Annotated in this window: 56 protein-coding genes and 1 tRNA gene (1 of these 57 running past the window's edge); 23 read left to right on the plus strand and 34 right to left on the minus strand. The window is 51.3% G+C overall.

Annotated features, from left to right (window positions below; genetic code table 11):
* Together P8H26_RS09440 and P8H26_RS09445 are read left to right on the plus strand one after the other, a co-directional pair.
* Window positions 1–379: hypothetical protein (locus tag P8H26_RS09440; protein ID WP_289632703.1), on the plus strand; the 379-nt coding region annotated here is incomplete at its 5' end.
* 168 nt (window positions 380–547) lie between these two features.
* Window positions 548–2,512 (plus strand): M23 family metallopeptidase, encoded by a 1,965-nt coding sequence (locus P8H26_RS09445; protein WP_289632704.1) that lies wholly within the window; start codon window positions 548–550, stop codon window positions 2,510–2,512.
* Between the two features lie 46 nt (window positions 2,513–2,558).
* Here the strand turns inward: P8H26_RS09445 and P8H26_RS09450 are convergent, their stop codons facing one another.
* The 7 genes from P8H26_RS09450 to P8H26_RS09480 all read right to left on the minus strand — a co-directional run bounded on the left by P8H26_RS09450 (window position 2,559) and on the right by P8H26_RS09480 (window position 14,812).
* The gene (locus tag P8H26_RS09450; protein WP_289632705.1) at window positions 2,559–3,995 is read right to left on the minus strand and encodes a L,D-transpeptidase; all 1,437 of its coding nucleotides are present in this window, start codon (window positions 3,993–3,995) and stop codon (window positions 2,559–2,561) included.
* 196 nt (window positions 3,996–4,191) lie between these two features.
* Complete coding sequence (gene clpB, locus P8H26_RS09455) at window positions 4,192–6,792, minus strand: ATP-dependent chaperone ClpB (protein WP_289632706.1); 2,601 nt, start codon at window positions 6,790–6,792, stop codon at window positions 4,192–4,194.
* 360 nt (window positions 6,793–7,152) lie between these two features.
* Window positions 7,153–8,091: a DUF4167 domain-containing protein gene (locus P8H26_RS09460; RefSeq protein ID WP_289632708.1), complete on the minus strand. Its 939-nt coding sequence runs from the start codon at window positions 8,089–8,091 to the stop codon at window positions 7,153–7,155.
* Window positions 8,092–8,554: 463 nt separating this feature from the next.
* Window positions 8,555–9,430: a peptide chain release factor N(5)-glutamine methyltransferase gene (prmC, locus tag P8H26_RS09465; RefSeq protein ID WP_289632710.1), complete on the minus strand. Its 876-nt coding sequence runs from the start codon at window positions 9,428–9,430 to the stop codon at window positions 8,555–8,557.
* Window positions 9,431–9,438: 8 nt separating this feature from the next.
* Window positions 9,439–10,515 (minus strand): peptide chain release factor 1, encoded by a 1,077-nt coding sequence (gene prfA / locus P8H26_RS09470; protein WP_289632711.1) that lies wholly within the window; start codon window positions 10,513–10,515, stop codon window positions 9,439–9,441.
* A gap of 129 nt (window positions 10,516–10,644) precedes the next feature.
* Window positions 10,645–12,915: a phosphoenolpyruvate--protein phosphotransferase gene (ptsP, locus tag P8H26_RS09475; protein WP_289632712.1), complete on the minus strand. Its 2,271-nt coding sequence runs from the start codon at window positions 12,913–12,915 to the stop codon at window positions 10,645–10,647.
* Between the two features lie 643 nt (window positions 12,916–13,558).
* Window positions 13,559–14,812, minus strand: coding sequence for an aspartate kinase (locus tag P8H26_RS09480; protein ID WP_289632714.1), 1,254 nt, complete (start codon window positions 14,810–14,812; stop codon window positions 13,559–13,561).
* Between the two features lie 186 nt (window positions 14,813–14,998).
* On the opposite strand from P8H26_RS09480, the gene ubiG reads away from it, so the two are divergent.
* A complete protein-coding gene (gene ubiG, locus P8H26_RS09485; RefSeq protein ID WP_289632716.1) occupies window positions 14,999–15,790 on the plus strand; it encodes a bifunctional 2-polyprenyl-6-hydroxyphenol methylase/3-demethylubiquinol 3-O-methyltransferase UbiG in 792 nt (263 codons plus the stop codon).
* Between the two features lie 171 nt (window positions 15,791–15,961).
* Here the strand turns inward: ubiG and P8H26_RS09490 are convergent, their stop codons facing one another.
* The 4 genes from P8H26_RS09490 to P8H26_RS09505 form a co-directional block, all read right to left on the minus strand.
* Window positions 15,962–16,387 (minus strand): DUF1178 family protein, encoded by a 426-nt coding sequence (locus P8H26_RS09490; RefSeq protein WP_289632717.1) that lies wholly within the window; start codon window positions 16,385–16,387, stop codon window positions 15,962–15,964.
* Window positions 16,384–17,235 (minus strand): carbon-nitrogen hydrolase family protein, encoded by an 852-nt coding sequence (locus P8H26_RS09495; protein WP_289632718.1) that lies wholly within the window; start codon window positions 17,233–17,235, stop codon window positions 16,384–16,386. The genes P8H26_RS09490 and P8H26_RS09495 overlap by 4 nt, the downstream gene beginning before the upstream one ends.
* 73 nt (window positions 17,236–17,308) lie before the next feature.
* Window positions 17,309–17,572 carry a glutaredoxin 3 gene (gene grxC, locus P8H26_RS09500; RefSeq protein WP_289632719.1) on the minus strand — a complete coding sequence of 88 codons (264 nt, stop codon included), beginning with the start codon at window positions 17,570–17,572 and terminating at the stop codon, window positions 17,309–17,311.
* Between the two features lie 95 nt (window positions 17,573–17,667).
* Window positions 17,668–18,468, minus strand: coding sequence for a ComF family protein (locus P8H26_RS09505; protein WP_374708279.1), 801 nt, complete (start codon window positions 18,466–18,468; stop codon window positions 17,668–17,670).
* A gap of 138 nt (window positions 18,469–18,606) precedes the next feature.
* Here P8H26_RS09505 and P8H26_RS09510 point away from each other — a divergent pair, with 138 nt between their 5' ends.
* Window positions 18,607–19,482 carry a methyltransferase domain-containing protein gene (locus P8H26_RS09510; protein WP_289632720.1) on the plus strand — a complete coding sequence of 292 codons (876 nt, stop codon included), beginning with the start codon at window positions 18,607–18,609 and terminating at the stop codon, window positions 19,480–19,482.
* On the opposite strand, the gene P8H26_RS09515 is transcribed toward P8H26_RS09510, so the two are convergent.
* The 5 genes from P8H26_RS09515 to P8H26_RS09535 form a co-directional block, all read right to left on the minus strand.
* Window positions 19,483–19,839: a hypothetical protein gene (locus P8H26_RS09515; protein ID WP_289632721.1), complete on the minus strand. Its 357-nt coding sequence runs from the start codon at window positions 19,837–19,839 to the stop codon at window positions 19,483–19,485.
* Window positions 19,840–19,983: 144 nt separating this feature from the next.
* Window positions 19,984–20,394 carry an 8-oxo-dGTP diphosphatase MutT gene (mutT, locus tag P8H26_RS09520; RefSeq protein ID WP_289632723.1) on the minus strand — a complete coding sequence of 137 codons (411 nt, stop codon included), beginning with the start codon at window positions 20,392–20,394 and terminating at the stop codon, window positions 19,984–19,986.
* A gap of 9 nt (window positions 20,395–20,403) precedes the next feature.
* Entirely contained in the window at window positions 20,404–21,165 is a 762-nt protein-coding gene (locus P8H26_RS09525) for an N-acetyltransferase (protein ID WP_289632724.1), read from the minus strand.
* Window positions 21,165–22,406: a bifunctional glutamate N-acetyltransferase/amino-acid acetyltransferase ArgJ gene (gene argJ / locus P8H26_RS09530; RefSeq protein WP_289632725.1), complete on the minus strand. Its 1,242-nt coding sequence runs from the start codon at window positions 22,404–22,406 to the stop codon at window positions 21,165–21,167. Before argJ ends, P8H26_RS09525 begins: the two co-directional genes overlap by 1 nt.
* A gap of 299 nt (window positions 22,407–22,705) precedes the next feature.
* Entirely contained in the window at window positions 22,706–23,632 is a 927-nt protein-coding gene (locus tag P8H26_RS09535) for a peptidylprolyl isomerase (RefSeq protein ID WP_289632726.1), read from the minus strand.
* A 391-nt stretch (window positions 23,633–24,023) separates the two neighbouring features.
* On the opposite strand from P8H26_RS09535, the gene secA reads away from it, so the two are divergent.
* The 3 genes from secA to P8H26_RS09550 all read left to right on the plus strand — a co-directional run bounded on the left by secA (window position 24,024) and on the right by P8H26_RS09550 (window position 29,431).
* Window positions 24,024–26,744 carry a preprotein translocase subunit SecA gene (gene secA / locus P8H26_RS09540; RefSeq protein ID WP_289632727.1) on the plus strand — a complete coding sequence of 907 codons (2,721 nt, stop codon included), beginning with the start codon at window positions 24,024–24,026 and terminating at the stop codon, window positions 26,742–26,744.
* A 144-nt stretch (window positions 26,745–26,888) separates the two neighbouring features.
* Window positions 26,889–28,301, plus strand: coding sequence for a lipopolysaccharide biosynthesis protein (locus P8H26_RS09545; RefSeq protein WP_289632729.1), 1,413 nt, complete (start codon window positions 26,889–26,891; stop codon window positions 28,299–28,301).
* Window positions 28,302–28,309: 8 nt separating this feature from the next.
* Complete coding sequence (locus P8H26_RS09550) at window positions 28,310–29,431, plus strand: GNAT family N-acetyltransferase (protein ID WP_289632730.1); 1,122 nt, start codon at window positions 28,310–28,312, stop codon at window positions 29,429–29,431.
* Window positions 29,432–29,434: 3 nt separating this feature from the next.
* Here the strand turns inward: P8H26_RS09550 and P8H26_RS09555 are convergent, their stop codons facing one another.
* The 5 genes from P8H26_RS09555 to P8H26_RS09575 all read right to left on the minus strand — a co-directional run bounded on the left by P8H26_RS09555 (window position 29,435) and on the right by P8H26_RS09575 (window position 33,033).
* Window positions 29,435–30,292, minus strand: coding sequence for an EamA family transporter (locus P8H26_RS09555; RefSeq protein ID WP_289632731.1), 858 nt, complete (start codon window positions 30,290–30,292; stop codon window positions 29,435–29,437).
* A 68-nt stretch (window positions 30,293–30,360) separates the two neighbouring features.
* A complete protein-coding gene (locus P8H26_RS09560; protein ID WP_289632732.1) occupies window positions 30,361–31,116 on the minus strand; it encodes a hypothetical protein in 756 nt (251 codons plus the stop codon).
* 25 nt (window positions 31,117–31,141) lie between these two features.
* Window positions 31,142–31,897, minus strand: a complete 756-nt coding sequence (locus P8H26_RS09565; RefSeq protein WP_289632733.1) for a glycosyltransferase — start codon at window positions 31,895–31,897, stop codon at window positions 31,142–31,144.
* A 106-nt stretch (window positions 31,898–32,003) separates the two neighbouring features.
* Window positions 32,004–32,783, minus strand: coding sequence for a glycosyltransferase family 25 protein (locus P8H26_RS09570; RefSeq protein WP_289632734.1), 780 nt, complete (start codon window positions 32,781–32,783; stop codon window positions 32,004–32,006).
* A 165-nt stretch (window positions 32,784–32,948) separates the two neighbouring features.
* A tRNA-Leu gene (locus P8H26_RS09575) sits at window positions 32,949–33,033 on the minus strand.
* A gap of 418 nt (window positions 33,034–33,451) precedes the next feature.
* Here P8H26_RS09575 and P8H26_RS09580 point away from each other — a divergent pair.
* Window positions 33,452–34,042, plus strand: a complete 591-nt coding sequence (locus P8H26_RS09580) for a YqaA family protein (RefSeq protein WP_289632736.1) — start codon at window positions 33,452–33,454, stop codon at window positions 34,040–34,042.
* An 83-nt stretch (window positions 34,043–34,125) separates the two neighbouring features.
* A complete protein-coding gene (locus P8H26_RS09585; protein ID WP_289632737.1) occupies window positions 34,126–34,656 on the plus strand; it encodes a disulfide bond formation protein B in 531 nt (176 codons plus the stop codon).
* A 30-nt stretch (window positions 34,657–34,686) separates the two neighbouring features.
* Here the strand turns inward: P8H26_RS09585 and P8H26_RS09590 are convergent, their stop codons facing one another.
* Window positions 34,687–35,244, minus strand: coding sequence for an HNH endonuclease (locus P8H26_RS09590; RefSeq protein WP_289632738.1), 558 nt, complete (start codon window positions 35,242–35,244; stop codon window positions 34,687–34,689).
* Window positions 35,245–35,797: 553 nt separating this feature from the next.
* Here P8H26_RS09590 and P8H26_RS09595 point away from each other — a divergent pair.
* From P8H26_RS09595 to mbfA, 3 genes are all read left to right on the plus strand, one after another.
* A complete protein-coding gene (locus P8H26_RS09595; RefSeq protein ID WP_289632739.1) occupies window positions 35,798–37,981 on the plus strand; it encodes a malate synthase G in 2,184 nt (727 codons plus the stop codon).
* Window positions 37,982–38,162: 181 nt separating this feature from the next.
* Window positions 38,163–38,654, plus strand: a complete 492-nt coding sequence (locus tag P8H26_RS09600) for an N-acetyltransferase family protein (protein WP_374708267.1) — start codon at window positions 38,163–38,165, stop codon at window positions 38,652–38,654.
* A gap of 89 nt (window positions 38,655–38,743) precedes the next feature.
* Window positions 38,744–39,727 (plus strand): iron exporter MbfA, encoded by a 984-nt coding sequence (gene mbfA, locus P8H26_RS09605; protein ID WP_289632740.1) that lies wholly within the window; start codon window positions 38,744–38,746, stop codon window positions 39,725–39,727.
* A 7-nt stretch (window positions 39,728–39,734) separates the two neighbouring features.
* Here the strand turns inward: mbfA and P8H26_RS09610 are convergent, their stop codons facing one another.
* Together P8H26_RS09610 and P8H26_RS09615 are read right to left on the minus strand one after the other, a co-directional pair.
* Window positions 39,735–40,559, minus strand: a complete 825-nt coding sequence (locus P8H26_RS09610; RefSeq protein ID WP_289632742.1) for a class II glutamine amidotransferase — start codon at window positions 40,557–40,559, stop codon at window positions 39,735–39,737.
* A 96-nt stretch (window positions 40,560–40,655) separates the two neighbouring features.
* Entirely contained in the window at window positions 40,656–40,874 is a 219-nt protein-coding gene (locus P8H26_RS09615) for a DUF6356 family protein (protein WP_289632744.1), read from the minus strand.
* Window positions 40,875–41,003: 129 nt separating this feature from the next.
* Between P8H26_RS09615 and P8H26_RS09620 the strand changes: the two genes are divergently transcribed.
* Window positions 41,004–41,468: an Lrp/AsnC family transcriptional regulator gene (locus P8H26_RS09620; RefSeq protein ID WP_289632745.1), complete on the plus strand. Its 465-nt coding sequence runs from the start codon at window positions 41,004–41,006 to the stop codon at window positions 41,466–41,468.
* Between the two features lie 119 nt (window positions 41,469–41,587).
* Window positions 41,588–42,070, plus strand: a complete 483-nt coding sequence (gene dut, locus P8H26_RS09625; protein WP_289632746.1) for a dUTP diphosphatase — start codon at window positions 41,588–41,590, stop codon at window positions 42,068–42,070.
* A gap of 259 nt (window positions 42,071–42,329) precedes the next feature.
* On the opposite strand, the gene P8H26_RS09630 is transcribed toward dut, so the two are convergent.
* Genes P8H26_RS09630 through exbB form a run of 3 tightly spaced genes read right to left on the minus strand, consistent with a single transcriptional unit; the run spans window position 42,330 to window position 44,869 of the window.
* A complete protein-coding gene (locus P8H26_RS09630; protein WP_374708280.1) occupies window positions 42,330–43,220 on the minus strand; it encodes an energy transducer TonB in 891 nt (296 codons plus the stop codon).
* Window positions 43,221–43,262: 42 nt separating this feature from the next.
* On the minus strand, window positions 43,263–43,769 hold the full coding sequence (gene exbD / locus P8H26_RS09635; protein WP_289632748.1) for a TonB system transport protein ExbD: 507 nt from the start codon (window positions 43,767–43,769) through the stop codon (window positions 43,263–43,265).
* 5 nt (window positions 43,770–43,774) lie between these two features.
* Window positions 43,775–44,869, minus strand: a complete 1,095-nt coding sequence (gene exbB / locus P8H26_RS09640; RefSeq protein ID WP_374708268.1) for a tonB-system energizer ExbB — start codon at window positions 44,867–44,869, stop codon at window positions 43,775–43,777.
* 551 nt (window positions 44,870–45,420) lie between these two features.
* On the opposite strand from exbB, the gene P8H26_RS09645 reads away from it, so the two are divergent.
* The 4 genes from P8H26_RS09645 (at window position 45,421) to P8H26_RS09660 (ending at window position 46,955) form a co-directional block, all read left to right on the plus strand.
* Complete coding sequence (locus P8H26_RS09645) at window positions 45,421–45,579, plus strand: hypothetical protein (RefSeq protein ID WP_289632749.1); 159 nt, start codon at window positions 45,421–45,423, stop codon at window positions 45,577–45,579.
* A gap of 234 nt (window positions 45,580–45,813) precedes the next feature.
* Window positions 45,814–46,143, plus strand: coding sequence for a DNA gyrase subunit B (locus tag P8H26_RS09650; protein ID WP_289632750.1), 330 nt, complete (start codon window positions 45,814–45,816; stop codon window positions 46,141–46,143).
* Between the two features lies 1 nt (window position 46,144).
* Window positions 46,145–46,609 (plus strand): hypothetical protein, encoded by a 465-nt coding sequence (locus tag P8H26_RS09655; protein ID WP_289632751.1) that lies wholly within the window; start codon window positions 46,145–46,147, stop codon window positions 46,607–46,609.
* A gap of 109 nt (window positions 46,610–46,718) precedes the next feature.
* Window positions 46,719–46,955, plus strand: a complete 237-nt coding sequence (locus P8H26_RS09660; RefSeq protein WP_289632752.1) for a hypothetical protein — start codon at window positions 46,719–46,721, stop codon at window positions 46,953–46,955.
* Between the two features lie 41 nt (window positions 46,956–46,996).
* On the opposite strand, the gene P8H26_RS09665 is transcribed toward P8H26_RS09660, so the two are convergent.
* Genes P8H26_RS09665 through P8H26_RS09675 form a run of 3 tightly spaced genes read right to left on the minus strand, consistent with a single transcriptional unit; the run spans window position 46,997 to window position 48,757 of the window.
* Window positions 46,997–47,920, minus strand: a complete 924-nt coding sequence (locus P8H26_RS09665; protein ID WP_289632753.1) for a diacylglycerol kinase family protein — start codon at window positions 47,918–47,920, stop codon at window positions 46,997–46,999.
* Between the two features lie 25 nt (window positions 47,921–47,945).
* Window positions 47,946–48,494, minus strand: coding sequence for an RNA polymerase sigma factor (locus P8H26_RS09670; RefSeq protein WP_289632754.1), 549 nt, complete (start codon window positions 48,492–48,494; stop codon window positions 47,946–47,948).
* Between the two features lie 5 nt (window positions 48,495–48,499).
* Complete coding sequence (locus tag P8H26_RS09675; protein ID WP_374708269.1) at window positions 48,500–48,757, minus strand: NepR family anti-sigma factor; 258 nt, start codon at window positions 48,755–48,757, stop codon at window positions 48,500–48,502.
* Window positions 48,758–48,964: 207 nt separating this feature from the next.
* Here P8H26_RS09675 and P8H26_RS09680 point away from each other — a divergent pair, with 207 nt between their 5' ends.
* From P8H26_RS09680 to P8H26_RS09690, 3 genes are all read left to right on the plus strand, one after another.
* Window positions 48,965–49,759 carry a response regulator gene (locus P8H26_RS09680; RefSeq protein ID WP_289632755.1) on the plus strand — a complete coding sequence of 265 codons (795 nt, stop codon included), beginning with the start codon at window positions 48,965–48,967 and terminating at the stop codon, window positions 49,757–49,759.
* A gap of 156 nt (window positions 49,760–49,915) precedes the next feature.
* On the plus strand, window positions 49,916–50,080 hold the full coding sequence (locus tag P8H26_RS09685; protein ID WP_237122652.1) for a DUF1328 domain-containing protein: 165 nt from the start codon (window positions 49,916–49,918) through the stop codon (window positions 50,078–50,080).
* 128 nt (window positions 50,081–50,208) lie between these two features.
* Window positions 50,209–51,282 carry a sensor histidine kinase gene (locus P8H26_RS09690; protein WP_289632756.1) on the plus strand — a complete coding sequence of 358 codons (1,074 nt, stop codon included), beginning with the start codon at window positions 50,209–50,211 and terminating at the stop codon, window positions 51,280–51,282.
* Window positions 51,283–51,554: 272 nt separating this feature from the next.
* On the opposite strand, the gene P8H26_RS09695 is transcribed toward P8H26_RS09690, so the two are convergent.
* Window positions 51,555–51,965, minus strand: coding sequence for a Fur family transcriptional regulator (locus P8H26_RS09695; RefSeq protein WP_289632758.1), 411 nt, complete (start codon window positions 51,963–51,965; stop codon window positions 51,555–51,557).
* 385 nt (window positions 51,966–52,350) lie between these two features.
* A complete protein-coding gene (locus P8H26_RS09700; protein WP_289632759.1) occupies window positions 52,351–52,833 on the minus strand; it encodes a hypothetical protein in 483 nt (160 codons plus the stop codon).
* A 53-nt stretch (window positions 52,834–52,886) separates the two neighbouring features.
* On the opposite strand from P8H26_RS09700, the gene P8H26_RS09705 reads away from it, so the two are divergent.
* Both P8H26_RS09705 and rpoH read left to right on the plus strand, forming a co-directional pair.
* Window positions 52,887–53,900, plus strand: a complete 1,014-nt coding sequence (locus P8H26_RS09705; RefSeq protein WP_289632760.1) for an RluA family pseudouridine synthase — start codon at window positions 52,887–52,889, stop codon at window positions 53,898–53,900.
* 305 nt (window positions 53,901–54,205) lie between these two features.
* Window positions 54,206–55,081, plus strand: coding sequence for an RNA polymerase sigma factor RpoH (gene rpoH / locus P8H26_RS09710; protein WP_289632761.1), 876 nt, complete (start codon window positions 54,206–54,208; stop codon window positions 55,079–55,081).
* Between the two features lie 82 nt (window positions 55,082–55,163).
* Here rpoH and P8H26_RS09715 read toward each other — a convergent pair whose 3' ends face one another.
* Together P8H26_RS09715 and P8H26_RS09720 are read right to left on the minus strand one after the other, a co-directional pair.
* Window positions 55,164–56,633, minus strand: coding sequence for a transcriptional regulator (locus tag P8H26_RS09715; protein WP_289632762.1), 1,470 nt, complete (start codon window positions 56,631–56,633; stop codon window positions 55,164–55,166).
* Window positions 56,634–56,951: 318 nt separating this feature from the next.
* Window positions 56,952–57,671 carry the 3' portion of an adenylosuccinate synthase gene (locus tag P8H26_RS09720; protein ID WP_289632763.1) on the minus strand. The gene runs 570 nt beyond the window's last position, so only the last 720 of its 1,290 coding nucleotides appear in the window; the start codon falls outside the window, past its right edge — the gene reads right to left on this strand; the stop codon is at window positions 56,952–56,954.

A 57,671-nucleotide genomic window follows, 5' to 3' on the forward strand; every position in this document is an offset into this window, starting at 1 on the left:
CACCCCTCTTTATCCCCTCACCCACCAACAAAAGAGCGCAAAACCACCCAAAACTCACCGCACATATATCAAAACACCACCACAAACCCTTGTTTCGACTCACAAAAACAGAATCAAAACGTGGAATTTCATGAATCAGTACGATTTTTGGATGCGTTACGCTCCGAATCTGACAAGTCACCTCCTGCTTTGGGTATTCCACAGTCATCTCACCAGTCAATTTAACCCACTGCAAAGCGCTCAACTCACAGCGCTCTATATAATGCAGTTTTCAGCACTCAATTTTACCTTGATCACAAACACGCCCTATTCAGGTCTTACGCAAACATTGTCGAAACACACTTTGCTTCGACGCCAGCAGTTTCTACAGGATGAATAGTCGTGGAATGATTCCGCATAATTCATTTGTTTACCGTCATCACATTGACTTGGCCGGTGTGCACAGGCAAAACTTTGCTTCTCACCTGAGGCAATCGGATATTTCGCCGGTTTTTTCCGCCAGCTTCTGGCATGCGGACAACATATATAAGGAATGGCACCGCACGGCATGAACCAGCAGATCGTGACCAACTCCAGCGACCCCGGCGACGAGCCGCCGCTCATTACCGACGGGCGCCGCGGACCACCGGACCGGCGTGAAATTTCTGCGCGCTGGCTGGCCGGCACATTTCTGACAGGTATTACTGCTTCATTGTTAATCGGTGTTGCGCTGTTTGCTGCGCTCGACGGACGTCAACAATTGGCGACCCCACCGGAACTTGCAACCAAAGAACCACATTCATCTAAAGCCGATGCTCAAGAAATGGCAAAGGGCAGCCGTGTTATCGCGACTGTCACCAAACAGAAGAGCCGTGACCGTCGTCGCATGGATGTATCAACCATGCAAAAAATCGGTGAGCGGGAAGTCATCCGCACGAAACCTTTTGAATATGTACGTATGGCATTGGCAGCTGATCATCCGGCAAGCCGCCAATATCCGGCATTCGATGCGATGTCTGTTTTTTCTGAGGGTGCAAAACAACAAGTGCAGCCCGTTAATACAGGGCAGATTTACGGCGCTAAAGTTGAAAGCGAAATCAGCCTGCGCACCATTGATTTTCCGGTAGGCGCCAGCACGTATGATTCAGCATCCGATCTGACCAGCGATGAAGTTGAAAAAGTTGTTCGCAGTACCGGCCAGTTGCTGACCGACGGTGATGTTCAGATTGCATCACTGCATTATGTTGACCCGCTGCGCTTTGGTAACAGCGACTCTTCTTATACGCTCACGCAACCGCTTGGGGTACGGATTACTCAGGAAAACGTCAGTGTCAGCAACCGCCTACTCGACGGTGAAACAAATACCGGCTTCTCCGAGGATATTATTCCGTTCCGGACAGATTCCAAAATCATCGATGCTCTGAATAAAAGCGGTTACGAAGGCGAAGATGCGGACAATATCGCTGAAGCGCTGGCTAAGCTGATGAATTCCCCGCGCCTCAAAGCCGGAAGCGTATTACGGGTGGGGGTCATGTCCTCTGAGGAAGAGGATCATATTGTCCGCGTTACACTCTATAACGGGACAACCCATATTGTAACGGTCGCGCTGGATGATCAGAAACAATATGTCCCGTCTGATGAACCGGAAATGACCCCGCTTGTACAGACCGCTTTTGATGATTCTGCACCACCGCCAACGATCCGCGGTGAATTACCTTCTGTTTATGATGCTGTGTATAAAGCATCACTCGCCTATGGCATGACAAATGACATGGCGCGGCAGCTGGTTAAAATGCTGGCCAATGATGTTGATCTGCAATCAAAAATCGCACGCTCCGATGCGATTGAAGCATTCTTCTCGCTGCCGGAAGATTCTGACAGTGCAAATGAAGAATCGCAGCTGCTCTATGTCAGCGCCAATATGGGCGGGACCACGCGAAAATTCTATCGCTACCAGTCACCGGAAGGTGGCATTGAGTTTTTTGATGAAAACGGCCGTAGCGCGCAGCAGTTTCTGATCAGAAAACCGGTGCCGAATGGCGTGTTTGGTTCACCATTTGGTGGCCGCCGCCACCCGATTCTCGGTTATGTCCGCATGCATACCGGCGTTGACTGGCGTGCACCGCGCGGTTCACCAATTCTGGCGGCCGGTAATGGCGTTGTTGAAAAAGCAGGGTGGGCAAACGGTTACGGCAACCAAACCATTATCCGCCACGGCAATGGTTATCAGAGCAGTTACAACCACCAGAATGCAATTGCATCCGGCATCACCCCCGGCGCCCGTGTTCGTCAGGGGCAGCTGATCGGTTATGTCGGTTCAACCGGCCTCTCGACTGGCCCGCACTTGCACTATGAAGTTATCGTCAACGGAGCAAAAGTTGATCCGATGCGTATCCGTATGCCGAATAGCCAGTCTTTAAGCGGAAAGCAGCTTGAAGTCTTTATACGTGAGCGCGACCGCATTGATCAGCTGCTTGATGGCAAGGGGGATGCGTCCGCCAAAGTTGCCAATACATCTCAGGCAAAAAGCTGATATTTTGCTCAATAAAAAACGGCCGTTGAGGCCGTTTTTTTATTTTCTACTCTGTAAACTCAACAGTCACACCCGGCTTTACGAGCTTTACCAGTTCTTCCGCATCCCAATTCGCAAGGCGGATACACCCGTGGCTGGCTGTTTTTCCGATACGGGACGGATCAGGTGTTCCGTGAATACCATAAGTCGGTTTTGACAGTGCGATCCATACGGTACCGACAGGCCCGTTCGGCCCCGGCGGCACGATGAGCACCTTGTCATTATTACCCTGTTTGAAATTGATCTTCGGATTATAGGTATAATTCGGATTGGTCGCGATCCGTTCGACCGTCACAATGCCGGATGGGGAAGGATTATCTGCCGACCCGATTGTCGACGGGTAAGCCACAACCAGTTTGCCATTGGCATCATAACCGCGCACTTGCTTACGCGCTTTATCTGCAATGATTTTGGCAACCGGTGAGCGTTTTTGCTTTGCTAAATTTGGCACACGGATCATCTCTCCCGGCTGGCGAAAGCTGATCCCCGGATTGATTTCCTGTAAATAGTTTTCATCAATATGGAATTTCTCTGCCAGCATTTCACGCGGGGAAACATAGGCCATTTCAGGCAGCTTGGCCTTCTCACTATAATCATTCGGAACGGAAGCGATATAAAAACGCCCGATATCCTCATTTGTAATTGTATAGTCTATGAAAGCGGGCCCGCCAGTTGCTTCCAGCTGCGCATTCACCTGCGCCTCATCCGCAGGATTAATGGTCAATCCGGTCACTTCAAAATATGAAGCTGCAGCCTTGTCGACATTGCTGCCTGCTTTACCGTCAATCACACCCGGCGAGGTTCCCGCACGATCAAGCAATATCTGATACGATGCCAGCTTGGTCTTGGCGCCCTGCCCTTTCGGCATTGTTACTGATGGTGTCTGCGTGTCAGCTGATGGCAAACCAGATGGGTTTCCGTAAGAACCTTCAATCGCCGGTTTAAAATCATTGTTGTCGAGAGAGGCTGAACTGCCAACATCCGGCAAGGTAGAACGCTCTACACCTGCATTATTCACAACACCTCCGCGCCCTGAAGACGGCGGTGCAGGATAATAATCCACGCCGGCATTATCCGGCACATTTGCAAAGCCATCATAAGGAACACCACCATCAACCGGACCATTCAAAGTCCAGTTGTCATTATTATCCGGCTGTGGCGCAGAACGCGGCTGATACCCGCCCGGTTGCTCCTGAATGCGTAAAATTTTGCCGTGACGATCCATCGTCACCTGTCGTCCCGACGGATCAATATAAACCCGCACATTATTATCTTGATAAATTTCTTCACCCGGATCATAAAGCTGCGCCATTAAAACAGGGCGTTCATCCGCAGGGGCAGAGCTTATCCTTGCTTGCGGAGAAGCAAAAACGGTTCCCGACGTCAGACCAGTCAGCACTGTCACGGACAGTCCGATATAAGTCTTCCAAAGAATTCCCCGCATTTTCTGCATACGACACCTTTTAATGCGCAAATCATCATTTCATCCGTCAGCCGACTGACAGATCATGCTCTAATTACAGATCAGGCCATTTTTATGGTTAATAACTTAACTGCATATGAAGAAGATGCTCCGGCGCAGATATTTTTAATCAAATAAAAGGCGGCACCGTCTGACAACGGTGCCGCCTGCTGCTCATTCAATCAGGTTTATCAAATCCTGATCTCTTTGGCTGGAAAACCAGCCGGTCAGACCCTGCCGAAATATCCACCACAGAGCCATCAAGGATTTCACCGCCGAGAATTTTCTCGGCCAGCGGATCCTGTACCTGTTTCTGGATCACCCGTTTCAGCGGACGGGCACCATAAGCAGGGTCATAGCCCTTATCGGCCAGCCAGTTACGGGCATCTGCCTCAACATCCAGCGTGATCTTGCGGTCACTCAGCAGGTTCTGCAACCTTGCCAGCTGAATATCGACAATGGCTCCCATTTCGGAACGACGCAGACGATGGAACAGAATGATCTCATCCACACGGTTGAGGAATTCCGGACGGAACGATGCACGCACGACGCCCATCACTTCATCACGCACACTGTCCACATCCTGATCTTCATTCAGCGAAACAAGATATTCCGCGCCGAGATTGGACGTCATAATGATTAGCGTATTGCGGAAATCCACAGTACGTCCCTGACCATCGGTCAACCGGCCGTCATCAAGCACCTGCAACAGCACGTTGAAAACATCCGGATGCGCCTTTTCAATCTCGTCAAACAGGATCACCTGATACGGGCGACGACGCACCGCTTCGGTGAGCACGCCACCTTCCTCATAACCGACATAGCCCGGAGGCGCACCGATCAGACGGGATACGGAATGCTTTTCCATGAATTCGGACATATCAATCCGAACCATAGCCGTGTCATCCGAGAACAGGAAACTGGCCAAAGCCTTGGTCAATTCTGTTTTACCCACACCGGTCGGGCCTAAGAAGATAAACGAGCCGATCGGGCGGTTCGGATCCTGCAATCCGGCACGCGCACGGCGAACCGCACGGGATACCGCCTGCACAGCCTCCCCCTGACCGATCACCCGTTTGCCGATCTCATCTTCCATACGCAGCAGTTTTTCCCGTTCGCCTTCCAGCATCCGGTCTACCGGAATACCTGTCCAGCGGGAGATGATCTGCGCAATATGATCCGGCGACACAGTTTCTTCCAGCATTGTGCCGGTATTTTCCTGTGCTTCCGCATCACTCAGTTGCTTTTCCAGCTGCGGGATTGTGCCATAGGCCAGTTCACCGGCTTTCTGGAACTCACCATTACGCTGGGCAGCCGCCAAAGCATTACGCGCATCTTCAAGTTGCTTTTTCAGATCTGCTGCATGGCCGAGTTTCTGCTTTTCTGCCTGCCATTTGGCAGTCAGTTCAGCGGATTCCTCTTCCAGATCGGTCAGTTCTTTTTCAAGACGCTGTAACCGGTCTTTCGAGGCCGTATCAGTTTCCAGCTTCAGAGCTTCACGCTCGATCTTCAGCTGCATCACACGGCGATCCATTTCATCCAACTCTTCCGGCTTGGAATCCACCTGCATACGCAGGCGTGCAGCGGCTTCATCCACAAGATCAATCGCCTTATCCGGCAGAAAGCGATCCGTAATGTAACGGTTCGACAAACTTGCCGCCGAAACCAGAGCAGAATCCGAGATACGCACTTTATGATGCTGTTCGTATTTTTCTTTCAAGCCGCGTAAGATCGAGATCGTATCTTCAATGGTCGGCTCATTAACGAATACCGGCTGGAAACGACGGGCAAGCGCCGCATCTTTTTCAACATATTTGCGGTATTCTTCCAGTGTCGTTGCACCAACACAATGTAGCTCACCACGCGCAAGCGCAGGCTTGAGCAAGTTGGATGCATCCATTGCACCGTCCGACTTACCAGCACCGACCAGAGTGTGCATCTCATCAATGAACAAGATGATCTCACCGGCAGCGGCTTCAACTTCATTCAGCACAGACTTCAGACGTTCTTCAAATTCACCGCGATATTTCGCACCGGCAATCAGTGCGCCCATGTCCAGTGCCATCAAACGCTTGTCTTTCAGCGATTCAGGCACGTCACCATTGACGATACGCAGTGCAAGACCTTCGGCAATCGCGGTTTTACCCACGCCCGGCTCACCGATCAGCACCGGATTATTCTTGGTACGGCGTGACAGAACCTGAATGGTGCGGCGGATTTCATCATCGCGGCCAATCACCGGATCAAGCTTGCCGGAACGCGCATCCTCGGTCAGATCACGGGCATATTTTTTCAGCGCTTCAAAATTGGCTTCAGCAGAAGCACTATCGGCAGTCCGGCCTTTACGCATCTGATTAATTACCTCATTCAGTGCTTTGGCTGTCACGCCTGCTTTCGTCAAAATGTCATAGGTTTTTGCGCTTTTTTCCAGCGTGAAAGCGGTGAGCAAACGCTCAACCGTGACATAGCTGTCACCGGCTTTCGTGGCCAGTTCTTCCGCAGTGGTCAAAATTTTTGCAAGCGCAGGTGCCAGATAAAGCTGACCGTTACCGCCGGTCACTTTTGGCAATGCAGCCAGAGCGCCCTGAAGGCCGATTTTAATATCGGTAAGACGACCGCCCGCACGTTCAATCAGGCCGGAAGCCAGACCTTCTTCATCATCCACCAGTACTTTGAGCAGGTGTTCAGGCGCGAATTGCTGATTATCAGAATTCAACGCAAAGCTCTGCGCAGACTGGATAAAACCCTGTACGCGTTCGCTGTATTTCTCAATATTCATAGTGTCTCCTTTTCGCCTCCCGACCCTTAAAGGCATCGAAAGATCATGGGTGACGGCTCCCCCTTAAAGGCAGGAACCATTATTCAGCAGACTTTAGATAAACGGGACAAAATATTTCCGACAAAAATCAGAACCAGTTTTACTGGAAATGCGTGGAATAAATTGCTCCGGCATCCTGTCTCAAGGGATATGGGGCGATACCCCTCTCCCTGCAAGGGCTGAAAGCATGAAGGTGAAAAATTATTATCACAACAGGGTTTAAGCTCTTTCTCCACAAGGGAACGAAGGCAAACCGCACCTTACGGGCATAAAAAAAACCGGCGGTTGAGCCGCCGGTTTCTATAATCACAGAAGAACAGATTACTCTGTTTCAGCCAAAGCTGTGTCCTGATCCTGTCCCTCGGAATCCGCTTTCGCAGTCCGCGTTGTCCGGCGCGGACGCAAAACACGGCGGGCACGCGGTGCCGGTGCATCTTCACCGCCAGCTGCATCTGAACCGGCATCCTGTTTCACTTCTGCAACCGGCGCATCATCCGCATCCTGCACAACAGGTGCTGCCGCACGCGGGCGACGACGTACAACCGGCGCTTCAGTCACTTCAGCCGCAACAGGTTCTGCATAAGTTGATGTAACAACCGGTGCCGAAGCGATTACCGGCTGCTCTGCAGGCTGCTCATAAGGAACCTGCGATGCTGCGGCCGTTTCCTGACCTTGTTCAGCAGCATATTCAGGGCGCTGATGACGGCGCGGACGCTGCATGCGACCCTGACGATCATTGTTACGGTCATTACGGTCATTACGATCGTTGCGATCATTACGGTCGCCGCGATCCTGACGATTATTCTGCTGGCGGTTATTACGGTTGGAAGAACGGGAATTTTCTTCACCATACATCACTTCAGCAGGCGTGCCTTCAATCACAGGCTGCGGGCCGCTGCCGTCATAGACTTCCTGATGCGCCATCTGACCGGAATGACCCTGCTCCATCGCATCATCATCGTCAAAATCATCATCAAACGCTTCATCGCGCGCTACCGGCACAGGATTCTGAGCCTGAGCAGCCAGAATAATACGGTTGTAATGTTCAGCGTGCTGCAAATAATTTTCTGCAATAACCCGGTCGCCGGTCGCCTGCGCATCACGAGCCAAAGTCATATATTTTTCGGCGATATGCTGCGCATTGCCCCTGATTTTTACATCAGGTCCGTTACTTTCGTAATTACGGGAAAGAGGATTAGGGCCCTTACGGTTATTATTCCCCCGTCCACGCATGCGCCTGTTCTGCTGTCCTGGCCTCATACTCATCTCTTTTCAGATTAGGGGCGAAGAAATCATATCAGCTGAAAGGGCTGAGCGATTTCGCAACTACAATGACAGAAAGTGCGCCCCGCACCTTCAGCGTATAATTTTATTTAAGTTTTGCGCTGCCGTTTCAGCAACTCCGCAAAGGAGGTCGGTTAAAAAACCACCAGACAGCTCGCTGATCAAAATGTCTGAATGACAAAATAATTCCGTATCATCCGATACGCATTTACATTGATCCGATTTCAAACATATGGTTTCAGGCTGACAAATCTGTCCGACTTACTATTGCATAACTCTTTAAATCGCTGCCGGTTCAAAGATTGGGTTATGCATTAGTCCAAACTGTTACTGCATCTTTTACCTATCCTACAGGACGTGCGATGCAGCAGCGGTGACGGGAAATTAGACGTGTTCGCTACAAATTCCAAGTCTTTTTTGGGCATATTAAACATTAAAGTCAACGCTGAAATGACAATGCCCGTTTATGACCAGCCAAATCCTCGGCCACACCAATCAGACGGAATGCATATTGTGCAAAGATTGTCTCTGTATCTTCCGCCTGTCCTGCCCCGATTTCCACGGCGATTATACCATTTTCATGTAGGTATGCACCACCATGTTTTGCAAGAGCACGATAAAAATTCAATCCGTCCTCGCCACCATCCAGAGCACGGTGCGGGTCGTAATCTTTAACTTCCCTGTCCAGTTTAAGCACTGTTTTTGCTGGAATATAAGGTGGATTTGAAACGATCAGATCGTATTTTCCGCGTACAGAACCAAACCAGTCACTTTGCAAAACGGCCAGTCTTGATGAAACACCAGCCTGCCTGGCGTTGATGCGCGCAGCTTGCAAAGCACCCGCCGCAACATCAACCGCGACACCGCGCGCCTCTTTGATTTCATGAAGCAGCGTGACAGCAATTGCACCCGTTCCGGTGCCCATATCCAGAAAATCGGCAAAGCCTTTATCGGCAATTTTTTGCTCTAATAACGGGAGAACCAGCCCGATCAGGGCTTCCGTATCAGGGCGCGGCTCAAGCGTATCCGCATTTAATTTGAAATTAAGGCCATAAAATTCACGCTCACCAATGATTCGGTGAACAGGCTCACCGGCAAGTCTGCGCCGCATTGCACTTTGCAGATCGCGCACAATGTCCGGTGTGACAAGCGCATCCGGACGGGTCACAAAATCCGTCAGCGTATAGCCGGTATATTTTTGAACCAACAGACGTGCATCCAGTTCCGCACTATCAATATCAGCCTCGCGCAATGCAAGACGTGCAAAGGCCAGCAACTGGCTGAGTGTGTTTATTGTGGTTTCCTGATTTGTCATAATGGCTGTCAGTTATCACCCAATTCCGCCAGCAATGCGGTTTGGTGATCAGAAATCAGCGCATCCACCAGTTCATCAAGCTCACCCATCATCACACGATCAAGCTTATAGAGCGTGAGGTTGATACGGTGATCCGTCACGCGGCCTTGCGGAAAGTTATAGGTGCGGATGCGCTCCGAACGGTCACCGGAACCAACCTGACTGCGCCGCGCCTCTGAACGCTCATTTTCAGCGCGCTGACGTTCTATGTCATAAAGACGGGCGCGCAAAATCTGCATGGCACGCGCACGGTTCTGATGCTGCGATTTTTCTGCCTGCACCACCATAATCCCTGTCGGAATATGCGTGATACGCACCGCCGAGTCTGTAGTGTTAACATGCTGCCCGCCGGCACCCGATGCGCGCATCGTATCAATACGGATATCTTCATTGCGGATTTCAATATCAATATCTTCCGCTTCCGGCAGCACGGCCACCGTTGCCGCAGACGTATGGATGCGGCCGCTGCCTTCTGTGTCAGGCACACGCTGCACACGATGCACGCCGGATTCAAATTTCAGCTTGGAGAACACGCCCTTGCCGGAAATCGTTGCGATAACTTCCTTAAAGCCGCCTGCATCACCTTCGCTGGTAGACATGACTTCAACGCGCCAGCCTTTATCGGCCGCATAGCGCTCATACATGCGGAAGAGATCACCACCGAATAATGCAGCCTCGGAGCCACCGGTTCCGGCACGAATTTCCAGAATGGCGTTTTTCTCATCTGCTGCATCTTTCGGCAGCAGTAAAATCTGAACCTCGGCCTCGAGATCCTCAATTTTGGTTTGGGTTTCCGGAATCTCCATTTCTGCCAGCGCACGCATTTCCGCGTCACCGGATGCGTCATCGCGCATTGAAACCAGATCATTCAGTTCCAGACGTGCAGCCTGCAATTCACGAATTTTCAGCGCTACATCTTCCAGCGATGAATATTCCGAAGCCAGTTTCACATAGGTTTCCGGCGAAGGATTATTGGCCATCTGCGCTTCAAGCATCATAAAATGCTTGAGCAACTGATCCATTCTGTCTTGCGGCAGCGCAACCATCCGATAATCCTGATACTGAAATTACATGTCTGAAACAGAGTTTCTGGCTTTATGCAGGCACCCATAAAGCATTTCGCAATCAAACGGAAACATTTGATTGCGAAATTTTACACCATAAAAGCAAGGCCTTTACAGGGGGATTTCCTGTTCATTCGCAAAGCGAACCAGATGCTCCCGGATTGAGCCATTGGCACCGGATTTATGCACAAGCTCGCTCAAAACGGTGTTCAGTTTTGCTGCATCAAGCGAAAGCAGCATATTCTTCACCGGCCCGACTGCCGCCGCAGACATAGAGATCGAGCGAAAACCCAATCCGATCAGCATCATCGCCGTCAATGGCTTACCAGCCATCTCACCGCATAATGTTACCGGCTTGTCATGGCGCTTGCCCGCCTCTGCAATTTGCAGAAGTACGCGCAAAAATGCCGGAGACAGCTGGTCAAAACGATCCGCAATCTGTGCATTGCCGCGATCAACCGCCATGATGAACTGGAACAGGTCATTGGAACCCACCGAAGCGAAGTCCACTTCCTGCATCAACTCATCCAGCTGCCAGAGCAGTGACGGCACTTCGATCATCGCCCCGATTTTTAATTTGCTCGGCGGCTGATAATCAAAACGCGTCAGATAGTTAACCTCCCGCTCGATAATCTCACGGGTAGCACGCACTTCGGCAACCTCTGTCACCATCGGCAGCATAATGCGCAATTCACGCCCGCCCGCCGCTTTCAGCAGGGCACGCAACTGGGTGCGCATCAAACCTGGCCGGTCAAGCGCCAAGCGGATTGCCCGCCAGCCCATCGCCGGATTTTCCTCATGGGCGTTGGAACGAAAATAAGGCAGCACCTTATCACCGCCGATATCCAGCGTACGGAAAGTCACAGGCTTATCACCGGCGGCTTCCAGAACCGCGCGGTAGAGTTTTTCCTGCTGACCGGAACGCGGGAAGGTGGATGCCACCATAAACTGCAATTCTGTGCGGAACAGACCAACGCCGTCTGCACCGGATTCTTTGAGCTGCGGCAGATCAACAATCAGCCCGCCATTCATCAGCAATGCAACAGGCTGGCCATCTTTGGTAACACACGGCTTATCCCGCAATTCACGATACAGCGCCTGCCGCTTGGCACGGAACCGCACCTTCTCGGCATAGGCAGCCTCCACATCAGACTGCGGCCGCAAATGAACGCGCCCGTCCTCACCGTCAATGATGATGGCGTCACTGTTTTCAGCCAGCGCGACCACGCCCTTGGCCTGACCGACAACAGGAATCCCCATAGCACGTGCTACAATAACAACATGGCTTGTGGTGGCGCCGTCTTCCAGCACCAGCCCGCGTACACGTTCGCGCGGATAATCCAGCAATTCCGCAGCACCCATCGAACGGGCAACGATAATCGAATCCTTGGCCATCACTTCGGCTGCGGTTTTCGGGTCATACCCCATCAGCTGCCGCATCAGACGGTTGGCAAGATCATCAAAATCACTGAGGCGCTCGCGCATGTAAGGATCGCTCAGATGCATCATCCGTGCACGCGTATCACTCTGCACTTTTTCGACTGCTGCTTCTGCAGTCAGACCATTGCGGATGGCCTCTTCTAAGCGCCGCATCCAGCCACGATCATGGGCAAACATGCGGTAAGCCTCGAGCACATCCCGATGCTCACCTTCTACGGCCACATCACGGCGCGATAGCATGTCGTCAATCGAAAGACGCAGCGATCCCATCGCTTCATCAAGCCGCGTGATTTCATGCTCGATATCTTCATTAAAAAGATTGGTCACCACGATGCGCGGTTCATGCAGCAGAACATGCCCCAGCCCCACGCCCTCATTATAGGCATGACCGTTAAAGCTGACGGAACGACCATTGGTCAGCTCCACGCCCGGGCGTGCAAGACGTGTCAGATTGCCGGAGGCCACCATTTCCGCCAGCACCATCGCCGTTGTTTCCAGCGCTTCCAGCTCATCTTCGCGATAGGCACGTTTGGTGCGGTTCTGCACCACAAGCACACCCATCGTGCGTCCCGCCCGTAAAACCGGCACACCAAGGAATGAGTTGTAAATTTCTTCGCCTGTTTCCGGCAGATAGGTAAAGGCCGGATGGCTCTGCGCATCAGTCAGGTTGAGCGGACGTGCGGTTGCAGCAATCGTGCCGACAAGCCCCTGCCCCAGACGCAATTGCGCCAGATGCACAGCCTGCGGGTTCAGACCTTCGGTCGCATAGAGTTCGAGAATTTCGTCGGAGCGAAGTACATAAAAAGAACAGACCTCCGCCACCATATTTTGCGCGATTTCGCGCACGATACGGTCAAGACGTTCCTGCGGTTCGAGCGCTTCCGCCATTAAAGCGCGAAGACGCTTGAGCAAAATCCGGGGTCCGGCTGCAAGCTCACGCATAGGGTCTCAATGCTCCTCCAGATACCTCACACCAATGATCACACCACAATACTTATCTTGCACATGCTCTGCTCAATGGCCTTAACTGCTTATCTGATCAGTCTCAGCCCGGCATTGTTTGGTCTTTTATAATACACGACCAGCCTGATCACGAATCACACCACTGTGTGCATAGCTCAGTTTGTTTTGCTTGTGAGCATTTTTCTCACAATCGTCTAGGGTGAAACCATTAAAATCTTATAGTTTATGCCGCCCTTATGCCGGTTCAGGTGCTCAAAATAAGGCATAAACCGATTAAAGTGCCTTCATCAACAAAGATATTCAAATCGCCCCTACCACATTATATTCATTGAATAAGAATAATTGCACCCGAAGAATTATCCTAAAGCTATGCATTCAGCGCATAGCTCAACCAGCAAAGCACCAACATCAAAAGACTATCATACTGTTTTGCTTCGGTATGAAATTAATTTGCGGCATGCGCCTATGGTAGCAGACCCGTTTCAGACGGCTGGACTATGCGTCCGGACACAGATCGCAAAGCGAACACTGCGGTTAGACTGAAGCCTGCATTTTGATACAAAACAAAAAAGGCAGCGCCGCGAAGCACTGCCTTTCTGAAACTTTATAATTCACGCGACTGTTAGTGCTTATCCAGCCCGTAAACAGAATGCAGGGTTCGTACCGCCAGTTCCGTATAGGCACTGTCGATCAGGATCGAGATCTTAATCTCAGATGTCGTGATCGCACGGATATTGATGCCTTTTTCAGCCAGTGCTTTGAAAGCTGTAGCCGCAACACCTGCATGCGAACGCATACCGGTGCCGATCACAGAAATCTTGGCAAGGCCGGTTTCCGACTGAATGGAGTCACAGCCGATTTCAGCCTTAACCTTATCCAGCGCGTGTACGGCCTTATCCATATCACCGGAAGGAACGGTGAAAGTCATATCGGTTTTCGAGCCGTCTTCAGAAACATTCTGAACGATCATATCGACATTGATATGCTCTTCAGCCAGCGGAACGAAAATCGCCGCTGAAACGCCCGGGCGGTCAGCCACACGGCGCAATGAAATCTGAGCTTCGTCTCGGGCGAAAGCAATACCTGTTACGACCTGTTGTTCCACGATTTCTTCCTCATCGCAAATCAGCGTTCCGGGAGGGTTAAGCGGATCGCCCATGCCCGGTGCATGCGGATCTTCAAAGCTTGAGCGTACAAATGTACGCACTTTATGCACCATTGCCAGCTCAACAGAGCGAACCTGCAGCACTTTGGCGCCAAGGGATGCCATTTCCAGCATCTCTTCGAATGAAATTTTCGCCATACGGCGGGCTTTAGGCTCTACACGCGGGTCGGTCGTATAAACGCCGTCCACATCCGTATAAATATCACAGCGATCAGCTTTAACCGAAGCGGCAATCGCCACAGCCGATGTGTCAGAACCGCCACGACCCAGTGTCGAAATACGGTTATCCGGGCTGATACCCTGAAAACCGGCGATAACTGCAACCTGACCTTCGCCGAAGCGCTTGATCAGGAAAGAACCGTCGATATCGGTAATACGCGCCGCACCATGCGTCATGTCGGTTTTAATCGGAATTTGCCAGCCCTGCCATGAGCGCGCATTCACGCCCATAGACTGCAGAACAATTGCCAGAAGACCAGCTGTTACCTGCTCGCCTGATGCTACAATCGCATCATATTCACGCGCATCATGCATCGGCGATGCTTCACGCGTCCAGCCAACCAGTTCATTGGTTTTACCGGCCATAGCCGAAACCACAACTGCCACTTCATTACCGGAATCGACTTCACGTTTGACGTGACGCGCCACATTCCGGATCCGTTCAAGATCGGCCACAGAAGTACCGCCGAATTTCATCACAATGCGCGCCATTATGTCGACATATCCTAAATGAAAATGAGAACCAACGGAACCTGCCATCGTACTGATAGGTACTCCCGACAGGTAAGTGATGCTGACATACCGAAATTATGACCACTTCGCAAGCGCAACAGGCGAAAAGATACTTGACTTTCATCAATGAACAGACAAGTCCATTGATGACAAATGGAGAAAGCTATGTCCGACACGTCCAAACAGACAGATACTGGCTCACAACAGCCACAGGAAGCCGTATCCGGCCGTACAACAATTGACCCTGCTGAAGTTGCGCATTTCTCGCGCATTGCCAGCGAATGGTGGAATCCACAGGGTAAATTCCGCCCGCTCCATAAGTTTAACCCGACCCGTCTTGAATATCTGAAAGAGCAGATTTGCAAGCATTTCAACCGTGATCCGCTGGCTGCGAAACCTCTGGAAGGTCTGCGCATTCTGGATATCGGTTGTGGCGGCGGATTGCTATGCGAGCCAATGGCACGCCTTGGTGCAATCGTCATCGGTGCAGATGCCTCAGCAACAAATATTGAAGTCGCCAAAATCCATGCGGCTGAGATGGGTATTGAGATTGATTACCGTGCCACAACTGCGGAAGCACTTGCCGATGCCGGTGAGCAGTTCGATATCGTGCTGAATATGGAAGTGGTTGAGCATGTCTCCGACGTCGATCTGTTCATGTCTGCTACGGCGAAAATGGTCAAGCCGCAGGGACTGATGTTTGTTGCCACCATCAACCGCACACTGAAAGCATGGGGTCTGGCGATTATCGGCGCGGAATATGTGTTGCGCTGGCTGCCAAAAGGCACACATCAATATGAAAAGCTGGTACGCCCTGAAGAGCTGGAAAAACCGCTGAATGCTGCTGGTCTGACAGTACTGGAAAAAACCGGCGTCAGCTATAATCCGCTGAATGACAGTTGGAGCCGTTCACGCGATCTCGACGTGAATTATATGGTTCTTGCGCAACGTCGCTAAATCAGATTTTGAGATAACTGATCCGTCCGAGCATTTCCAGCAAAAGTGGGAACCGGTTTTGCGATAGGAAATGCGGAAAACAAAAATATAAAGCATTTCCACCATCAAACACATGATTGGAAATGCTTTATTCGCGGATCAGTTATAATCCTCAATTTAGATTGGAGAGGATTAATTATAATCCTCTGGCAACACCGGCAGCGGCATGATTTCAACGCCGTCTTCAACAAGTGATGTCACTTCATCACGCGTCGCCTCACCATAAATACCACGCTCGGCAACTTCGCCATTATGGATTTTGCGCGCCTCTTCCGCAAAGCGATCACCGACATAATCGGCATTTTCTTTCACTTTACGGCTGATTTCGCGCATTTCATCCAGCAATTTACGCTGAGCTTCGCCCATTGTTGCAGCGATTTTTTCTTTTGTGCGCCCCGTGCTCACAGAGGGCGCCATCAGTGTTTTACTCACCTTGGGTGAATGGCAAACAGGGCATTGCACCAGACCGCGTGCGATCTGGCTGTCGAAATCCTCATTATTGCGAAACCAGCCCTCAAACTCATGGGACTGGTCGCAGTGCAGAGAAAACCGCATCATGCCTCTGCCACCTCGCCTCCGGCAAAAATGGTTTCCAGTTTAAACGCACGCGCATTTTTCAAATTCGGAATTTTAGCGCGGGCAGCAGCACTGTCTGCCACATTAATATCCGCATAAATCACGGTCGGATCATCATGATCTGCTTCGGCCAGAATCTTGCCCCACGGCGATACAATGATTGTATGGCCATAGGTTTCGCGATTGCCGTTGTGTAAGCCGCCCTGCGCTGCCGAGATCAAAAATGCGCCGTTTTCAATCGCCCGTGCGCGCTGCAAAATATGCCAGTGTGCTTCACCGGTCTGACGGGTAAAGGCAGCAGGAGCGGAAATCACATTGGCACCAGCATTAGCCTGCGCCTGAAATAGTTGCGGGAAGCGGATATCATAGCAGATCGCCAGACCGAGTTTCATAAACGGCAATTCCGCAACCACAGCGCGATCACCGGCTGAAATTGTATCAGACTCACGCCAGCTCTCGCCATTATCCAGATCCACATCAAACATATGGATCTTGTCATAGGTTGTCAGTTTCGAACCATCCGGCGCAAAAACAAAAGCACGATTGGCAATCAGCCCGTTTTCAAGCTTAATCGGCGTGGAGCCAATATGCAGGTAAATGCCATGCTGCTTCGCCAGAGCGCTTGCCGCACGCACCACAGGATCATCCTGCTCGCCATGCAGACTTGCACGGTAAAGCGCACGGTCATTCTGAATAATCCCGGTATTTTCAGGTGTCTGCACATAGCGCGCACCATGAGCGGCGGCCTCACCAACCATGCGCTCAAGAGCTGCAATATTGGCGGACATATCACCATCGGAGCGCATCTGAATCGCTGCCACCTTAATCATCGGATTATTCTCCCATTTCCGTTTGATAATTGTCTGCCGGAACGATTATTCCGGCAGAGACCGGCTCTATCAATTAACCCAGTTTACCAGTTTCCAGCAGAACTTGCAGCTTGCCTTCACGATCCATCGCATGAAGATCGTCACAACCACCGACATGCACATCACCGACAAAAACCTGCGGGAATGTTGTGCCGCCGGAACGGGTCATCATTTCTTCGCGGTATTTCGGATCAACGGTCGCATTAAATTCCGTGTAGCCGGGCGCACGCACATCAAGAAGTTTCTTTGCACGATCACAATAGCCACAGCCGTTACGGGTATAAATTTCAACATTCATTTCAAGAGTCTCCAGATTTCCTGGCCTTATATAAACATGCCCGCACCATCATCCAAGCTCTGATGAAACTGTTTGTTGATGCGGCAGGCGGATAATTATTTTTGGGTAAAGGGCAAAACCCTGCTGAATGTCAGAACATCCACCTCGCTCGCACCAGCCTTGATAAGCGACCGGCACGCAGCCTTTACCGTTGCACCGGTGGTGTAAACATCATCAATCAGTAGAACAGAGCGCCCTTGCACCAGCGCCTGATCTTTATCCGCAACGTGAAAAGCCCCCGCCACATTGCGCAGGCGCTCTGACTGACTGAGTTCCGCTTGCTGACGTGTATCCTTGATGCGTTTAAGCACAGCTGGCTCATAGACCTTATCACTGATTTTTGCCAGAACCCGCGCCAGTTCTGCGGCCTGATTATAGCGACGCTTCCACAGGCGTTTGCGGTGCAGCGGCACCGGAATAATCACCGTGCAATCATTGAGCAATTCATGCCCTGCACGCTGCATCCAGCGTGCCATCCACGGCACCAGATCAAGCCGGTCATAATATTTAAGCGAAATACCAGCATGCCGTACAGGGCCGTCATGGCAAGCAACCGAACGCAAGCGGCGAAAAGGCGGCGGATCGGCAATGGCTTCTGCGGAGAGAAAATGCGTACCAAAATCATGTGCAAAGGGCGTTCCCATCACCGGACAAAGCGGAGCCTCCAAAAACCGGACATCGCGCCAGCACGCACCGCATAAACAGCCAGCCTGCGAAACAGGGCTGTCGCAACCTGCACACATTGCGGGGAAAATCCGGTCAGGCAAGGTTTTTAAACACAATGCCGCCGCCTGCATGAGACGGTTGTTCCGCCACCTGCTCACAACAGTTTCATGAGAAAGCGATAAATCTCCCATTGCATTCGCCCCCGATTGAACGCATTTACAGCACCATGCCAGATGCACCGGCACTGTCCAGAGAAATGTCGGCCAGAAAATACCGGCCAGCAATAAACCGGACAAGTGAGCGGCGCCTGATATCGGGATTGCGAAATTATGCCAGCGACAGAAACCACACCGAACAGTATTTTTGACAGTGCATTGCTGCAATTGCGCTTGAAACGCACGTCACAACGCGCAGTACATGGTGCGGATTTTCTGCTGGAACGCTCTGTGCAAGATCTGGAAGATCGTCTCTCAACGGTTGAGCGCCAGTTTGACCGTGCGGTTATAATCAATCCCTATACCGGTTCCGCAGCAGCAAGTTTGCAGCACTCCGGTAAAACCAAAAGCATTGAGACGGTTGACTATCAGCCAAAAGACAACACGGAATTTCTGCCGCTTGAGCCGCAGAGCACCGATCTGATTATCTCGCTGCAGACTCTGCAATTTACCAATGATACGCCGGGCTTAATGATGCAGATCAAACAGGCGCTGAAACCGGACGGATTGTTTCTTGGCTGCATGACAGGCGCAGGCACACTCGGAGAGTTGCGCGAATCGCTGCTGCAAGCCGAGTCTGAGCTAACAGGCGGCGTCAGCCCGCGTGTAGCGCCTTTTGCCGATGTGCGGGATGCAGGCGGCTTGCTACAGCGCGCAGGTTTCGCACTGCCTGTAACCGACATTGAAAATGTCACTGTGCGTTATGATAATATGTTTGCGCTGATGGCAGATATACGCGCTATGGGCATGGCCAATATTCTGACCGGCCGTTCGCGCAAACCGGTAAGCCGCCGTTTCTTTATCCGTGCGGCAGAAATTTACGCCGAGCGCTTCAGTGATCCTGACGGGCGCATTCGGGCGAGTTTCTCATTCATCTGGATGTCCGGTTGGGCGCCGCACGTATCGCAGCAACAACCACTAAAGCCCGGTTCAGCCAAGGCTTCACTGGCAGAAGCCTTGCTCGCTACGGAAAAGAAGCCGCAAGAGTAATCAGCAATCGCCCTGCTGAGTGCCGTCACTGGCGATCAGGCAGACAGATTGTGGTGAGGATTGCAGCAGGCTTTTGCGTTCGACATAGGATTTTTCGCTGTTGCCGCGCTGAATAGATCCGGTGGACATCATATCCACACCGGCAGGAAACAGCGATTGTGCGGTCTGCTTATTGGCTTTTTCATTTAAGATCGGCACGATAACCAGCGTCAATGCCAGTACAGCGGAACCGAATAGCAGCACACAGCGTACAAATCCGCTTTTGGCAACCGGCATAAAGCCTGATTTTGTCTCTTCATCATCTTTAAAAAAGTCTGTCAGAAACTCAGACTGATACTGACTGCGATTACTGCTCATCGTCATACTCCGGCGCGATAATCCTACCATGCGGTATGTCAGTGAATCATCCCTTAACAAAATCGTAAAAATTGCCCTGACGACTGAAAATAACCCGCAATAATGAAGAATACGCCGGAGTCCTATAGGTGTTTTACAGAGGCCTTATAAAAGGTCCATCAGGAAAGGGATCAGCGGCTCGTCAGCAGGCGGCATCGGATAGGAGCGCAGGTCTTTAGGTTTCACCCATTTCAGCGCCTGCCCTTCCATAGAGCGGGCAATGCCCTCATAGCGCCGGCAGATATAAAGTGGCATCAGCAGATGAAATTTATCGTAAGAATAACTGGCAAAAGTCAGCGGTGCGAGACAGGCATGTTTGGTCACAATGCCCAGTTCTTCCTGCAACTCACGGATCAGTGCATCTTCCGGCGTTTCACCGGCTTCAACCTTGCCGCCCGGAAATTCCCACAAACCAGCCAGATTTTTACCCTCAGGGCGTTGTGCCAGCAAAATACGGCCATCCGTATCAATCAGCGCACAGGCTGCCACCAGCACAATCTTTTTGCCCTCAGTCATAGATACTACCTATCTGCAATAATAAATATAATCATAGACAGTGCTGAAGCCTAAACCCTGATACAAAGCGCGTGCTGCTGCATTCGCACTTTCCACCTGCAACCAGAATTTATGATCGCCGCGGGATAAAGCCTGCCCCATCTCATTCAGAACCAGCGCTTTTGCAAAACCGCGCCGTCTAAACGCTTCACCAATACACAAATCAAGCAGACCGGTATAGCCGTCCTCACTCACGCAAAGCAGAGTTGCGGCAGGCTCAGCGCCTGCAAAACCGGCAATGATAAACTTTTGCGGTTTGATGGAGCGCAAGACTTCCGCCAATCCCTCGACCAGCGGCTCAGGGCGGTTATGAAAATCGGCAGATATCCGGCTATAGCCGCTCTCCTGCCCCTCGCGGAAATGCACAAGCCGCAACGGCAAACGCGGTTGCCGGATTTTCAGCGCTGTGTTGTCACGCAAATCGCAAGTCATCACAGACGATGCGCCGGAAGATGTATAACCACGCGCGATCAGATAATCTGCCAAAGCAGGCGGCGCCAGCGGCGTCAGCCGGAAAACCGGTTGTTTGCTCTGAGCAATAAACAGCGCCTCACAGGCTTCCACCCGCTGCTCCAGATCCGTATCATCGGACGGGTCCAGCAGATTGACCGAATTGCCGCGTTTTGACGGATAGTAAGGCGTCAGTTGAACAGCCCAGCTGCCAAAATGCGTGACCTGCGCTGCAGGCCATGCATGAAAACCAAGCTCTTCAAACTGACGGATTTCAGACATCACGACCGGTAATCACCATTAATGGCCACATATTCCTTGGTCAGATCACAGGTCCAGACAGTCGCCGTCCCTTCACCCATACCAAGCTCAACCGTGATGAGAATATCCTCACCCTTCATATAATCAGAAGCCGCAGCTTCCGAATAAGCAGGATCGCGTTCACCATCCACAGCTACGCGGATCGTACCGAAGCTGATGGCCAAACGATCACGATCAGCAGGCTCACCGGCCTTACCGACTGCCATGACCACACGTCCCCAATTGGCATCCTCACCGGCAGCTGCGGTTTTCACCAACGGGGAATTGGCAATCGACAGACCAATGCGTTTGGCAGAAACATCGGAAACCGCACCTTTCACAGTGATTTCCAACATTTTGCGGGCGCCTTCACCATCGCGCACCACTTGCAGGGCAAGGTTTTTCAGAAGCTTGCGCAAACCACGGTCAAACTCTGCAAGACGCTCATCATCAGACGATGTGACTGCTACAGCACCACGTTCAGCAGCCGTGCCAGTGGCAAACAGCATCAGCGTATCAGAGGTGGATGTATCGCTGTCAACGGTTACCGCATTGAAGCTGGAATCCACCGCTTTGGAAAGCAGCCCCTGCAAAACGTCAGAGGCAATCGGCGCATCAGTCACCACAAAGGACAGCATTGTCGCCATATCCGGCGCAATCATGCCTGCACCTTTGGCAATGCCGTTGATTGTTACCGGCACACCGCCGAGCAATACGGTTTCTGTTGCCACTTTCGGATAAGTATCGGTGGTCATGATGGCTTTGGCCGCTTCCAGCCAGCCGTTATTCTCGGCACGCGCATTCATATCACCGAAGAGATGCGCGAATTTACCGGCATCCAGCGGCTCACCGATGACACCGGTTGAGGCGAGAAAGATTTCATTACTTTCACAGCCCAGCGCCTCACAGGCAGCTTTGGCAGTGGCCGTCGTTGTTTCACGACCCTTTTTACCGGTAAAGGCATTGGCATTACCGGAATTCACAATCACCGCTTTGGCTGTGCCGTGCTTGAGGCTCTCGCGGCAAAAATCCACCGGCGCAGAAGGGCACTTGGAACGGGTAAAAACACCGGCAACCGAAGCAGGCTTGTCAAAAACCATCATCAGTACATCTGTTCGGTTTTTATATTTAATCCCCGCTTCGGCTGTCGCCATTCGCACACCGGCAATCACCGGCATGGCAGGATAATGTTTTGGTGCAAGCGGAGAAACAGAAGAAGACATGCGAGCCTCAAGAATAAGAGCATTACCGGCAAAACCGAAAAATGATTTTGCGTCAGGGTCATGCGGCTAAATACCAATGAATTTTAACCGAAATAAAACAGCTCGTATCTTGCGTGCCATTCAAATGCTGTCAGCACATCAAATCACCCGCCGCTTCACCTCAGGTCGAGGCCAATAAATGACGGATAGGCATAAAATGCAATCACCTGCCCGAAATAATCAAGGCAGGTGATCATTTTTATCAAAATTTGCTCTCAACCTACCAAATTGGTAATCACATCGAAGCAAAATGAGAAGTATTACTGTGCGGCTTTCGCTGCTGCATCCTGCGCGTCAGCGGCTTCTTTCATCGCTTTGGCAACAGCTTCGTCTTCATAAGTGATTTTCGAACCGTCACGCAGCTTCTTGACCATTTCGATATATTTTTCACGAATGAGGATCGAGCGAACCTGATCTTTCACTTCTTCAAATGCCGGTGGCTGCTGCTGGCGCTTATCTTCCAGCTTGATGATGTGATAGCCGAACTGCGACTTAACAGGCTCTTTGGTATAACCGCCAACTTCAAGTGCAAAGGCAGCTTTTTCAAATTCAGGCACCATCATGCCTTCGCTGAAATAACCAAGATCACCACCCTGTGCGGCAGAACCGTCAGTTGAGCTTTCTTTAGCCAGATCTTCAAACTTAGCGCCGCCTTCGAGCTTCTTGATGATCGCTTTGGCTTCGTCTTCTGTTTTCACCAGAATATGACGGGCACGCACTTCGTTCTTCGCAGGCATTGCTGCGATTTCCTTGTCGTAACGGCCACGCACTTCTGCATCAGTGATCTTGTCCACGATTGCAGTCTGGAAATATTCATTATGCAATGCACGGTCTTTCAAAAACTCGATGCGCTGTTTGAATTCTTCACTGTCATCCAGCTTTTCAGCTTTCGCAGCAACTGCCAGCACTTTGATATCAACCAAAGCGGCCAATGCAGCGAGACGACGCTGATCGTCCGGCAGGCGGGAGAACTGCGGGTCCAGATCGCTCGACGCCTGATCAACTTCACCCTGTGTCAGCTTCACGCCGTTCACAGTGGCAAGCACCTTATTCGGATCAGCTTTTTCAGCTGGCTTTGCTGCGGTTTCAGTCTTCGCAGCGGCGTCCTGTGCATAGGCAGAGCCTGCAGCAGTGGTCAAAAGCAGACCGGCTGCCAGTTGAATCAGGACTTTACGGGTACGGGTCATCAGTGATTTTCTCCTTCAGGACGAGTACCGTCCCATGAATAAGGCAGAATTTTGCTGCTCTCGCTGAACTTAGCCAAAGCAGAATAGTTTTTAGGCGATATGGCAATTTCTGCACAATATATATTCTTCACCAGTAACAATCCTCGCTGCACTGCGCATATATTCGCTTTGCTGAGGGGTATCCCTGCTGTCAAATCATTGACATCGCCGCCCTCCCCTCTTATCTGTCCATCGGCTTTGCGTCCAGAGAGCTGTCAGAGAGAAATTACGCGAAATGTCTTTTCGAGTGCGTGATTTCTTGCCATAAGTCTCGCATAAACAAATAAAGCCGGTGACAGAGCGCCACAAAGGCGGCGACATCTTTGGCGGAAAATTTAAGAAAGGACCAGCGATGGTCAGCTTTGGCGGTCTCGCCCGTATGATTTTCGGCTCATCCAATGAGCGCCGTATCAAGGGTCTTCGTCCTCGCGCAGCAGAAATTACCGCGCTTGAGAAACAATATGAAGCCCTGAGCGATGCTCAGTTACAGGCCAAGACCGATGAATTCCGCGCTCTGCTTCAAGGCGGAAAAACGCTGGATGATATTCTGCCTGACGCTTTTGCAACTGTTCGCGAAGCCGCAAAACGTGCACTTGGTATGCGACCGTTTGATGTGCAGCTGATCGGCGGCATGGTGCTGCATGAGCGCACAATCGCGGAAATGCGCACCGGTGAAGGTAAAACCCTCATGGCAACCCTGCCGGTTTACCTTAATGCGCTGGAAGGCAAAGGCGTGCATGTCGTTACCGTCAACGACTATCTCGCCACCCGCGATGCGCAGACAATGGGCGTGCTTTACAACTTCCTTGGTCTGACAGTCGGCGTGATTGCGCATGGTCTGGATGATGACCAGCGCCGTGAGGCCTATGCCTGCGATATTACCTACGCAACCAATAACGAACTCGGCTTCGATTATCTGCGTGATAACATGAAATATGAGCGCGCCCAGATGGTGCAGCGCGAACATAACTACGCCATCGTCGATGAAGTTGATTCGATCCTGATCGACGAAGCGCGTACCCCGCTGATCATTTCCGGCCCGCTGGAAGATCGTTCGGACTTCTATTCGCTGATCGATACTTTCATTCCGCAATTGCAAGCGGAAGATTACGAAGTCGACGAAAAGCAGAAAACCGCGATCTTTACTGAAGTCGGTACAGAAAAAATCGAAAGGCTGCTGGAAGCTGCGGGCCATCTGAAAGGCGAAAGCCTTTACGATATTGAGAATGTGGCTGTTGTCCACCACCTCAACAATGCGCTGCGTGCACACAAACTGTTCCAGCTCGATAAAGATTATATCGTCCGCAATGATGAACTGGTCATCATCGACGAGTTTACCGGACGTATGATGCCGGGTCGCCGTTATTCGGAAGGCCTGCATCAGGCGCTGGAAGCCAAAGAAAAAGTAACAATCCAGCCGGAAAACCAGACACTGGCTTCGATCACATTCCAGAACTATTTCCGTATGTATAACAAGCTGGCCGGTATGACCGGTACTGCGGCAACGGAAGCGGAAGAATTCGGCAATATTTATGGTCTTGATGTTGCAATCATCCCGACCAATCTGCCGGTTGCCCGTATTGATGCTGATGATGAAGTTTACCGTACCGTTGATGAGAAATACAAAGCCATCATCCGTGATATCCGTGATGCCCATGAAAAGGGTCAGCCGGTACTGGTGGGTACGACTTCCATCGAAAAATCCGAACTTCTGGCCGAACGCCTGAAAAAAGACGGCGTGCAGAATATTCAGGTTCTGAATGCCCGTTATCACGAGCAGGAAGCCTATATTGTTTCGCAGGCCGGTGTGGCAGGTGCCATTACCATCGCAACCAATATGGCCGGTCGCGGTACGGATATTCAGCTCGGCGGCAATCTGGAAATGCGCGTGAAGGTAGAGCTGGCAGATGTGCCTGCTGGTCCTGAACGCGATGCAAAAATTCAGGAAATCAAAGCGGATATCGCCCGTAACAAAGAACAGGCACTGGCTGCCGGTGGTCTTTATGTTCTGGCGACAGAGCGTCACGAAAGCCGCCGTATCGACAACCAGCTGCGCGGTCGTTCCGGTCGTCAGGGTGATCCGGGCAAGTCGAAATTCTTCCTGTCCTTGCAGGATGATCTGATGCGCATCTTCGGTTCCGACCGTATGGACAGCATGCTTCAAAAGCTCGGCCTCAAAGAAGACGAATCCATTGTGCATCCGTGGATCAACAAGGCGCTGGAAAAGGCTCAGAAAAAAGTCGAAGCCCGCAACTTTGAGATCCGCAAAAACCTGCTCAAATATGACGATGTAATGAATGATCAGCGTAAGGTGATCTTTGAACAGCGTCTGGAAATGATGGATGCGGAAGACCTGACCGAAACGGTCAATGAAATGCGCCATGAAGTGGTTGAGGATATGGTTCGCTCCCATATTCCTGAAAACGCCTATGCTGAACAGTGGAAAGTTCCGGAACTCAAGGAAGAGGTCATCAAAGTCCTCAATCTTGATCTGCCGATTGAAGCCTGGGCAGCAGAAGAAGGCATCGCAGAAGAGCAGATTGAAGAACGCATTAAAGAAGCGGCTGACAAAGCCGCCAATGAACGCGCAGAGCGCTTCGGCCCGCAGATCATGGCCTATGTGCAGAAATCCGTTATCCTGCAGTCACTCGACAATCTGTGGCGTGAGCATCTGGTCAATCTTGACCATCTGCGTTCCGTTGTCGGTTTCCGCGGTTATGCCCAGCGCGACCCGCTGAACGAATATAAGACTGAAGGTTTTGAACTGTTTCAGGCCATGCTGTCGAACCTGCGTGAAGTTGTGACCTCGCAGCTGATGCGTGTGGAAATCATGCGTGAAGAACCACAGCCGCAACTGCCGGAAATGCACGGTCATCATATTGACGGCACCACCGGTGAAGACGATTTCGGTGAAGGTTCTGAAGCCCCGCGCCTTGCAGACAGCGACCGCTTTGTTGAACCGGAAAACCGCGACCCGAACGATCCGTCCACTTGGGGCCGCATCGCGCGCAATGAAGCCTGCCCTTGCGGATCAGGCAAGAAGTTCAAACATTGCCACGGCGCTTTCGCATAACAAACTATCCGTTCTGAATAAAAAACACCGCCTGTACATTACAGGCGGTGTTTTATTTTATACATTGCCGGATGTGTATAAGATGACTTGTAAACTATTCCGTGCCAGAACATTTATCCGTGACAAGCATTTCCGAGAGACAAATTGCCTGCAAAATTTCAGATCACATCACTGGCTGAAAGGTTCCTGCCTGCAAAACAGGCAGAGCAATTGCGTCCGTGGTTGCTGCGGGCAGAGCGCATGTTTTCCGGTGATGATGAACAGGCACAAGCCAAACGCTCATCGCTGATCGCCCTTGCCATCCGCATTGTCGGCGCCGCGCTGGCGCTGCTCAGTCAGGTTGTGCTGGCGCGTCTGCTGGGCAGCTTCGAGTTCGTTATTTATGTTCTTGTCTGGACAGTGACACTCATTCTCGGCGACCTCGCCTGTTTCGGTTTCCACACCACAATCATCCGTTATGTGCCGCAATATATGCAGCATAATCAAACGGCGGATGCGCGGGGTATTCTGCGCACAGGTCCCGTCTTTGCTCTCGTCAGTGCCGCAACCATTACTTTGATCAGTATTCTTCTGCTCAACGGCCTGAGCTCACGGTTTGAATCCTATTACTGGGCAGCATTTGTGATCGGGATATGTTGTATTCCTGCCATTGCCATCAGCAATATTTTTGACGGCACTGCACGGTCACAAGGCTGGATACTGGCAGCGCTCAGCCCGGGCTATATTCTGCGTCCGCTGATGATGCTGCTGATCTTCATAATACTGCTTTTCTCCGGCTGGGAGCCGCAAGCCACAACCGCCCTGCTTGCAGCTTTTTCAGGCACAGCACTCACAGTCATCGGCCAGCAACTGTTTTTACGCAGGCGTATTGCCAAAGTCCTGCCAAAAGGCGCGGGAAATTATCATTTACGCGAATGGTTGCGCGTTTCTCTGCCGATTTTCTTCATTGAAGGCTTCTTCTTCCTGCTCATCAATATTGATGTTCTGATGGTAGGCCGCATGATGGAGCCGGACAGCGTTGCCATGTATTTTGCCGTGACAAAAGTACTGGCGCTGGCGCATTTCGTTTATTTTGCTGTCAAATCCAGCGTGGCACAACGCTATTCCCAGCTGCTGCACGGCGGAGACAAGCAAGAGTTCAGTGATTTTGCACGCAACTCCGCCCGCTGGACATTCTGGCCGACTTTATTGCTGGGCGCATTGCTGCTGGCCGCAGGCTGGCCATTGCTCGCCCTGTTCGGCAATGACTTCACGCATGGCTATCCGCTCTTATTCATTCTGATTTTCGGGGTAATTGCCCGCGCCAGTGTCGGTCCATGCGAGAGCCTGCTTTCGATGTCCGGCAATCAGAATATCTGTGCCCTGCTCTACGCACTGGCACTGATCGTCAATATCACACTTAATCTGGCACTCATTCCGCTTTTAGGTTTAAGCGGAGCAGCCATTGCCACAGCCTGCGCAATGGCCACAGAAGCTGCCACACTCTCCTATGCGGTACGTAAACGCTTAGGGATCACCATGTTCGTTTTTGCCCCTTCAGCCAAGCCAGCAGGATAATATCTCATATGCTGCATATTTACCGGAAAGCCAAAGCAATTGAGCATCTGCACAATGCGCAGGCTCCGGTTCTGGCTGAACACAATATCTTCAACCATCCGGATTTTCTGCGTCCTGCTTTTACACATTTCGCCAGCGATGACTGCGGGCTGATCCTGAACACCAATCCGGAAACCGCTTTTCTGATGCCTTTTGAGGAGGCCAGAGCGGGTTTAGGATTTAAAAAAGTAATTTGCGGCTGGAGCAATATATATACCACGCAAGGCACACCGCTGCTCAGTGCCGAAGCCGCTTCAGCAGCACTGGAAACAGTCCTGTCCGAGCTGTGCAAGCCGGAATACAAGCTGCCGGATGTGTTAATCCTGCCGGACATCAGTCTCAATGCCCCGTTCGCAATTGCCTTGCATGAAATAGCGCACCGTAAAGGGCTGCCCTTGCACGTCATCCGGCAGGAAGAACGGCCGGTTTTGCGTTCCAATGAAGATCCCGAGACTTATCTGACCAATGCGATCGGCAAAAATCACCGCCGTGAATATCGCCGTCAGTGGCGCCGCCTGTCCGAAACCGGCCAGCTGGAATATCGTGTCATTTCAGACAAGACACTGGCTATCAGCGCCTTTGAAGACTTTCTGACGCTGGAGGCCGCAGGCTGGAAAGGAACACGCGGCACTGCTTTTCTGAGCAAGCAATCCGATGCAGATTTTGCCCGTGAGGCTGTGCGTGCATTGGCAGAACGTGATCTGGTGCGTATTCACATATTAGAGCTGAATAACAAGGTAATCGCGAGCCTTGTGGTCTTTGTTCAGGGTGATCAGGCATGGACATGGAAAACAGCCTATGATGAAGCTCTGCGCGCCTATTCCCCCGGTGTGCTGCTGATGATTGAAGTCCTGAAAAATCATCTGGAAAATCCGGCTTTGCGCATCACCGATTCCTGTGCCATTCCCGATCATCCGGTGATGTCACGCCTGTTTCATGAACGGGAAAGTTTCGGCACAATCATTCTCGGACTATCCGGTCAAAGCCAGCAGGCGGTAAACACGATTATCCGTCAGTTCCGCCGTTACGACCGGTTGCGCACACTCTTGCGCAATCTCAGATCGCGCCTGCAAAAACTGCTCAAGCGTTGAGCCTTATGCTTTACGTGTCTGCACACGCTGGCCGAGCCATACGCTGAACAGCACAATCAGCATGCCGCACATCTGCAAAAGGTTCAGCTGCTGCCCCAGCAATACCCAGCCCAGAATAACAGCTGTCAGCGGGCTTAAAAAACCAAGAGAGGCCGCAACAGAGGATTCCAGCCGTGCCAGCCCGCGGAACCATAAAAGATAGGTCAGCGCACCACCGATCAGCCCGAGATAGATAAAACCAAGCCAGTTTGTCAGCGTCAGCACCGGCAAGGCTGGTTCCATCCAGAAAGCCACCGGCACCAGAAGCAGGCCGCCAGCTGTCAGCTGCCATGCGGTAAAAGTCAGTGGTGGCACAGGCGGTTGCCAATAGCGGCTGAGTACTGTTCCGGCCGCCATCGAAAACGCACCGGCCAGCGCTGCAATAATCCCTGTCTGATCCAGCACGCCATTGGGTTTCAAAACGAGGAGCGCCACACCGGCAATCCCTGCAAGGGCTGCCAGCACCGCAGCAGCGCGCAAACGGGTACCAAGCACCGCACGCGCCAGAAACACAACGATAAGCGGCTGTACCGCTCCCACAGTGGCTGCAACGCCACCGGGCAAACGATAGGCAGCGACAAACAGCATCGCCCAGAAAAATGAGAAATTCAGCGCGCCGAGAATGAACACCCGCAACCACCAGATGCCATGCGGCAATTGCCGGACAAGAAGCAGAAGCAACAGACCGGCAGGCAAAGCACGGAGCATGGCAACGGTCATCGGATAACCGGCAGGCAGCATTTGTGTGGTGACAATATAGGTACTGCCCCAGACTGCCGGTGCCAGTGCGGTCAGCAGCAAATCTGTCCGTAACGATGTCATAGCCCGTCTCCGCCTGATTTATTTAAGAGCACCCGACAAACACCTGAACCACAGACACATGAACAGTGTCAGTGATTCAAAATATCCCGCAGCGGGCACTGCGCCGGAATCTCTTTACCCTTAAGTGCTGAATTATATAAATGAATAAGCTGTGTACGCGGTGTGATCAGGTCATTGAGATGCAGAGCCGGCTCAAACAGCAAGGGCGTATGTCCGAGATGTAAAGGAGAGTAAATATCGATCGCCTGCGCCTGATGCGCCAGTTCCAGCTTGTTCACCATATAGGTCAGCAAAGACGGGCCCAGTGTTTCCAGCCGGCAATGAGACACATGGCGCGGCAACCCCAATCTCTTGCGCAACTGCTGAAACCCGTATTTAGCCGGCGAATACCATAGCGGAATAAAATACGAATCATCGGCAGCCTCCAGCATCAAAGCCAGCAGCTCACTATTTTGCGGAAGTTTCAAAACAGCATTATTGATACTGCCCTGCATTTCCCACCCGAACATATAGTCCGTAAATTTGACAGGCCTGACGCAATAAACATCGCAATCGACGTAAAGCCCCATGCCCTCGCGCTGCATCCGGTAGCGGTAAATATCGGCGGCCATTGCCAGACTGCCTGTCCGCTTGTTCCTGAATATCTGTTCGCGCGGCATCAGCTTTGCCGCATCAAAGAGCCTGACCCCATCCGGCAGATCAACCGGACTTTCATAACAATGCAGCACGACATCATAGCCATGCCGAACAAATGAACGCAGGCAGGCAGCGTGAACGGGACCGAGCTCATTGCCGATCCAAACTGAATTAATGATCTCACTCACTGCCAATACCTTAAGGACAAAATTCTTATGAATGAACTATTTCATAGATTGGTGTGCCGGGTTCAATCGCTCTGTTTTTTAAATTGGAATTGTAAAGATGCATAGCAACAGAGCGGGAAGTTGTCAGATCTTCCAGTGTCAGTCCTTTTTCAAACAGCAAATTTGAAAGCGGCGCATACAGAGGAGAATAGATATCAGCCGGAGCAACTCTTTCTTCAAGCTTAAGCGCTCTGACATAATGTGTAATCAGAACAGGCCCGATGGTGCCCCATGACTGATTGGCCACCAGCTTAGGCATGCCAAGAGCTTTGCGCAGCTGATAAAATCTTTGCCTGTTTTTCGAACGCCACGGCGGAATAAAGGCCGGATTTTCCGAGGCAGAAAGCACAGCCTCAAGCAATGGGCTACTTGCAGGGCATTTAATAATCGCATTCGAAACGAGATCATTACTTTCCCAACTTAAGATATAATCCGCATCCGCAAACGGCTTGAGACAAAAGACATCGCAATCGACATAGATGCCCATACCTTCGCGTAAAATACGATACCGATAAATATCGGCGGCCAAAGTAAGGCTGCTGGTTTTCTTATGCCGGACAATTTCATCAGGCCGCATCAAACGATTGGCATCAAAAAGCTTTACGCCATCTGGCAGGTCGACCGGACGCTCATAACAATGCAGCACGACATCATAGCCATGCCGTACAAATGAGCGCAGGCAAGCTGCATGCACAGGGCCAAGCTCTTTGCCGATCCAGATGGAATTAATTGTCGAGGTCATGGCTTTTCTTTCAGCAAAGTCTTTTGCTCTTATCACCGCAACAACCGGCGCAAATAGTAATAATTTCGGACAGAATTACTCTGGTAACCAAAGCACAAGACAGTGCTTATTTGTGTGCGACCGGAATTCGTCCCCAGCGTTTTCTGGTAAAGAGATTGATATAAATGCCCCATAAGCCAGTGCGGCTGCGACGTACCAGTCTTTTCATTTCGCGCAAAAATTTCTGCATCTTAGCCGGACACTGATACTGCAATGAGCGCTCAGGGCTCAGAGTGCTTTCCAGCCCTGCCTGCATACAGATTGCCGGACTAACCTGATAAACGGTCATCTGCGGGAAGAAACCGCAGGATGGTGTAAAGAGCAGATGGTCAATCGGCGATGCCGCATCATTCATGCAGCACAGAAGCGCCCGCGCACGGTCACGCGAGATAATATAGCCTGCAGCAAGAATGTGCTGGCTGCGCAATTGTGCCACTGTGTAACAGCCGGAAACGGTGACGACCGGCCGGTCCGTCAGCACCTTTTTTCCCTGACTTTCAATTTTGATCAGATCCGCATTCTCAGGAATCCAATCATCTGTGGTAAAAAATTTGTGCGCGTCCGCTGACAGGCTGACGTCATCTTCAAAAATCGCCGCGTATTTGTCTTCACCCTCAGCAATAAGCTCCAGACATTTACGGTGACTGAGAAAACAGCCAATCTCGGTTCTGGTTAGCGGTTGTGCCCAGGCAGGTGTACGCACAATAGCGGAAATTTCCTGATCGCTGAGATTTTTGCCATCAACTGCCGCAACACGCTCAAAAGGAATAGACGCTTTAGCAAATTGCTCCTGCATACGCACTAAGCGTTCAGGAGAGCGATCGAGATTAATCAAATAGGCTTTCACTGCAATTTCCGCCCTAAAGAATATTTTCTTTCGGTAAAATATTTCGCTCTTCACTCAAGAGAGCCTACTCATACTAAAAGGACGATACGAAGACAATCCATACGCCCTGCAGTTATCACCGGAATTAACCGTAAATGCGAACCGCAAAAAACTAAGGGAAAAAAGTGGTGCGGGTGGTCGGAATCGAACCGACACTCCTTTCGGAACTGGATTTTGAATCCAGCGCGTCTACCAGTTCCACCACACCCGCACATTTGCAGGCACTTCTTTGCGAAGCGCTGCCCTGGTGCGCCGAAATATAGTGAGAACCACCCTCCCGTCAACTGGCAAAACTCATTTGTATCAATAATATTTCAACAAAATTCGTCATCGCAAACTGCACAGCAGCTATTTGCGTTTATACAGTTTTTAAATCCGCCATAACATTCTTTACGCGCATTGCCCTGCAAAGCATTTCGTTTTACACAAAACACCAAATTTCCAAGTGGCTTTTGCCGTATCTACCATCGCTAAAACAGTTTCGGGATAAGTTAGAGCACCTTAATGGAAAGATCATTCCGCCGGTTTGATTTCCAATCCTGCTTTGATACGCCCGCAATACCGTCAAAATACAAAGCAGCGCTTTTCTCTTCGAAGAGAAAATGCGCAGATACCCGACAGAGGCCATTATGCTGCGTAAACTTTATGACTGGACCATTTCACTTGCGGCGCGTAAATCCGCGGCAACATGGTTGGCCGTCATCGCTTTTCTTGAAAGCTCGGTTTTTCTGATTCCGGCCGACGTGCTGTTTGTGCCGATGGGCATCGCCCGCCCGAAAAAAGTCTGGCATTACGCGCTGATCGCGACGGTCATGTCTGTACTCGGCGGTATTCTCGGCTGGTATATCGGCCATTATGCCTATGAAGCTGTGGCAAAGCCTGTTCTGGAATTTTACGGCAAGCTCGATACATTTGAGAGACTGCGCGGCAGCACCAGCGCCGATATGATCCTGCTTCTGCTGATTACATCCGGCTTGTCTCACCTGCCCCCGATGAAGGTCGTCACAATCCTATCCGGTGCGGCAGGCATCAATATCTGGCTGTTTATCCTATCCGCAATCATCACCCGCGGAGCACGGTTCCTGCTGCTGGCATGGCTCTTGCAGCGCTATGGTGAGCCAATCCGGGATTTCATTGAAAAACGCCTCGGAACAATAGCCATTTTTGTCGCTATTGTACTGATTTTGCTTTTCATAGCCGTCAAATACAGCCACGCATGAAAAACCGGCATACCGGCCATGTTTATGCCACAACAACATGGCTGTGCTGAGTTCAAACTGATCTCAATAACAAGGATTTCCCTGTGTCTTCAGCCAGCACACCCTCTCAAGTCCGCTCACAACATGCACTCGTATCCGGGTTTCTTGCTCTGGCAATGGCAGGGGTCGTGGGATCAGCTCTGGCCTTTCAGTATATCGGCGGTTATCTGCCTTGCAAATTATGCATGGAAGAGCGCATTCCCTATTATGTCGGCGTACCGCTGATGCTGCTGAGCGCATTACTGGCTGCTCTTGGAAAATCTGAAAAACTGACCCGCATCCTGCTGTTCATTGCCGGTCTGCTCATGACTTACGGTCTGATTCTTTCAGTCTACCATTCCGGTGTTGAGTGGAAATTCTGGGAAGGGCCTGCCGATTGCGCAACCGCCGCTGTCTCGATCACAACCAGTGCAGGCAACCTGCTTGGTGACCTCAATGCCGTTAAACCCGCAGCATGCGATGTTGCTGCCGGACGTTTTCTCGGCATTTCTTTTGCCGGATGGAACGGCGTTGCCTCACTGTTCCTCGGAATTATTGCGTTTTACGGCGCATCGCTGAAAACCACCCGTTCGTAATTCCTGAAAATAAAAAACTGGAGTCATTGATCATGGCTCCAGTTCAACATCCCAATATAAATAATCCATCCAGCTTTCATGCAGATGGTTCGGCGGAAACCGCCTGCCATTCTTATGCAAATCAAAAACACTAGGCATATAGGGTTTTTGTCTCGGCCACATCTGCGCTTTGGCAGGCATCATTCCACCTTTACGCAAATTACACGGGGAACAGGCCGCAACCACATTTTCCCAGGTTGTTTCCCCGCCGTTACAGCGCGGCACCACATGATCAAACGTCAGCTCATGATGCGCGCCGCAATACTGGCACTCAAAACGGTCGCGCAGAAACAAATTAAATCGGGTAAAAGCCGGATATGTCGGCGGCGCGATATAAGTTTTCAGACTAATCACACTCGGCAAACGCATGGAAAATGTCGGGGAACTGACCTCTGCATCATATTCCGCAACAATATTGACGCGGTTGAGAAACACAGCCTTGATCGCGTCCTGCCACGACCACAGAGATAAGGGATAATAGCTGAGCGGACGGAAATCCGCATTCAGTACCAGCGCCGGCAACCTGCCGGCAAATGCGCTAACGTTCAAGAAACACCTCCTTGTGCATCTTGCAATTTAGTCACGCATCCATTGCAATCTGCGGCTTAAAGAGACAAAACAAGCACTCCGGCTTGCTCTGCATGCATTTCGTCCCGTCCTGCCAAAGCAGTTTGAGGAAAAAGAAAAATGCTTCGTTCTGTTCAGTATAGCAGTCGTTTCTTCAATGTACCTGATAGAATGATACGTAAAAAACGAATGCTTTTACCGGTCACAATATGAAAGCAGGACATGTCATTATTGTGAAGCCAGACGGATTATCAGTCAATTTCAATTCATCATTCCGTCAGAAAATCCGTCGACAAAATTACGCAGATTTCCATATTTCAATACATTTACCTGAAAGCTGCTGTTTCACAGTACAAACCCGCTGTTCAAGTTTCTATAAATACACTTTCAATATTGTATACAATTATGTAAACATGAATTGACAGCTTTGACAAAACACAGCTGTAACAGCACTTTCCTTTTGTATTGCGTTCAGACTAAGCTGCAACAAAAGGACAAGCCGGTTAATACCGAAATCAGACAGGGAGCCCTATTGATGAGTGGTCGTATTGAACATGCAGGTCTGCAAGTTGATCAGGAACTGAGCACGTTTCTGGAAAAGGAAGTCCTGCCGGATACCGGCATTACTGCCGCCGCCTTCTGGTCCGGTCTTGCAGGCATGGTCAAAGAGCTTGCACCACGCAATAAGGCACTGCTTGCCAAACGCGACGACATACAAGCCAAACTCGACGCATGGTATAAAGCCAACCGCAATTACAACATGGCAGAATATCAGGCTTATTTGCGCGAAATCGGCTACCTTCTGCCGGAGGGTGAAGATTTTCAGGTTACCACAGCCAATGTAGACAGTGAAATCACCAGCCTTGCAGGCCCGCAGCTTGTTGTGCCTGTCATGAATGCCCGTTATGCGCTTAATGCTGCCAATGCGCGCTGGGGTTCGCTTTACGATGCGCTCTATGGCACAGATGCCATCAGCGAAGAAAACGGCGCGGAGAAAGGCAAAGCCTATAATCCCGTACGCGGCGCAAAAGTGATCGCATGGGCAAAAGCATTTCTCGATGAGGCAACCCCGCTGTCAGAGGGTCGCTGGGACGAAATCGCCGGTTTTGCAGTGACAGATAGCCAGCTTGTTCTCACGCTCAGCAACGGCAAATCCGTCAATCTGAAAAATCCGCAGAGCTTTGCAGGCTATCAGGGTGATGCGTCTTCCCCTACCCTTGTACTGTTGAAAAATAACGGCCTGCATATTGAAATTCGCCGCAATGCCGCGCACGTCATTGGTAAAGATGATCCGGCACAGATTGCTGATATCACACTAGAATCTGCACTCAGCACCATTCAGGACTGCGAAGATTCCGTTGCAGCGGTTGATGCTGCGGATAAGGTATTGGCCTATCGCAATATTCTCGGCCTGTTCAAAGGCACCTTGTCTGAAAGCTTTGACAAGGGCGGCAAAACCATTACCCGTAAGCTCAACGCCGACCGCAGCTACACAGCACCGGACGGATCAACGCTGACCTTGTCCGGCCGCTCGCTGCTGCTTTTCCGCAATGTCGGCCACCTGATGACCAATCCGGCCATTCTCGACAGTGAAGGCCATGAGATTCCGGAAGGTATTCTTGACGCAGCCTTTACCGCAGTCATCGCACTGCATGATATCGGCACACAGGACGGCAAGCTCAAAGGCACGCATCTCAATTCCCGTACCGGTTCGGTCTATATTGTAAAACCGAAAATGCACGGGCCGGAAGAAGTGGCCTTTGCTGCGGAGATATTTGCGCGTGCTGAACAGCTGGCAGGCCTCAAACCAAATACCCTGAAAATGGGTATTATGGATGAGGAACGCCGCATGACGGTGAACCTTAAAGAGGCCATCCGCGCTGCTAAAGAGCGGGTCTTCTTCATCAATACCGGCTTCCTTGACCGTACCGGCGATGAAATTCACACCTCGATGGAAGCAGGACCTGTTATCCGCAAAGGCGAGATGAAACAGGCCGCATGGATTGCCGCTTACGAAAACTGGAATGTCGATACCGGCCTCGCCTGCGGCCTAACCGGCCATGCGCAGATCGGTAAGGGCATGTGGGCAATGCCGGATTTGATGGCTGCAATGCTGGAGCAGAAAATCGCCCATCCGAAAGCTGGCGCCAATACCGCATGGGTGCCGTCACCAACTGCGGCTACGCTCCACGCCACGCATTATCACAAGATTGATGTGGCAGAAGTTCAGAACCAGCTCAAAAGCCGCACCAAAGCCAAGCTTGAAAATATTCTGACCATTCCTGTTGCCCGCGATACCAATTGGGCACCAGAAGATGTACAGGCAGAAATCGACAATAATGCGCAGGGCATTCTCGGCTATGTGGTACGCTGGATTGATCAGGGTGTCGGCTGCTCCAAAGTGCCGGACATCAACAATGTCGGCCTGATGGAAGACCGTGCAACACTGCGTATTTCCGCACAGCATATCGCCAACTGGCTGCATCACGGCATCGTCAGCGAAGCACAGGTCATGGAAACCATGAAGCGCATGGCAGCGGTGGTTGATGCGCAGAATGCCGGTGATGAGGCCTATGTGCCAATGGCGGCAGATTTCGCAAACTCTATCGCATTTCAGGCAGCCTGTGAGCTGGTATTTAAAGGCCGTGAGCAGCCGAACGGCTATACCGAGCCAGTTCTCCATGCCCACCGCTTGCAATTTAAATCTGCCCAGAAATAAAATCTTGACGCTTTTCACAAGCGGCATAAAAGTGGCGGACAGGAACAATCCTGCCCGCCACTTTTATTTTTGTTTTTGCGCATTATCCTACGCATCGGAGCGGGAAAAGAAATCAGTCCGGCGAACTGATTTCCCTGCGAAGACGCTTCACACTTTTGCTGGAAATACTTTGAGGCCGATCATGCTGACCATACGGCACGCTGACACCACCCACCTGCCCGCAATCCTTGATATTTATAATGATGCAATTGCCAATACGACCGCCGTTTTCATCAGCCAGCCGGTGGATCTGCAAAATCGCGCAGAGTGGCTCCTGTCGCGACAGAATGCGGGCTTTCCTGTGCTGGTTTTAACCGATGGAGATCAGCTGCTCGGCTATGCCAGCTACGGCGCTTTTCGTGCTTTTGAATGTTATAAACATACGGCAGAACTCTCGATTTATATTGCCGGTCACGCACGCGGCAAAGGCGCCGGTAACAGGCTGATGCAGGCTTTACTGGAACATGCAGCCACGAATAATATTCATGTGCTGCTTGGCGCAATTGAAGCGCAGAATACTGCTTCTCTGCGCCTGCATGAAAAACACGGCTTCTCCCAAACAGGATTACTCCCGCAGGTCGGGCGCAAATTTGACCGCTGGCTTGATCTGGTGCTGATGCAGCGCATTCTTTGAATGCCGGCTTATAGTTTCTGTCAAAAGAAACTTGATTTTAGAATTACTCTAAACTATTAAATTTAGAATAATTCTAAAAAGAGGCAATCATGTTCTCCTCACTCTTCTCACCATCACGCCGCTCCTTTGACAGCCTTTCAGAACAGGAAATGCTGGCACTCGCCATTTCATCTGAAGAAGACGATGCACGCATCTATCTCAGCTATGCGGATGGTCTGCGGGAAAGCTATCCGCAATCAGCCAAAATCTTTGAGACAATGGCGGAGGAAGAACACAATCATCGCTCCCGCCTGATTGATCTGCACCGGCAGCGCTTTGGTGAAACGATACCGCTGATCCGGCGCGAGCATGTGCGCGGCTATTATGAGCGCAAGCCCGACTGGCTGGTGCGCCCCTTAGGCATCGACAAAGTTCGGGCTATGGCCGGACAAATGGAGGAACAGGCGGCACGTTTTTATGAACAGGCTGCCAAGCGCGTTTCTGATGCCGCAACCCGCAAACTGCTCGGCGATCTGGCGCTTGAAGAAAAGCACCATGAACAGCGCGCCCATCATCTGGAAGAAAAACTGACACCGGACGATGTGCAGGATCAGGAACGCGCCGGTGAGCGCAAGCAGATGATCCTCACCTATATCCAGCCCGGCCTTGCAGGGCTGATGGACGGTTCGGTTTCCACACTGGCGCCGATTTTCGCTGCGGCGTTCGCCACGCAGGATACATGGCAGACTTTTCTGGTGGGTATGTCTGCGTCCGTTGGTGCCGGTATTTCTATGGGCTTCACAGAGGCCGCCCATGATGACGGTCATTTGTCAGGGCGCGGTTCACCGGTCAAACGCGGACTTGCCAGCGGTATCATGACCACCATTGGTGGTCTTGGCCATGCCCTTCCCTATCTGATTACCGATTTCTGGACTGCGACAACGATCGCCGTGCTCGTTGTTTTTGTCGAGCTCTGGGCGATTGCCTATATCCAGAACCGCTTTATGGAAACACCATTTATGCGTGCGGCCTTTCAGGTCGTGCTCGGCGGCGCACTGGTACTGGCCGCCGGTATTCTCATCGGCAATGCCTGATAAAACTTCAGCCCGCAACCGCTACTAATGAGGTAGCGGGCTGAGCAATAACTCGCTCATCCATAAACGGCTCAATGCAGATATGGTTTGGCTTGTTGATCGTGACAAAGCTGTTGCGCGGCACAGCCATCCAGTTCTCCGCAACACCGTCCAGCGGTTCGGAAACCACGCAGACCCCCGTTGAGGATGCCATTTTCGCTGTATAGAGCGTCGGCGCATGCGCATCACTCGCATAGCGCACCGCAAACAGCGAATGGCCGTCTGAAAATGCTGCTGTCAGCCGGATAAAAGGCGGCACATGAGCGGCCTCCGCCGTTTCATAAATCGCTTCAACAGTGCGCTTCAAAGCAGCCGCCGGATCATTATCCAACCCGAAATGCAGCATCAGCAGGAAAAACAGTTCTGAATCCGTTGAGCCGGACTTATGCGCATAAAGCGTGTCCGGCAGCAGGCTTTCCAAACGGCGGCGCAGACGGTCAAAATTGCCGATCTGACCATTATGCATAAAGCTCCAGCGCTGAAAAACAAACGGATGACAATTGGCACGGCTGGTTTCACCGCCTGTCGATGCACGCACATGCGCCAAAAACAGGCGGGAATTGATCTGGCGGGCAAGACTGCGCAAATTCTGATCAGACCAGGCAGGCAGAAGATCACGGTATAATCCCGGCTCCTCCCGCGTTCCGTACCAGGCCACCCCGAAACCATCGCCATTGGTCGCGGTTTTCGCCTCAGTCGCATGATGGCTCTGTGCGATCAGCGAATGACAAGGCGAAGTGATGATGTCTTCAAGATAAAGATCTGATCCGAAATACGCAGCCCAGCGGCACATGAAAAACACTCTGACAAGTGAGTGAAAAACCGTGACCAGCAACCATCAGACTGCCGCTCACAAACACCGATCTTTCACCAACATAGTTAATAATTCCTATTCAGCCGCGCGCTTATGGGTTTTAGCATAGAGCTTTGCGACAATAGTGCTGGCTGTTTTGTCAAATAAAAATGGCAAAATTGCATGAACCAAAGCCGCAAAAGCAGCAGCAAAAAGTGTGAATGAAAATTTGCCTGCAAAGGCCATATGCTGAAAATAGGTTTCGTTCACAGAAGCAGGATGCTCGGTAAACAGGCGTGAAATTTTGGTTTGCATGAGATTCCCCGTTATAAAATTTAAAAAATGCAGCACTCTGCAATCAGATAAGAATAATAACACTGCCCAATGCGCAATTCGTCTCAAAAAATCCTTGATAATAGTTACCTTTGAGACAAATATCCCATCATGACCCATAATATAGACGAAACAGACCGCCGCATCCTTCAGGAACTGCAGAAAGATGCCACCCTCTCGGTTGATGCACTCTCCGCACGCATTCACCTGTCACGCAATGCGTGCTGGCGGCGGTTGAAGCGACTGGAAGATGACGGCATTCTCAAGGGACGGGTGGCACTGGTCGATGCGGATAAGCTCGGCCTCGGCCTCACTGTGTTCATGCTGATCAGAACCAGCAACCATGACCCCAAATGGCTGGAGCAATTTCGCGCAGCCGTTACCTCGCTGACAGAGGTTGTCGGTGTCTACCGTATGAGCGGTGATCTGGACTATATTATCCGCGCCCGTATTGAGGATATGAAAGCCTATGACAGGCTTTATCAGAAACTGATAACCCGAGTACCGCTATCTGATGTGTCTGCATCATTCGTGATGGAGGAAATCAAGGATACAACAGAAATTCCGCTTTTCTGATTTGCAGAACTGCCGATCTGAACAATTAAATTTCCTTCGTGAAACTATGCTCTCTTTCAAAATCGCCCTCAATATGTTTAGTGCTCATCAAATCATTATATGTTTGAAAAGGGTTCATCATGTCAGCCAATTCCTCTTCATCATCCAGCCATCCGAAGCTCGGAATTGTCCGTCTTGACCATGCTGAAGGGCTTGACCTTCCGGCCTATGAAACCTCAGGCTCGGCAGGCATTGATCTGCGCGCAGCTGTGCCGGAAGACCGCCAGATCGTTCTGTTGCCGGGTCGCCGCACTCTGGTGCCGACCGGTCTGATCTTTGAACTGGAAGAAGGTTATGAAGCGCAGATCCGTCCGCGCTCTGGTCTGGCTTTTAAAAACGGCATCACCTGCCTGAATACACCGGGTACAATCGACAGCGACTATCGCGGCGAAGTTAAAGTGCTGCTGATCAATCTGGGTGATGATGATTTCCGCATTGAGCGCGGTATGCGCATTGCACAGGCAGTGATTTCTCCTGTTGTGCAGGTCAAAATCGAAGAACGGTCAGAAGTCGGCGAAACCGAGCGCGGTGCCGGTGGTTTTGGCTCAACCGGCCATAAATAAGATTGCTGTAAAGCTGAAATTAAAAAGCCCCGCATGATCATCATGCGGGGCTTTTTATATGATCAGAGCATTTTGAGTTAACCGCATCAGCCCACATCGAAGGCGATAGCTCTAGAGCATTTCCAGTATATCTTGGATCATAGGAAATGCTTTATCTATTTGTTTTTACGCATATCTTATCTGATCGAAGCGGGATTTAGAAATCAGTCCTGTGGACTGATTTCCCCGCGAAGGCGGTTCCCGCTTTTCGGGATATGCTCTAATTGAATCTAAACGGCACCTGAAACGGAATACGTGCCGCAGCCATTGCAGGTGGCGGCGCAGGAACCGGAGAGGCCGCCTTAACGGCACTCAAAGCAGCCTGATCGACCTGCGAATTTCCTGATGTTCCTGAAATACGGGCAGACAGCACATTTCCTGAAGCATCAATAACAAACGCAATCTGCACAATGCCTTTATCCGCGCGGCCAAGCTTGCGTTGAGCCGTACGCTTCTTGCGTTCAAGATGCGCCTGAACTTTCGACTGCCATTTCGCAGAGCTGACACCGGCAGAAGCCGAGCTTTGACGATTGGCATTTGCTGCAACGCGGGAGGAATTCTGCGCATTAATCTGCGGCGCAGAGGCTGCCTGTGTCTGCTCTGCCTTCACAGTCTTTTTTGACTTCTCTTTAGGCTTCGGCTTTTCTATCGGCTTCTCAGGCTTAGGTTCTTTTTTCTCGATCTTTGGCTTTTCAACAACCTTCGGCAATACCACCTCAGGTTTCGGCGCTTCCGCCACTTCAGGCACGATCTCTTCTATCGGCTCAGCCTCGGCAACCTCTTCAGGTTCCTCCACTGGCTCTTCCGGCTTAACCTCTTCAACCTGCTCCACCGGTTTTTCCGGCTCAACTTCCGCTTCATCAGGGGTCTGTGAGGCTTCCGCTGACGGAGCAACAGAATCCTGCTCCACTTCCGGTGCCTGTGGCATCGGGTCGAGTTCCATCATGATCGCCGCAGGCGGTTCACCATCCGGCACCTGTTCCGGCACTGCCGCATGCAGTGCATAGGCACCGGCTGCATGCACCATCAAAACAGCCGCACCGGCACCAAGCCAGCGCACCATATCTTTCCAGACACCGGAGGACGGCTCAACTGCGGAACCGTTTTTCATGCCCCGAACCGGAGGGTGATCAATCGGTAAGTTTTTCACGCCTCAGTCTCCTGATCCCGCAGGCTGCCCCGATGCCGGTGGCATCGTTGCGGGAGCACCGCTTGTATCAATGCCGGTTGCGCCATTCGCGCCGAGTGTTTCCAGCCCGACCAGAGCAATTTTGAGATAACCTGCCTCACGCAGCAGGTTCATCACATTCATCAACTCGCCATAACCGACAGTCTTGTCAGCACGCAGAAAAATGCGTGTATCTTTATTGCCTTGCGCCAGACGATCCAGCGTTGGTGCCAGCAAATCACGGTTCACCGCATCATTGCCAAGGCTGATACTGAGATCATCTTTTAGCGTCAGATAAACCGGTTTATCCGGGCGTGGCTGCGGGGTTGCACTTGCCGCAGGTAAATCAACATTAATATCAACAGTCGCCAGAGGGGCTGCCACCATGAAGATAATCAAAAGCACCAGCATAACGTCGATAAACGGCGTTACGTTGATTTCATGGCTTTCCTGTAGTTCATCACCGGCATCTTCACGCAAACGGCTGCCCATATCGCTTACTCCGCTGCTTTTGTCACTGAAACAGTCTGAGCCGGATTTTGACGGGCAGCCTGTTTCTGAACGAGGTCACGCGCAGCGCGGATATCAAGATCGCGGCTGACAAGACGCTCAACACCGGCACCCACATCGGCCAGCAGATGGCGATAGGATGTAACCGAGCGTGCAAAGATGTTATAGATAATAACGGCAGGAATAGCGGCAACAAGGCCGATAGCGGTTGCCAGCAGCGCCTCGGCGATACCAGGTGCCACAACGGCAAGATTGGTTGTCTGCGCTTCAGAAATCCCGATAAAGGAATTCATAATCCCCCAGACGGTTCCGAACAGACCAACAAACGGGGCAACCGAACCGATGGTTGCAAGAATACCGGTGCCTTTGGCAAGACGGCGTCCTGCACCGGCTTCAATACGGCTGAGACGCGAGGAAACACGCTCTTTGAGCCCTTCCCCGCCGACATAAGCGGCAGCAGAGGCAGACTGCGAAACTTCTTCCTGAGCCGCCCGAACGAGATGCGCTCCGGGACCACGGGTTTTCTCCAGAGCCTGCACAGCGGTAGCCAGATTGTCGGCATGCGACACTTCTTTCAGCGCGCGGCGGGCACGGCTGCGTGCACCGGCAATTTCAAGCGACTTTGCCAGCCATACTGTCCATGTTGCCAAGGAGGCAATGGCAAGGCCGATCATCACAGCTTTAACAACCCAGTCCGCCGCCATGAACATGCCCCACGGGGAAAGGTCATGCGGAATCTGCAAGCCGTTGTCAGCCGTGCGCATCGGTGTGGCAGCAGCAGGTTGTGACTGGTCGTTCTTCGGCGCAAGCGTAACAGGCTGCGCTTCGGATGGTGTTTGTGAAGGCTGTGCGACCGGAGCAGGCTGAGTTGTCTGCGGTGTCTGAACCGGCTGTGACGGTGTGGTAGTGGCAGGCGCTGTCTGCGGTGCAGTTGGCTGCGTTACCGGAGCCTGCGTTTCCTGTGTTGGTTGTACCGCTTGCGGAGCAGGTTGTTGCGGCTGCGCTTCCTGTGCCATCGCTGGTGCAAAAGGCATCAATACACTATTACCAGCCAGAATTGCTGCAACTATGAATGCTGACAATCCCGCTTTAAAAGGGTTTGCTGACTTTGATACTGCCTTAACCACCGCTACGACCTCACTGCATTTCATTATCAGGGACAGTGCGGCCAATGCTTTTCCAGCCTGTGCAGAGTAAAATCTGCCCCACGATTGCGTGGTTTTGCTGAAATGACCCAGCGACTGCCTTTTCGGGTTCTGCAATACAACCATCAAACATGACTACGCAAGTCATGTTTTTAAAAAACCCGTCATTCTGGTGTTATTTGGCCGGAAACCGGAACTTATTCACCAAAAGAAGTATTCCATACAGCGGCAAAACAATAATCGCGGCCATAATATACTTGTGAGCGCGGCTACAGCTCCGGTGAGTCGCCCCCAACCAATGCAGTTATGATTATAAGCATAAAATCATAACATGACAATTTTAAACAAGTTTGTCAGTTTTATCCGGCTTTTGCCCATTATAACAAGACTGACAAGGAACAATCATAAACCTGACGCATTAAAGCCGCATAGAGTAGCGCATATCATTATTGACCGATGACAATGTCATAATGCTCCGGAGACAGTAGATGATGCACAAAGATATGCAGACCATTGAAACTGCCGCCCACACTGCCGTAGCGGGTGCCTACGAACCGGCACAACAGGAAACAGCTGTTTTACGCGCCGGTTTCTATGTGACCGCGGGTTGCATCATGATTGCAGCACTCATTCTGATGATTGCCTGACTAACGAGCACCTTCACATATATTCAATAACAGACGGCACAAACCCGCTCTGCCTGTCATCTTTGCACTTTTTGCACAGATCCGGCCACGAATTAACCTTGGCTGACGAATATCCGCGTGCGCCGCAATGCAGCTCTGGCGATAGTTTTGCGGAACCATTACCCTGAAGAGACGTTACATTTCTGTACCGACATCAAATCTATGATTTACTGAACCAAGCTTCCGGAGGCATTAATGGCTCGTGATACTAAAATCGTAAATGACGCTCAGGATGACAGCACGGCAGAATTGCAGGCGCAAATTGCTCAGCTCAAGGAAGATATTGCATCCATTGCGGCAACGCTGACAGAAATGGGCTCACGAAAAATCAATCAGGTCAAACAAGACGCTGCTGATGCCTATAATGATGTTTATGAGCAAGGTGAGGATGTTTTCAGCTCGCTCAAAGACAATGCATGTTCGCTCGAAGAGCAGGTTACAGATTATGTATATGAGCGTCCGATTACCTCGCTCGCTCTGGCGGCCGCCTTTGGCTACCTTGCCGCAGCCCTGACACGGCGCTGATATGCTGAAACTTTTCACACCAGTCATATCCGCCATTGTCGGCAGTGAAGTGCAGGCCGTAACGCAGCGTGCCAAACGCAGCGCCATTCTCTACACGATTATGGCGCTGGCATTGCTCACAGGTGCGTTTTTTCTGCTCATTGCAGTCTTTTTCTTTCTGATGATGAAGTTTGGCCTGATCATCAGCGCTTTGATTATAACGACTGCCTGTGTGGCGGTGGCAATCATTGCCTATATCGTCAACCGCATCATGGACAAAGCTGAAAAGCGCCGTCTGGAGCAAAGACGCGCCGCAATTGATACCAATGCAGCGCTGAGTGCCGCAGCGGTAGCGGCAGTACCGGTGCTTCTAAAAAAACCACTCCTGACTATTGCGGTGCCGCTTGCCGGACTGATCGCCGTATCTTTGCTGTCACAGAAGAAAAAGCCTGAAGGCCCAAAAGGGAATACCAAAAAACAAGACTAAATCTGACCGCTCTGCAAAGTTCAGTTCAACCAAAGCCCTAAAGCATTTCGCAGTCAAATTGCCTCATTTGACGAGCACGATAATGCAAAACGCTCTAAGGAGAACATCAATGACCAGCGCGACAAAAGCACAACTCGCAGAAATCCTCGCAGATATGTCTCTGACCAATCTGGATAAATCTGCTGCTGTACTGAAACTTCAGGAAGATGCGCGCGATCTTCAGCGCGCTGCAACTGAAGGCGGCATGGATCCTGATGACGGACTCAATAAGGATCTGCGAGAAATAGAGCTTGCATTGGAAAAGCTCGGCGTCACCCCGGATCATACCGGCGCAGCCACATTGTAATCCTGCCCAACACCGTGCGGAAAAATCCGTGCGGTGTTTTCTCAGACCGGACTGATATCCGTGTCTTTTCTTAAAGGCGCGAGCACTTTGAGGGCTGCCGGATGAATGCGGATATCAAGCTCCTTGGGCAAAGGCAGCAACTCTCCATCGAGCGACATATATTTATGCGGTTTATGATTGAGCATCTTCAGCTGCACTGAACGGGCATGTTCCTCTGCAATCGCCAGATTACTGCGCCATTGCCCGCGCAAAATATCCCAGAACAATTTGATCATACCGCTGACAGGTAAAGGCTTTGCCAGATAAAAACCCAGATGACCGGTCTGCACATCCGGCGCCACAGGCAGTGCACTATCTCCATAGGGATTATTGGAAACGGCGATGGCTGAAAAAACGCCTCGTATCTGTTTACCGTCAATAATCGCTTCCGCTTTTATACGCGGTACATTTGTAAGCAATTGTCCCATAGCGCGAAAATTGGCCCAGATTTTACCTAAGCGTGATGCGTAGCTGTATTTTTCCCGATGTTTTACCAGCATCGGATGCAGCCCCACCGCCACCTGATGCACAAAAGCCTGCCCGTTACAGGTGCCGATATCAACGGCATGGATTTCAGCCTGAGCCAAGGCCTCAGCGGCTGCTGTAATATTTTGCGGAATATTCAGGGAGCGGGCAAACAGGTTCATTGTACCGGCCGGCAAAACACCCAAAACCCTGTTATTTTGCCAGGCGAATGCGGCAGCTGTGGAAATTGTGCCGTCACCGCCGCCAGCCAGCAGCACATCACAAGAACTGTCTTCAGCGGCTTCCTGCAAAGCTGCAACAATACCATCACCATCCGTCAAAACATATTTCAGACTATGTCCGCGGGCTTCAAAAGCCGTTGTTGCGTCAGCAATAAACGCATCCATATCAGTTGTACGTAAAGTACCGCTCTGGCTGTTTAAGACGGCAATAATCCGCAAAGAGATCTCCGCAAGCGTAAATTCACTAAAATGACCGCAGGGTCACCTGCGAGGATTCTCCGTCAGGACCGTAATCAGAGTTCCCTTTAACATCCAGCAATTCCTGCAACCGCACGCGTGCACGGCTGACACGACTTTTAATGGTGCCCACCGCACATTCACAAATCTCCGCAGCCTCTTCATAGGAGAAACCGGATGCGCCGATCAGAATAATGGCTTCGCGCTGGTCATCAGGCAGCTCATTGAGTGCCTTGCGAAAATCCTGCAAATCGAGTGATCCGTATTGTGACGGATGTACCGCAAGACGTTCGGTGTAAAATCCGTCAGAATCCTGAATTTCACGGCCGCGCTTGCGCATCTGGCTGTAAAATTCATTGCGCAGAATGGTGAACAACCATGCTTTGATATTGGTACCCATTTCAAAGCTGTCGCGCTTGCCCCACGCTTTCATAATCGTGTCCTGCACCAGATCATCAGCTTTATCCTGCTGACCTGATAAAGACACCGCAAAAGCCCGCAGACCCGGTAAGGCCGCAAGCATCAGACGCTTGAATTCGTCCCTCTCCTCCGCCATTCCTCTTAATTCCTTGAACGAGAAGCAGATTGACGTTCAGCCTGATCCAATTTCTCTAAAAGATCAAGAAAACGATCAGGTATCGTCTCATCCTGAATGCTGGAATAAAGAGCACGCAATTTAGAACCGATTTCCGTATTGGGTCCCAGTTCATCCCCTTTATTTAAACCGCCGGATCGCGGGCTGTTTTGCGCGTACTGATCGCGCGGTAATGAGGTCATGGCGTTATCTTGATCCTGAAGAGGTTTATTATTTTTCGTCATCTCAATCGAATTCCGGTTATCGCAAGCGCCCGAGTTTCATCTGGTTGTTATACGGATTTATAAAACCCAGCCCGAATGAGACGTTCTATCGGTTTCATAATGCAGGAGCGAATAATTAGTTCCCAAACTCAGGAACAATTTTTATAGTCAGCCGTTAGAACCATAAACAGGCTGTAATCCTATCGGCCCATATACATGGAGCATTCAATGTCATTGTCCACGCGCATTGCACCTCATTTGCCTTATCTGCGTCGTTTCTCACGCGCAGTGACCGGCTCACAATCTGCCGGAGATGCATATGTTGCCGCAATTCTCGAAGCACTGATTGATGACATCTCGGTCTTTCCTGACTGCTCATCTGATAAGACAGCGCTCTACCGTCTTTATTCCAGTATCTTCGACCGCACTTCCATAGAAATTCCGGATACGGATTCAGATCTTTCATGGGAAAAGCGGGCAGCCAATAATCTTGCATTGCTGACACCGCGCTCCCGTCAGGCTTTTCTGCTCGTATCCGTTGAGGGTTTTAACGAAAAAGAAGCGGCAGAAATTCTGAAAGAAGATGATGCCGGTTTCTCTGCCCTGCTATCAGAAGCTTCAGAGCAGATTTCCCGCCATGTCGCCACCCGCATCCTTATCATCGAAGATGAGCCGCTGATTGCGATGGACATTGAACAGATGGTGGAAACTCTGGGACATGAGGTTGTTGGCATTGCCCGCACGCACAAAGAGGCGCTCACGCTCTATCAGGCCGAAAAACCGTCAATGGTACTGGCAGATATCCAGCTGGCCGATGGTAGTTCAGGCATCGATGCCGTGAATGATATCCTCAAAACCGATACTATCCCCGTTATTTTCATCACCGCATTTCCGGAGCGTCTTCTCACGGGAGAGCGCTCAGAGCCGACCTTCCTTGTCACCAAACCGTTCAATCCGGATATGGTGAAAGCCCTCATCAGTCAGGCGCTGTTTTTTGAAGAAGGCTCCCTCGCGCGGACATAAATCCCCCTCACAACAATCAGAATACCAGCCGTATCTGTGAAGCCACAGGAACCAAAACGCGGCCTGAGCGTTACTTTTACAGGGAATGGCCTGAACACATACGGTCATTTTCTAAAGGCAGGAAACCATACCACCTGCCTGTAAGAGGAGGTTAACATGTTATACTATGCAGTCGTTTTTCTGATCGTAGCGATTATAGCCGGTGCGCTGGGTTTTGGTGGAATTGCCGGTGCATCTGCGGGTATTGCCCAGATTCTGTTTTATATTTTTCTGGGACTGCTGCTCTTGTCGCTTATCGCCAGCTTCATAAGGAAAGCATAAATGAAGCGTAACGACACGGATAAACACCATCTTTCCGGGACGCGTGCTACGCGTCCCGCGCGTGTCTTCTACCGAACTATGTTTGCCCCTGATATTTTCCAGAGCTGAAGCAGAGAAAGCGCGCCCATATGGCTCCGACACCATCCATTTCAGGATATAGCAGCACCGGCCAGATCCGGTTACGCTCGATGTTGCGCGCCATCAGAAACAGCAATGTCTCCGTGTTTTATCAAATGCCGGATCTCAGCTATACATGGGCGGAGAACGTACCGGAATTCTGGCATCTGCCGTGGCAGGCAGGTATCAGCGAAGACGCATTGATGCCTAAAGACATCGCCCAAAAGCTAACCGCTGCAAAAAACCAGTTGCTGACCACCGGGGATGCCCAGCGTCTGGAACTCTCGTTTCCGGACAAGAACACCCCCCGCTGGTATGAGTTTTTTATCGACAGTGACAAAGACGAAAACGGCGGAATGATTGGTGTCGTTACCACGGCCGTTGAAATCAGCGAACTGAAGCACCGTGAGCAGGTTTTGAAAATACTGCTGCGCGAGGTCAGTCACCGCTCGAAGAACCTGCTGGCGATTATTCAGAGCATTGCCATGCAGACCGCACGATATTCCGGCTCGGTTGAGCAATTCCTGCAAAAATTTCGCGGGCGCATCTATTCCCTTTCCCATTCGCAGGATCTGGTTACAGATTCAAACTGGCATGGCGCAGACTTTCGTGAGTTGCTGTGCTCACAACTGGAAAAATACATCCATCCGAAAGACCCGCGCCTGACCATTGAGGGCAAGGACGTCTATCTGTTTCCGGGTGCCGCTTTGCATGTCGGCCTTGCGTTCCACGAGTTGATTGTCAATTCCGCATCCTATGGCGCGCTTGCCTGTGAAAATGGCAGCCTGACAGTCTCGGCAGATCTAGAGCCGGACGGCGAAGGGGAAATGGATTTGATTATTCATTGGAAGGAAGCACAATCCGGCAACGGCTCCGGCTGTCCGCCGGACGATACACCTGCCCATGTCCTGAAAGATGAAGAAACATCAGATATCAAAACGAAAACGCATGAGACATCACGCTTTGGCAGCGCAGTTCTGCTGCGCATTGTTCCTCAGGCGGTCAGCGGCACAGCCTGCTACACGATCCATGATAAGAGTGTAGAGTACTTTCTGCGCATACCGCACCGGCACTTCGATTATTAAGAGCCCTGTCGCATCACAACCTCTGCCGCAACCTGCCGCAGAGCGCTTTGTTTGATGCATTTCAAATCATTAGACATAAAAATAGCGCGCCCCGGAACCTGAGCTCCGTGAGCGCGCGGACCGTGGAATAGGGGGCGTACCCGCGGTCGGTGAAAGGCCGAACTGTGAGGGGGCGGAAAGTCAGCCTTTCACAAGGTTCATAACGTGCATGTCAAAAAAAAGTTTCACACGAAATCGCATTATTTGAAAATAAATTCTGTATGCCCGTGCAGTTATTTTTTAATTTTGCGGCCGTAGAGCTCAAACCGGTGATGAATGATTTCATATCCCAGTGAGCGGGCAATTTCTTCCTGCAATTTCTCGATCATTTCCGAGTGAAACTCAATCACATCACCGGTTTCCATATCTATGAGATGATCATGGTGCTGATTGCCTGCCTGCTCAAAGCGGGATGGTCCGCCGTCAAAGGCATGACGGTGAATAGCGCCCTGCTCTTCAAGCAGTTTCATTGTCCGGTACACAGTCGATAAGGAAATACTGTTGTCGATCTCCACCGAGCGGCGGAAAATCTCCAGCGCATCGGGATGGCCGTCAGTCTGGGAAAGAATGTCGAGAATCACCCGCCTCGGCCGCGTAATCCGCACGCCCGCGTCCCGAAGCTGTTTTTCGTAATCATTTTTCATTATTAATTCCCCATAGAGCCTAACACTGTGCCCTAAACACAGCGCCAAACGCAATTGCGGGTGAAACACATATAATAAAGTCAGCACCATCATCCGGTGCCGACCTATGATGACTTCAGAGATACGTTGTCAGCACTTTTGCAAAAGTTCTGACACAGGTCAAATACAAGCCGAAATGAAGAATCTCTGCTATCTGCAATTTATAAATGAATAACGGTCAGGCAAAGCCCTGATCCGGCCAGACTATCGCTATGTCACAGTTTATCCCGTACTTATATAAGTTCGGAGATAAACCCTGAGAGAAGCTTGGATATATATCACCTGAATAACAAAAAGCTCCGCACCGGCCACAACCGGATGCGGAGCTTTTTAATAAAACCGAGACCTATTCCAGATTGCCCAGACGCATCCGTCCGACAAACCGCGACTGGCGATAATCATAAATCATGATTTCTGTGCCGCCATCCGGCAGCAATGTTTCCAGTGACACCAGATTACCGGAAAGGCTCTGGGAAAGCAGGCGGGTACCGGGAGCCAGTTCCAGCTGCGATTCAACCAGCGCCAGCGGCTCAGCAGTTTTACCTTCGGCACCTTGTCCTGGAACAGCAGGTGCCTGACCTGGACTTTGTCCGGGAATATCCGATTGAGCTGTTTCAGTTTCTGCTGTATCGGGTGCTTTGTTAATTTTATAGACAACCGCAGCAAGCACCGCCATAAGACCAATTACCATAATGGCAATTGATACAGCTAGCAGACGAACCATTTTACGACGCACACGTTCCATAGCCGGATCGAGCGGAGGCTCCTGATGTTGCTGAGCAGCATAGTGTTGCTGCTCCGGGTGCTCTTGATAATAATGGTCCTGCATTAAGGTCTCCGATTACTGATATCGCGAGGCGTGATAACGAAGGGAAGAGACGATTGAAAGAGCTAATTGCCGACGCAAATGCCGCAGGGAAGCGGCTTGATCAGTGGCTTGCTTCTCAACTCACGCCTGATCTTTCACGAAACCGCATCCAATCACTCATAAGTGCCGGCCATGTACTGGTTGACAACCGGCCTGTGAGCGAGCCTAAACACAAATTGCGCGAAGGTTCAACGATTGTACTGCACATACCGGAAGCCGAACCAGCTGAACCACAGCCGGAAGACATTCCGCTTGATCTCCTTTATGAAGATAATGACATAATTGTGGTCAACAAGCCTGCCGGACTGGTTGTACACCCGGGAAATGGCAACTGGACCGGAACCTTGGTTAACGCTTTGATACATCATTGCGGCGACAGCCTCTCCGGTATCGGCGGCGTTAAGCGTCCGGGCATTGTGCATCGTCTGGATAAAGACACGTCCGGCGTACTGGTCGTGGCCAAACATGACAAGGCGCACCAGAATCTAAGCGCGCAATTTGCCGATCACGGACGCAACGGTGCATTGGAGCGTGCCTATCAGGCTCTGGTCTGGGGTATGCCTGAGCGCCCTGCCGGTACGATTGATGCACATCTTGGCCGCTCCCACCGGGACCGGACAAAGCAGGCAGTGGTGCGTGAAGACCGTGAAGACGCCCGCCACGCGGTCACCCATTATGTGATTGAAGAGCGTTTTTGCGAAAACAATGACGCGACAGCGCTTGCTTCACTCGTTGAGTGCCGCCTTGAAACCGGCCGCACACATCAGATTCGTGTGCATATGGCGCATATTGGTCATCCGCTGATCGGCGACAATGAATATGGCGGTGCCTATAAAACCAAGGCCAACCGTCTGACCGATGAGCTGAGAAACACAGTGAAGAGCTTTCAGCGGCAGGCGCTGCATGCCCGTTTGCTCGCTTTTGAACACCCGATGACCGGCGAACTTATGGAATTCACTGCCGATATGCCGGACGATATGCAGAATCTGCTGGAAGCATTCCGCAACGGCGGCCTGAAAGCGGAATAAAGACGTCTGAGAACATTAAAAGAATGTAATAATCGGGAGGGAGAGCTGTTTCCCTCCCGATTATTTTTTAATATTTTATTTTTAATTAAATTATATTCATATTTTTCAATACGTTAAAAGAAAATATCTTTAGCATTATAATTCTGTAGTCATTTTGATAAAATTCACGTGTTTTGTCACTTTGACCGTGTTTTCGCCTAAATTCTTCCTATATACTCACATTATGCGACGAACTGTCTGAAATGGTTATCATACAGACGCGGGTTCGCCTCAATGGGAACCTGTCAAAAAAAGGAGGGTGCTTTATGGCCCGTGCAACTTTACCGGCTATCACCGCAGGTGATGGTGGTCTGACACGATATCTCGATGAAATCCGCCGCTTCCCGATGCTTCAGCCGCAGGAGGAATATATGCTCGCCAAACGCTATAGCGAGCATGCTGATCCGGAAGCCGCGCATAAGCTTGTTACCAGTCACCTGCGTCTCGTGGCGAAAATCGCTATGGGCTATCGCGGCTACGGCCTGCCGATCGGCGAAGTGATCTCCGAGGGCAATGTCGGCCTGATGCAGGCGGTGAAACGTTTTGAACCGGAACGCGGTTTCCGCCTCGCGACCTATGCGATGTGGTGGATCAAGGCTTCCATTCAGGAATATGTGCTGCGGTCGTGGAGCCTCGTTAAAATGGGCACCACCGCCAACCAGAAACGCCTGTTCTTTAACCTGCGTAAGGCCAAGAACCGTATTCAGGCACTGGATGACGGCGATCTGAACCCTGAACAGGTCAAGGAAATTGCCCATCGCCTGAGTGTATCGGAAGAAGAAGTCGTATCCATGAACCGCCGTATGAGCGGCGATGCTTCGCTCAATGCACCGATCCGTGCATCTGAAGGCGAAAGCGGCGAATGGCAGGACTGGCTGGTCGATGACAGCGCGTCTCAGGAACAGGTTCTGATCGATGCGGATGAGCTGAACAGCCGCCGCACCATGCTTGAAACAGCAATGTCCAAGCTCAATGATCGTGAACGCCGGATTTTTGAAGCCCGCCGTCTGGCTGAAGATCCGATTACACTGGAAGATCTTTCAACCGAGTTTGGCATCAGCCGCGAGCGTGTCCGTCAGATTGAAGTGCGTGCATTTGAAAAGGTACAGGAGGCTGTTATGGCCTCCGCTCAGGCTGCATAAGTCTGAAAACTATATCAGTTCAAATAAAAACCGCCTTTTGCATCACGCAACAGGCGGTTTTTTATTCCGGTAAACGCTGTTATCAGTTTGCAGCCGGTGCAGTATTTCCCCAGCTTTTCAGCACTTCATCGAATACTTTTTCGCCAGGTACGCCCTTTTCAATGCTGAGCAGAGCACGGCGACCATTACGGTAGGTAATCGGGATATCAATCCATTGCTGGCGACGCATCAGCGACAGGTTCATATCCACTGCCGTGCGGGCATCATTGAGCGCCACAAGGAAGAAGTTATCCGCGATCTTCATCGGAATAGCTGCCAGCGGATTGCCTGCTGCCTGTTCTGAATCCTTGAAGGTCACACGCTGTACATTTTCAATCACACCGCCATCGAAGTCCTCAGGCACCGTATAGATCATTTCGATCAGGTGGCTTGCAGGGATCGACTGGTCAGCATTACGGCGCAATGTCATGCGCAGGCTGATTTTTTTATCCGGAAAATTGACATCCGCGCGAATGGCCGGTTCATCCGGCACACCTTCACCCGGTGAATCCTGCACCACCGACCAGACAACATTGCCTTTCACGGCTGCAGATGTTTCACCGCCGCGCTGCTCCTCATAGAAGAACGCCCGCTGGCCGACAGGAACAGTCTGTGCCTGAGTAGCCGTATTACCGGCAGGCTGCCCGTTCGTTGCAGGTGCTGTGCCCGTAACCGGAGCGTTGGATGTACCCTCGCCCACAGTCGGCTTATCGGCAGATGCACCCTCATCCACTTCGCTGCCGTCAGGTAACAAGCGCTGGGTCAGCTTCTGCTCACCTTCCGGTTTGGTTTCTGCCGGTGGAGTTGCATTGCCGCTCTCACCGCTGGTGGCAGGTGGCGGTGCAGTTTCCGGTGCAGTTGTTCCGTCAGGACCGGTTTCCGAAGTATCATCCTCGCCTGTGTCAGTTCCCTCGCCGCTGTCCGTTGTATTACCGGTCAGGGAAGAAACATAATCTTTGATCTGATCCTGATAGGTCCATCCGGCATAACCGGCACCACTCAGCGCCAAAAGCGCAATCAGACCAACAATCAGACCTTTGGAACGGTTGCCGCGCGGCTCGTCATCATAATCATGATCCTGATAGGCAGGACGGTCATCAAAACCGGATACGCCTGTGCGCTCACTCTGCCACTCATCCTGCGTGTCTCTGTGGGCTGCACCATCCTGATCATCATCCGACAGCACTGAAGGCGCAGCAACTGTGTTCTGCTCGTCAGCAACACCGGCCTCCTGAACAGCTTTCAGAAAATCTTCCAGAGGGTCTGTAACCTGCTCCGGCTGCGCAGCCTCTTCTGCTGCGCGCTCAGCGGCGCGGTAATCTGCTTCAACCTCTTCAACGGCGGCCTCAAGCATCTGGCGCTGGCGTTGTGCCACCGGCTCAGGTGCGCTGGCTGCCGCCAGTTTTTGCTCAATCGTGGAACGGGCCTTCGCATAGACACGCTGGCGTAGCGCCTGATCAGGATTAGCCTGAGCATCAATTGTCTTTTTCAGTACCGCTGCGAAATCTGCCATACTCTTCCAAACCCGTTGCTGACGACTGAATCTGCTGTTTCAAACCTTCCGCCGGAAGGTCTGACAGCATATTCATAAAAAAATCAGATGAAACCTGATCGTTTTATTAAACATAAGTCTTAACGAATGCAAAGTTTACTGTGAAATTCAACACCTTAGATGCGGCGAAAAATCAACTATTTTAGCAAAAAAGCGCCGGATCACCGGAAAAATCCCCGCCAGCAAGATGGAACACTCCGCTGGCGCAATCAAGAGGGTATAAACAGAAAAGGCGGGATCAGAAATCCCGCCTCTCTAATCTGTCACGATGACCTGATTTTAATCCTGAAACGGATCGGTTACCAGAATAGTATCTTCACGCTCAGGGCTGGTGGAGAGCATGGAAACCGGCGTACCGATCAGCTCTTCAATATAACGAACATATTTGACAGCCTGTGCTGGCAGCTCATTCCATGAACGGGCACCGGCAGTGGTATCTTTCCAGCCTTCCAGTGTTTCATAGATCGGCTTGACGCGTGCCTGTGCATCCATAGATGCAGGCAGATAATCAATACGCTTGCCATCCAGCTCGTAAGCCACGCAAACTTTGATCTCGTCCAGACCATCCAGAACATCGAGCTTGGTCAGCGCGATACCGGTAATACCGGAAGTGCGTACAGTCTGCTTCACCAGAACCGCATCGAACCAGCCGCAGCGGCGTGAACGGCCGGTGTTAACACCAACTTCACGGCCAACGGTTGAAAGATGCTGACCGATCTCATCATCCAGCTCGCACGGGAACGGACCTTCACCAACGCGGGTGGTGTAAGCTTTGGTAATACCCAGCACATAACCGATTGCTGTAGGACCAAGACCCGAACCGGCAGCAGCCTGACCGGCAACTGTGTTGGACGAGGTTACAAACGGATAAGTACCGTGGTCGTTATCAAGCAGCGCACCCTGCGCGCCTTCAAACAGAATGCGGGCACCGGCTTTGCGCTTGTCGTCGAGAATTTTCCAGACCTGATCCACATAAGGCAGGATCTTGTCTGCAACTTC

This window comes from Pseudochrobactrum sp. sp1633 (genome assembly GCF_030376605.1).
Taxonomy (GTDB): domain Bacteria; phylum Pseudomonadota; class Alphaproteobacteria; order Rhizobiales; family Rhizobiaceae; genus Pseudochrobactrum.

What these genes read in the sequence shown, in the direction of transcription:
- P8H26_RS09565 (WP_289632733.1), bottom strand. Translation starts at nt 31,897, where the DNA reads ATGACCTCGACAATTAATTCCATCTGGATCGGCAAAGAGCTTGGCCCT.
- P8H26_RS09610 (WP_289632742.1), bottom strand. Translation starts at nt 40,559, where the DNA reads ATGTGCCGCTGGGCTGCGTATTTCGGATCAGATCTTTATCTTGAAGAC.
- P8H26_RS09715 (WP_289632762.1), bottom strand. Translation starts at nt 56,633, where the DNA reads ATGGCAGATTTCGCAGCGGTACTGAAAAAGACAATTGATGCTCAGGCT.
- P8H26_RS09450 (WP_289632705.1), bottom strand. Translation starts at nt 3,995, where the DNA reads ATGCGGGGAATTCTTTGGAAGACTTATATCGGACTGTCCGTGACAGTG.
- rpoH (WP_289632761.1), top strand. Translation starts at nt 54,206, where the DNA reads ATGGCCCGTGCAACTTTACCGGCTATCACCGCAGGTGATGGTGGTCTG.
- P8H26_RS09445 (WP_289632704.1), top strand. Translation starts at nt 548, where the DNA reads ATGAACCAGCAGATCGTGACCAACTCCAGCGACCCCGGCGACGAGCCG.
- P8H26_RS09620 (WP_289632745.1), top strand. Translation starts at nt 41,004, where the DNA reads ATGACCCATAATATAGACGAAACAGACCGCCGCATCCTTCAGGAACTG.
- P8H26_RS09650 (WP_289632750.1), top strand. Translation starts at nt 45,814, where the DNA reads ATGGCTCGTGATACTAAAATCGTAAATGACGCTCAGGATGACAGCACG.
- P8H26_RS09680 (WP_289632755.1), top strand. Translation starts at nt 48,965, where the DNA reads ATGTCATTGTCCACGCGCATTGCACCTCATTTGCCTTATCTGCGTCGT.
- P8H26_RS09550 (WP_289632730.1), top strand. Translation starts at nt 28,310, where the DNA reads ATGCTGCATATTTACCGGAAAGCCAAAGCAATTGAGCATCTGCACAAT.
- P8H26_RS09655 (WP_289632751.1), top strand. Translation starts at nt 46,145, where the DNA reads ATGCTGAAACTTTTCACACCAGTCATATCCGCCATTGTCGGCAGTGAA.
- prfA (WP_289632711.1), bottom strand. Translation starts at nt 10,515, where the DNA reads ATGGTTGCGCTGCCGCAAGACAGAATGGATCAGTTGCTCAAGCATTTT.
- P8H26_RS09690 (WP_289632756.1), top strand. Translation starts at nt 50,209, where the DNA reads ATGGCTCCGACACCATCCATTTCAGGATATAGCAGCACCGGCCAGATC.
- P8H26_RS09595 (WP_289632739.1), top strand. Translation starts at nt 35,798, where the DNA reads ATGAGTGGTCGTATTGAACATGCAGGTCTGCAAGTTGATCAGGAACTG.
- P8H26_RS09600 (WP_374708267.1), top strand. Translation starts at nt 38,163, where the DNA reads ATGCTGACCATACGGCACGCTGACACCACCCACCTGCCCGCAATCCTT.
- P8H26_RS09555 (WP_289632731.1), bottom strand. Translation starts at nt 30,292, where the DNA reads ATGACATCGTTACGGACAGATTTGCTGCTGACCGCACTGGCACCGGCA.
- mbfA (WP_289632740.1), top strand. Translation starts at nt 38,744, where the DNA reads ATGTTCTCCTCACTCTTCTCACCATCACGCCGCTCCTTTGACAGCCTT.
- dut (WP_289632746.1), top strand. Translation starts at nt 41,588, where the DNA reads ATGTCAGCCAATTCCTCTTCATCATCCAGCCATCCGAAGCTCGGAATT.
- P8H26_RS09490 (WP_289632717.1), bottom strand. Translation starts at nt 16,387, where the DNA reads ATGATGCGGTTTTCTCTGCACTGCGACCAGTCCCATGAGTTTGAGGGC.
- prmC (WP_289632710.1), bottom strand. Translation starts at nt 9,430, where the DNA reads ATGACAAATCAGGAAACCACAATAAACACACTCAGCCAGTTGCTGGCC.
- clpB (WP_289632706.1), bottom strand. Translation starts at nt 6,792, where the DNA reads ATGAATATTGAGAAATACAGCGAACGCGTACAGGGTTTTATCCAGTCT.
- ptsP (WP_289632712.1), bottom strand. Translation starts at nt 12,915, where the DNA reads ATGCGTGAGCTTGCAGCCGGACCCCGGATTTTGCTCAAGCGTCTTCGC.
- P8H26_RS09480 (WP_289632714.1), bottom strand. Translation starts at nt 14,812, where the DNA reads ATGGCGCGCATTGTGATGAAATTCGGCGGTACTTCTGTGGCCGATCTT.
- P8H26_RS09685 (WP_237122652.1), top strand. Translation starts at nt 49,916, where the DNA reads ATGTTATACTATGCAGTCGTTTTTCTGATCGTAGCGATTATAGCCGGT.
- P8H26_RS09645 (WP_289632749.1), top strand. Translation starts at nt 45,421, where the DNA reads ATGATGCACAAAGATATGCAGACCATTGAAACTGCCGCCCACACTGCC.
- P8H26_RS09675 (WP_374708269.1), bottom strand. Translation starts at nt 48,757, where the DNA reads ATGACGAAAAATAATAAACCTCTTCAGGATCAAGATAACGCCATGACC.
- grxC (WP_289632719.1), bottom strand. Translation starts at nt 17,572, where the DNA reads ATGAATGTTGAAATTTATACCCGTAACGGCTGTGGCTATTGTGATCGT.
- P8H26_RS09510 (WP_289632720.1), top strand. Translation starts at nt 18,607, where the DNA reads ATGCCAGCGACAGAAACCACACCGAACAGTATTTTTGACAGTGCATTG.
- P8H26_RS09695 (WP_289632758.1), bottom strand. Translation starts at nt 51,965, where the DNA reads ATGAAAAATGATTACGAAAAACAGCTTCGGGACGCGGGCGTGCGGATT.
- P8H26_RS09630 (WP_374708280.1), bottom strand. Translation starts at nt 43,220, where the DNA reads ATGAAAAACGGTTCCGCAGTTGAGCCGTCCTCCGGTGTCTGGAAAGAT.
- P8H26_RS09615 (WP_289632744.1), bottom strand. Translation starts at nt 40,874, where the DNA reads ATGCAAACCAAAATTTCACGCCTGTTTACCGAGCATCCTGCTTCTGTG.
- ubiG (WP_289632716.1), top strand. Translation starts at nt 14,999, where the DNA reads ATGTCCGACACGTCCAAACAGACAGATACTGGCTCACAACAGCCACAG.
- argJ (WP_289632725.1), bottom strand. Translation starts at nt 22,406, where the DNA reads ATGTCTTCTTCTGTTTCTCCGCTTGCACCAAAACATTATCCTGCCATG.
- mutT (WP_289632723.1), bottom strand. Translation starts at nt 20,394, where the DNA reads ATGACTGAGGGCAAAAAGATTGTGCTGGTGGCAGCCTGTGCGCTGATT.
- P8H26_RS09535 (WP_289632726.1), bottom strand. Translation starts at nt 23,632, where the DNA reads ATGACCCGTACCCGTAAAGTCCTGATTCAACTGGCAGCCGGTCTGCTT.
- P8H26_RS09660 (WP_289632752.1), top strand. Translation starts at nt 46,719, where the DNA reads ATGACCAGCGCGACAAAAGCACAACTCGCAGAAATCCTCGCAGATATG.
- P8H26_RS09525 (WP_289632724.1), bottom strand. Translation starts at nt 21,165, where the DNA reads ATGTCTGAAATCCGTCAGTTTGAAGAGCTTGGTTTTCATGCATGGCCT.
- P8H26_RS09505 (WP_374708279.1), bottom strand. Translation starts at nt 18,468, where the DNA reads ATGGGAGATTTATCGCTTTCTCATGAAACTGTTGTGAGCAGGTGGCGG.
- P8H26_RS09700 (WP_289632759.1), bottom strand. Translation starts at nt 52,833, where the DNA reads ATGCAGGACCATTATTATCAAGAGCACCCGGAGCAGCAACACTATGCT.
- P8H26_RS09670 (WP_289632754.1), bottom strand. Translation starts at nt 48,494, where the DNA reads ATGGCGGAGGAGAGGGACGAATTCAAGCGTCTGATGCTTGCGGCCTTA.
- exbD (WP_289632748.1), bottom strand. Translation starts at nt 43,769, where the DNA reads ATGGGCAGCCGTTTGCGTGAAGATGCCGGTGATGAACTACAGGAAAGC.
- P8H26_RS09495 (WP_289632718.1), bottom strand. Translation starts at nt 17,235, where the DNA reads ATGATTAAGGTGGCAGCGATTCAGATGCGCTCCGATGGTGATATGTCC.
- P8H26_RS09515 (WP_289632721.1), bottom strand. Translation starts at nt 19,839, where the DNA reads ATGAGCAGTAATCGCAGTCAGTATCAGTCTGAGTTTCTGACAGACTTT.
- secA (WP_289632727.1), top strand. Translation starts at nt 24,024, where the DNA reads ATGGTCAGCTTTGGCGGTCTCGCCCGTATGATTTTCGGCTCATCCAAT.
- P8H26_RS09580 (WP_289632736.1), top strand. Translation starts at nt 33,452, where the DNA reads ATGCTGCGTAAACTTTATGACTGGACCATTTCACTTGCGGCGCGTAAA.
- P8H26_RS09460 (WP_289632708.1), bottom strand. Translation starts at nt 8,091, where the DNA reads ATGAGGCCAGGACAGCAGAACAGGCGCATGCGTGGACGGGGGAATAAT.